Origin of the sequence: Mesorhizobium sp. NFR06, assembly GCF_900115245.1 — a bacterium.
Taxonomy (GTDB): Bacteria; Pseudomonadota; Alphaproteobacteria; order Rhizobiales; family Rhizobiaceae; genus Mesorhizobium.
Map to the genome: position 1 here is coordinate 110,349 of NZ_FOVT01000010.1, position 55,617 is coordinate 165,965.

Sequence of the window (55,617 nt, forward strand, 5' to 3'; positions counted from 1 at the left end):
CGCCGACACCGCGACGGCGGCAAGCAAGGTGTTTCGCAAAAAGGCGGTCATTCGAAGTCTCCATGGTTGGGTTTCTGTCCACGGCTGTGTGTCGCCGAGCGCACGGAAACGGTTCATGGAGTTGTGCGAAAAAATTCGGAGGTCCCGTCGCTTCGTCGCCAACGGCGGAGGCGGTGGAGCGCCTCGCGAAGAAAGTAGGGTGTCAGTTCCTACTGCACCGAGCCGACCAGTACCGCCTGGCCGTCGCGGATCGACACCCAGCGTCCGGTGTTGTCGATCGCCTGCCGCTTCAGGAAGCGGTAGCCCGTCGCATCCCAGGCTCTGACCTTGTCGGTGAGGTTGTCGAGCACATAGTCGCCCTTGTCGGTGCGGACGGTCAAAACCGAATGGCCCTCGCCGTCGGGCTTGCGCACGACGGTGATCAGCAGGTCGGCCAGCGACATGCCCATGCGGTAAAGCACGCGGCGCTTTTCCAGCACATAGTCCTCGCAGTCGCCATAGCCGTCGTCCGGATAGGCCCAGACTTCGTCCTTGCCGTAGTGATCGAGATCGCTCATCGGCTTGACGCCGGCGTTGATCCCGGCGCTCACGCTGGTCAGCCTGCGCCACAGCGCGTCCGTCATCTTTGCCGGATCGAGATTGACCGGACGGATGTTGCATTCGCCCGGATTCGACTTGCAGAAATCGTAGTGGCCGATCGGCTGCGAGGTCAGGCCGCCCGTGGTCATCGCGCCCGCCGCCCAGGCGGGTGCTGCCCAGTGAGCCGAAATCGCCAGTCCTGCGACTGAACACAAGCGCAGAATCCGCGCTATCGCTGAGGAAATCATTGCCCCCGCCGCCCTGTTCTTTATTAACGAAAGGTTAAAGGCGATTTACAGTCCGTGTCAATTAGAGACGACGGCTAGTTTGGCGGCATGGTTACCTGGACGGTCCCGTAGCGGCGTTTTCGCAACAGCGGCACGGCGCAAACACAGGCATCCCCGGCGGCGGCAGCTCGTTTCACAGTTTTCGTGGAATTGCCCCGACAATCAGCTTTTGGCGGAACGGACCAGTTTCGGCTTCGCCGCCACCCGGTGCTGGCGGCCGTAGCTGGAAATGAAGTCGACGATGCGCGGCACGATCTCCGAGCGGAAGCGCGAGCCGTTGAAGACGCCGTAATGGCCGACGGCCGGCTGCATGTAATGCGCTTGCTTGTCGGCCGGGATGTTGATGCAAAGGTCGTGCGCGGCCTGGGTCTGGCCGAGGCCGGAAATGTCGTCGTTCTCGCCCTCGATGGTCAGCAGCGCGACGTTGCGGATCGCCTTCGGATCGACCGGCTCGCCGCGATGCGTCATCTCGCCCTTCGGCAAAGCATGGCGCACGAACACGGTGTCGACCGTCTGCAGGTAGAATTCCGCCGTCAGGTCCATTACCGCCAGGTACTCGTCATAGAAGTCGCGATGCTTTTCGGCGTTGTCGCCGTCATTCTTCACAAGGTGCATGAAGAAGTCCTTGTGGGCGATGATGTGGCGGTCGAGGTTCATGCTCATGAAGCCCGAGAGCTGCAGGAAGCCGGGATAGACCTCGCGGCCGAAGCCCGGCACCGGCCAGGGCGCCTGCATGACGACGTTGTCGCGGAACCAGTTGATGCCCTTCTCCTTGGCCAGGAGATTGACCGCGGTCGGATTGCGGCGCGTGTCGACCGGGCCGCCCATCAGCGTCATGGTGGCGGGCACGAAGGGATCGCCGCGCTTTTCCATCAGCGCCACCGCCGCCAGCACCGGCACCGAAGGCTGGCACACCGCCATCACATGCGTGTCGGGGCCGAGCGCATGGAACATCTCGATGACATAGTCGATATAGTCGTCGAGATCGAAGCCGCCTTGCGCCGCCGGCACCATGCGGGCATCGACCCAGTCGGTGATATGCACGTCGGCGTGAGGCAGCATCGCCTCGACCGTGCCGCGCAGCAGCGTCGCGTAGTGACCCGACATCGGCGCCACGATCAGCAGCTTGGGATCGGGCTTGCGGCCGGCCGGCACGGCGCGTTCGAAGCGGATGAGATCGCAGAACGGCTTCGACCAGACCGTCTTTTCCGTGACGTCGACGCTTTTCCAGTCGACCACGGTCTTGTCCAGGCCGAATCGCGGCTTGCCGTAGCGGCGGGTCGTGCGCTCGAACAGCTCGGCGCCCGCCGCGACCGAGCGGCCGAAGGTGGTGTGCGAGATCGGATTGAGCGGATTTGAGTAGAACAGCCGGACGGCGTCGGCATAGAGGCGGGCCGGCTGCAGCGCCGCATGGTTCATTTCGTAGAGCTGGTAGAACATCGCGAACCCCGCTGCCGTCCGACGACCAAAGGGACGACGGACAGCGCCGAGCCTTGAATGTCTCGCGCGGAGGTTAACAAGATATTGTTGCGATGCAATACGTCATTTTGTCTGACGAATGCAACTTTCGTTCAACCTGTTGAAAACCGGCCTTGCGCGAGCGAGCCGGCTCAATGTGCGCTGCAGAAATGTGAAAGATATGTGTCCGGTCCGTCGAGCCGGAGACGGCCATGATCCCCGAACCGATGGGCGGCGGCGCAGGATGATGGTCCGGCAGACGGACGGCTCAGACGCGCGCCATGCAGACGGCGGTGTGGCCCGAACCGATGAAACCGAGCTGGCTCGCGGCCCCGCGGGAGAGATCGAGCACGCGTCCCTTCACGAACGGGCCGCGGTCGTTGATGCGCACGACGACGCTGCGACCATTGTCCTTGTTGGTGACCTTGAGCCTGGTGCCGAAAGGCAGGCTGCGGTGGGCGGCAGTCAGCGCCGAGGGGTTCATGCGTTCCCCCGAGGCGGTTCGGGAATGCAGGGCATACCAGGATGCGCGGCCGCACTGCGCGGCGGCGGAGGAGGCCGACGACGCGCCAGCCATCAGGCCAGCCGCGATCGTCACCGCGACAAGCGCGGTCTGGTTGGTTTTCTTCATCTTTTGGGGGGTGGCTCCGTTACTAGATAGCCCCGCCTAAGTGCCGAATGAGGCGGGAAATGCGGCAACCATCTGGCGGTTCCGTGGCGACGGCACACGTTTGGAGTCGCCGCGAAACAGTTTGTCATGATATTTCCGGCACCAAGAAGGCGTATTCTCGATGAATATCGGACCGACAACCGGGACGTTCCGGGCAAGATCGGTCCTCAGGAGTCAAGTAGAGGGGGACGGAACTGCTTCAGTTCCTCCGCGTCTTTTGTTGCGTCCCTGTCACCTTTCAGGATCGACTTTCACAGAGGGTTCAGCCGATGCGATTGATCAGGTTTGTGCTGGCGCTGGTCGTGCTTGGCATCGGCGCGCTGTGGTCGCTGCAGGGCCTCGGCCTGGTCAAGGGCAGCTTCATGACCGGCCAGACACAATGGCTCTATGTCGGGCTCATCACCATGCTGGTCGGCGTCGTCGGGTTGAGCTGGGCGAGCCGCTCGCGAATCTGACGACCGCGCACCGGGAGCTGGCGCCGCGCCGGTATTCCAGGGGCCTGTGAGGCGGCGTCATCGCCGCCGTCTTCCGGCCGGAGATTGCGTCGAGACACAGGAATAGAGCGATTCACCGTTCAGTGGGACGGTGAACCGCTCGAGGGCAACGAGTAGCGGCGCCCGGCGGGTCAGGCGGCCTTTGCCGCCGGCTTGGCTGACTTGACGTGGGTGACGCTGCGGCGTCCGTCGACGCTGACCGGCACGTCGCCGTCGACGGTGGCGCGGCGCACGATCCGGTGCTCGCCGCCATAGTCGTTCACCGCGTAATGCTGCGTGGCCCGGTTGTCCCAGATCGCGACGTCACCGGCCTGCCACCGCCATCGCACCGTATTCTCAGGCGTCGTCACATAGCTCTGGAACAGCTCGTAAAGTTTCGCGGAGTCGCTCTTCGACAGGCCGACGAAGCGCTGGACGAAATTGCCGAGCAGCAGCGACCGCTCGCCGGTCTCCGGATGCACGCGCACGACAGGATGTTCGGTCTCGTAGACGGTCGAGGTGAAGACCTCCTCGAAATGCTTCCGTTCCTCGGCCGAGGCGCGGGGGCGCACGGCGGCATAATCATAGGCATTGCTGTGGATGGCCCAGAGATTGTCCGCCAGGAGCCTGAGCGGCGCCGGCAGGCTGTCATACGCGGCCTGCGTGTTGGACCAGATGGTATCGCCTCCAGCCGCGGGGATGACGACGCCGCGCAGCACGGAGAATTTCGGATAGGCGTCCACGAAGGTGACGTCCGTGTGCCATTGGTCGGCGCGGCCGCCGCCGCGGCTCGAATCGAGATTGAGGATCGAGGCCGTCCCCGCCACCGGCCCTTGCGTGGGATGGGGCACGAGATCGCCGAGGCGCCGCGCGAACAACTCATGCTGCGAATCGTCGAGATGCTGCTGGCCGCGGAAGAACACGACCTTGTGCTTCAACAGCAGCTGGTTGATCGATGCGATGGTGGCGTCCGACAGGGCTCCGCCGAGGCGAATGCCTCTGATTTCGGCTCCGACGCGGGCCGTCAAGGGAACGATATCGGTCGCGGCGAGGATCTGGTCGACATGGTGGACAGCGACTGGATTGCTCATGGCACTCTCCTGGTTGCTCTTCGGGGAAAAAGACGGGATCGATCAGTGGGACCAGTACTGCCAGGCCCAGTATAAGCTTTCGTCGCGCGGCGGCGGCCGGTCGCGCTCGCCGGCAGGCAGCACCGCCGTCGGCGATTTCGGCTGGTCCTGCGGTCGCCTGTCGCCGGCGTGGAGACGCAACAACCATGTGCCGACATGGGCGAACAGCACGGCGGTGGAATGGGTCATCGTCTTCTCCTTCGCTCCGTTCATTCCCGCCCGGCCCAGGGCACCAGCGCCCGCTCGATCCGGCGGATGACGAATTCGAGCGCGAACGCGACCATCGCGATCACCAGAATGCCCATCACCACCACGTCGGTGACCAGGAACTGCGCCGCCGACTGGATCATGAAGCCGAGCCCGCGCGTCGCCGCGACCAGTTCGGCCGCGACCAGCGTCGACCAGCCGGCGCCGAGCGCGATGCGCAGGCCGGTGAGGATCGACGGCAGGGCGCTGGGCAGCACCACGTGGCGGATGAGCTGGCTTCGGGTTGCGCCCATCGAACGCGCCGCATCGATGCGCTCGCGCGAAACGCCGCGTACGCCGGCAGCGGTCGAGAGCGCCACCGGCGCCAACATGGCGATGGCGATCACCAGGATCTTCGACGGCTCGCCGATGCCGAACCAGATGACGATCAGCGGCAGATAGGCGAGCGGCGGGATCGGTCGCAGGAACTCGAGCAGCGGATCGAACACGCCGCGCCCGATCCTGCTGACGCCGATGGCAAGGCCGACCGGCACGCCGACGACGATCGCGGCGATCAGCGCCGCGAAGACCCGACCGAGCGACGCGACGAGGTGCTGGAGCAATGTCGCATCGACGAAACCGTCGCGGGCAACGACGACGAATTTGGCCCAGACGGCGGCCGGCGAGGGCAGGAAGACCGGCGACACCAGCTGCAGCGAGGCCGACACCGTCCAGGCGGCCAACAGCATGAGGATGGTGATCGCGCTGACCAGCCTTACGGAAATGACCACCCGTTTCGGCCGCGGCCGCGACCATGGCACGGAGAACCCGTCATTCTCGCCGGGCTTGGCGCCGGGGCGTTCGCTATAGGTGCCGACGCTCATGCCGCCTCTCCTTCGAAGATCGCGTCGGTCAGGTCCGCGCGGGCCGCGGCAAAGACTGGATCCGCCTTGATCGCGCGGATCGGCTCGCCGGCCGCATAGCGGCGGCCGAAATGCGTCTCGAATGTCCGCACCACGTGGCCGGGTCCCGGCGCCAGCACGACGACGCGGGTGGCAAGCACCAGCGCTTCCTCGATGCCGTGGGTGACCATCAGCACGCCGACGCGGCTTGCCCCCCACAGATCGAGCAGCGTCGTCTGCATGCGCTCGCGCGTCAGCGCATCGAGCGCTCCGAGCGGCTCGTCGAGCAGAAGGAATTCGGGCTCGGCGGCCAAGGCGCGGGCAAGGCCGACGCGCTGGCGCATGCCGCCGGAAAGCTCCCAGATGCGCTTGTCGCCGGCGTCGCCGAGCTTGACCAGCGACAGCAGCTCGTCGGCGCGCCGCGCCCTTGCGTCGGCGGATACGCCATGCAGGCGGAGCGCGAAGGCGACATTCTCTCGTGCCGTCAGCCAGGGAAACAGCGCGTCGTTCTGGAACACCACGGCGCGATCGGGTCCAGGCGCGGTGATCGGCCGCCCGTCGATCGTGGCCTTGCCCCACGCGGGCTCGACCAGACCGGCGGCCACGTTGAGCAGCGAGGTTTTGCCGCAGCCGGAACGGCCGACCAGCACGACGAAATCGTCCTTACCGATATCGAGCGAAACGCGCTCGACCGCCGGCGCCGGCTGGCCGTCATAATGGACACTGACCTTGTCGAGAACGAGATGCGGCAATGGGATCGAAGCTCCGCTGGATCAGGGCGTTGGTTAAACGGGCCCCGCCCCGGGACCGCGCCTCGTAAGCGGTCCCGGGACAGGCAAGCGCAAGGCCTGGGAAGGCCGCGCTTGCTCGGCAATTCCCGGAAGGGCGGTCGTCCTTCCCGAAATTGCGTGGAGAAGCTCAGTTCGAGGCGAGCGCCTCGCCGGCATATTTCGAGGTCACGTATTTCGAATAGTCGGGCAGCACGGAGTCGATCTTGCCCTGCTCCTTGAGGAAGGCGGACGTCGCCGCGATCGCCTTGACCGTGCCGCCGCCGAGGAACCTGTCCGAGGCCTGCTCGTCGAGCGACGGGAAGACATAGCCCTTGAGCAGCTCCGGCACCTCTTCCAGCCTGGCGCCGGTCAGCTTGGCGATCTTGCCGGCCTCGGGCGAGGACACCGACCAGGCCTCGGGCTTGGCGAGGAACCGGGCATAGGCCTCGCCGGTCACCTTGACGAAGTCGCGCACCGCCTCGGGGTGCTTCTCGGCAAAGTCGGCGCGTACGATCCAGGCGTCGAAAGTCGGCGCGCCCCAGGCGGCCACCTGTGAGGAGTCCAGCACCACCTTGCCGGACGTCTTCACCTGGCCGAGCGCCGGGTCCCAGACATAGGCCGCGTCGATGTCGCCGCGCGCGAAGGCGGCGGCGATCTCCGGCGGCCTCAGATTGAGGATCTGGACCGACTTCGGAATCGACGCCCTCATGCTTCAGCGCTGCGAGCAGGCTGTAATGCGTGGTCGACACGAACGGCACGGCCACTTTCTTGCCGGCGAGGTCGGCGACCTTCTCGATGCCGGCGCCGTTGCGCGCGACCAGCGCTTCCGACGGACCGATCAGGCCGACGACGAAGATGGTCTCGATCGGCAGCTCGCGGCTGGCGGCCGCGGCCAGCGGACTGGAGCCGACATAGCCGATATCGACAGAGCCTGAAGCGATGGCGGCGATGACATCGGCGCCGGAATCGAACTTGCGCCAGTCGATCGTGGCCTTGGTCGCCTTCTCATAGGCGCCGTCGGACTGCGGCACCTTTGAGGGCTCGACCACCGTCTGGTAGCCGATGGTGATCTTGAGATCCTCGGCGCTGGCCGGACCGAGCAGGACGGCAGCCGTAAGCGCCGCCGACGAGAAAAGCAGAATGCGTCGTGATACGATTGACATGAAAGGCTCCCTGAAAAAACCGGATTGCCTTTCCATCGTCTGCTAATTCTATCGGGTTTGTAGAGTTAAATCCTTCTAACGAAGGCGGCGTTGTTGGAAAGTGTCGCCGGGTACCGGCGGCGGAAGCGCAAAAGGAAGGTCGCGGGTGGCTGGTAAGGAGCGCGACCCGCGCTCTCCGTCGTCTTTGGCACTTGGCAGAGCCGTCCGCGCAGTCGTCATTCTAGGGCGGAGCAAGGAGCGTAGCGACGCGCGCAGACCCTAGAATCCATGCCGTTATGCTAAGGCGTTGCAACGGTTACAGAATTCTACGCCGTTGCGCCCTGCGGCAGCGGTCACGGCATGGATACTCAGGTCAAGCCCGAGTATGACGACGTGACGGAGGATTCGGCTAACCGCGCAGGTTGGCGCGGAAGCGGCCGCTCAACCCGCCACCACCTTCAGCACAGCGCCAACGTCCGCGATTTACCGAGGCGTGTCCGTCCGGTCGTCATTCTAGGGCGGAGCAAGGAGCGAAGCGACGTGCAGACCCTAGAATCCATGCCGTGAGATATGAGCGATGCTACGGTGCAGAACGATCCTACCTAGAAGGCGCCGCCATGGCTTCCCCTTCTGAACCGCAGCATTTGTCTCGAAAGTAACGGCATGGATCCTAGCGTCTGCGCTCCGCTCCGCGGACCTCCGCCGAATGAAAAATCCTCCTGTCAGCTCATCTCAGCAAATTCATGCTTCAAAATACAGGCGATTTAGAACTCACGTTTCGTGCCCAGCTCGGTTAGTATAGTAATCTTATCAACATTGGGAGTGAGAGAGAACGATGCGCGACCTTCTGAAGAACGCCCCGGCGATCGTTCGTGGCCTGCGGCCGAGGCCGCTCGCGGCGACGGCCGCGCGCTGATCGCCCCGTCACGTTTCGGCTCGCAACCATGGTTGGACGCGGCAACTCCATCATCATTGTCGGCGGCGGAGCCAGCGGCGCCGTGCTGGCGGCGCATCTGTTGAAATCGGCCAATCCTGAACTGCGCGTCACGCTGATCGAGAAGCGGCCGCATTTCGGCCAGGGGATGGCCTATTCGACGCTGCTTTCGGCGCATGTGCTCAACGTCAACGCCTCCGGCATGAGCGCCTATGCCGACGACCCGACGCATTTCGCGCGCTGGGTGCTGGAGCGTGGTCTGGCCAAAGCCGACCAGGGGCCGTTCTACGCGCCGCGCAGCCTCTATGCCCGTTATCTGCAGGAGCTGCTCGAAGGCCTCGAGCAGCGCGAGCGCGAGACAGGCCGGCTGCGGCTGATCCGCGAGGAGAGCCTGTCGATCGCGCCGACCTCGTCCGGCGTCGAGGTGGCCTTGGCCAATGGCACCAGCGTCGTCGGCCATCTTGCCGTTTTGGCCACCGGTCACGACGAGCAGCCCGGCGCCTTCCAGGGCCACGCCATTCGCATGGGATCGGAGGCCGACACCGCGCTCGATCCCGAGGCTTCCGTCCTGCTGCTCGGCACGGGTTTGAGCATGGTCGATGCCTTCCTGTCGCTGCAACAGCGCGGCCATCGCGGCGCCATCGTCGCGGTGTCGCGGCGCGGGCTGCTGCCGTCGCCGCACCGCAAGGGCAATCCGATCAAGCTCGATGTCGCCGACATCCCGCTCGGCACCCAGCTTTCCTATTTCGTCGGCTGGTTCCGCAATTTGATCCGCGAGAACCAGAAGGCCGGTGGCGACTGGCGCGACGTCGTCGACGGCCTGAGACCCTTCAACCAGACGATCTGGCAGAACTGGCCGTCGTCGGCGAAACGCCGCTTCGTCGAGCACACCAAGGCCTGGTGGGACATCCACCGCCACCGCATGGCGCCGGAGGTCTACCAACGCGTCACCGAAGCGGTTCGCTCAGGCCGCCTTCTCCTCATCGCCGGCAGGGTCGTCGATGTCGCGCCGGACAACGGCTTCAACGTGAAAATCCAGCCGCGCGGCACCCAGGAGAGCGAAACTCTCGACGTCGCGCGCATCTATGACTGCATGGGCATTGCCCGCGACATCTCGAGGACGTCGAACGGCGTCGTGCGCGCTCTGGTCGAGCGCGGGCTGGCGCGGCCGGATCCGCTGCGCCTCGGCCTCGACGTCACCGCCAAATGCGAGCTGATCGCGGCCGACGGCGCGGTGTCGTCGAAGCTGCTGGCCGTCGGGCCGCTGACGCGCGGCACGTTTTTCGAGATCGACGCCATCCCCGACATCCGCGTCCAATGCGCGAGACTCGGCAAGCTGTTGCTCGGCTAGAGCAATTCCAGGAAAAGTGTGTAACGGTTTCCGTCCGGAATTGCCGGCCGTCAACCGCCCAGCGCCTCACAGACCAGTCGCGCAGTCTCGGCGCCTGAAAAATTCTGCTGTCCGGTGATGAGGTTGCCGTCGCGCACGGCAAAGCCGCGCCACAAGCCGGCCTGGATGTAGTTGGCGCCGACCGCCCTCAGCTCGTCCTCGATCCGCCACGGCATCAGATGCCGGCCGCGTTCGAGCGCGCCCATGTCCCAGGTGGCGCTGTCGGCGAAATCCTCCTCGACATTCGCAAAGCCGGTGACTGTCTTGCCGGCGGCAAGCAACGTTCCGTCGGCGCGCCTGGCATAGCGCAGGATCGCCGTGCCGTGGCAGAGCGCGGCGGCGACCTTGCCGGCGTCGTGGAAGGCGACGAAAGTCCGCTGCAGGTCGGTCGCGCGCTCATAGGTGAACATCGGCGACTGGCCGCCGGCGACGACGATGGCGTCGAAGCGGTCGACATCGATCTCGCTCGCCGGCCGCGTGTTGTCGACCAGGGCTCCGAGCTTCGGCTTCGACAAGAAGCCGAGCGAGATCAGGTCGCTCTGCGAATAGCCGGACGGATCGCGCGGATCGCTCAGCGCGTCGGCCTCGCATTTGCCGCCGTCCGGCGAAAAGATCTCGACCTCGTAGCCGCGCTCGGTGAAGGCGAACCAGGGATGGGTGAGCTCGCTCCACCAGAAGCCGACCGGCCATCCCGTCGTGGTCGAGACGGCCGGGTTGGCGATGACGATCGCCACGCTCTTCGGCTTGCCCGCATTGACCGGGTTCGGGTCCCGCACACTCATGATGGCTCCTCCTTGATGAAGACTATGCCGGACAGCGCGCCCAGTCGCCTCGCCACATGTCCAGGTAATTTCCGCTTTCGCCGCGCCAGGTCCTTGCCTAGGATCGCGAGATGACACAACGCGGTAGACTGTATGGCTGCCCGGTCGAGTTCGCGCTCGACGCTTTGGGCGGCAAGTGGAAGACGGTGATCCTGGCGCGCCTAAAGGAGCAGCCGCTGCGCTATTCCGAACTGCGGCGGCTGATCCCCTCGCTCTCGGACAAGATGCTGACGCAGCGCCTGGCCGATCTGGTCGAGATCGGCTTCGTCACGCTCGAAAACGCGCCCGACGGCAAGGCGCGCTATGCCGTGACCGAGCGCGGCCGCGATCTTGCCGCCGCGCTCCAGGCGCTCTACGACTGGGGCTCCTTGCATGGCCGGGCCGAAGGCGTGCGCTTCCGCACCGACATCGAGGCGGCGGCCTGACATTCAAGCCGCATTGGCGAGCGCGCCGCAAAAGCCCGCAACATCGGTGACGACCGCTTCGCCGAGGAAGCGCAGCGTCGCCATCGAGCGGTCGCGTGCTTCCTTGTTGCCGAAGCCGCAGGCGTCCTCGATCACGACGGCGACGAAGCCGTTGTCGGTCGCCTGCCGCGCGGTCGGCTCGATGCCGATCTCCATGGCGATGCCGGCAAGTGCTACCGCCCGCACGCCGCAATCGCGCAGCGCAAAGCCGAGCGAGGTGGAATCGAAAGCCGACATGGTCAGCTTGTCGAACACCGCCTCGTCGCCGCGCGGCTCCAGCTCCGGCACGATCCGTGTCGCCTCGGCATCGCGCGGGAACCACGGCTCGACCGCATCGGGGGCGTCGCGGCGTTGCCAGGCCATGGCGGTGCGCAGCTGCGTTGCGCCCATCCATTTGCGCGGCAGGGAGAGGTGACGCGTGAACGCCACCCGCATGCCTGCCGAGCGCGCGGCTTCCAGCGCCGTGCCGGTGCGCTCGACGATCGCCGCCGCGCCTTCGACCTGGCGGCAGATGCCGACCTGCATGTCATAGACGACCAGCGCCATGCGGCGCGGGTCGCACCATTCGGCGAGGCCGGCCAGGATCTCGATGCCTTCGCGCGACCGGATCATGCCGCCGTCCGATCCCAGGGCTTGGCGATGTCGACGCTCGGGTCGAATAGGAATTCGAGCGGCAGCGGCGCGTCGAAGGCGATGAAGTGCCATTCCAGCAGCCCGGCCTTGGACAGCGGGAAATCGTCGGTGTAGCGCATCGCCTGCTCGACGCTGTCGAGCTCGAAGACGATGATGACGCCGCCGACATCGGCGCGCGCATAGTTCTCGCGCACGATGCCCGCCTTCCACAGCCGCCAGACATTCGAGACCTCGTCGCGCAGATAAGGCCGCAGGTCGTCGAGCGTGACGCCGGGCTTGAAATTGTCATAGGCAAGAATCTTCATCGGCCGCTCCTTGGCAGTTCGTCCCGCGCTGCATTCGGCTAGCATGGCAAAATCGGCGCCGGCAACGAACGAGATGGTGCGTTGAAGTGGATGGAATTCCATTCCCCTGCTGGCCGCCGGTTTGGCACGATCTATCTTCTTTCGTGCAGCGAAGGGCTGGAAAAGACGGTACGCTGATCCCTCTGTGGGCGGTCGGCCGGTTGTGGAGCATCTGAAGATGAGCGAGCACAAGAAAGCGTCCGATGCCGGCCTGTCCCGTTTGCGTCCGCCTTACGGCTCGGTGCTCGATCTGATCGGCCAGACGCCGATCGTCGAGCTGACCAAATTCGACACCGGCAAATGCCGGCTGTTCATCAAGCTCGAAAGCCAGAACCCCGGCGGCTCGATCAAGGACCGCATCGCGCTGTCGATGATCGCGGCGGCCGAGAAGGATGGCCGGCTGAAGCCCGGCGGCGCGATCGTCGAGGCCACGGCCGGCAACACCGGCCTCGGCCTCGCCCAGGTCGGCATTCCGAAAGGCTACCGCATCATCCTCGTCGTGCCCGACAAGATGTCGCGCGAAAAAATCCAGCATCTGCGGGCGCTGGGCGCCGAGGTGCGCATGACCCGCTCCGATGTCGGCAAGGGCCATCCCGAATATTATCAGGACATGGCCGAGAAGATCGCTTCCGAATTGCCCGGCGCCTTCTATGCCAACCAGTTCGCCAATCCGGCCAACCCGCTGGCGCACGAGACCACCACCGGTCCGGAAATCTTTTCGCAGCTGAATGGCGATGTCGACGCGGTGGTGGTCGGCGTCGGCTCCGGCGGCACGCTGACCGGCCTCGGCCGCTACTTCGCCAAACACTCGCCCAAGACCGAGATGGTGCTCGCCGATCCGGTCGGCTCGGTGCTGGCGCCGCTGATCAAGACCGGCAAGATGGAAGAGGCCGGCAGCTGGACCGTGGAAGGCATCGGCGAGGATTTCGTGCCGCCCAATGCCGACCTCTCGCTGGTCAGGAAAGCCTATTCCATCCCCGACAAGCAGAGCATGCTGGCGGTGCGCGATCTGCTCTCCCGCGAAGGCATCCTGGCAGGCTCGTCCTCGGGCACGCTTTTGTCGGCGGCACTGCGCTATTGCCGGGAGCAGACGGCGCCGAAGCGCGTCGTTACCCTCGTCTGCGACAGCGGCAACAAATATCTTTCGAAAGTATTCGACGATATCTGGCTGGCCGAGCAGGGCCTTGCCGACCACGAACAGCATGGCGATCTGCGCGACCTGGTCATGCGCTCGCCGCGCACCGGCGACATCGTGACCGTTGGTCCGGAGGAAACCCTGCTCAACGCCTATGGCCGCATGCGCCGTTCCGACGTCTCGCAGTTGCCGGTGCTGGACGACGGCAAGCTGGTCGGCATCGTCGACGAGAGCGATATCCTGGCTAAGGTCGACGGCCCCTATGACGGCCGCTGGGACCGCTTCAACGCTCCGGTACGCACCGCCATGACGTCGAACCTGCACACGCTGCAGGCCAGCCAGACGCTCGATGCGCTGCTGCCGGTCTTCGACCGCAACGAGGTCGCCATCGTCTTCGATGGCGACGAGTTCATCGGCCTGATAACCCGTATCGACCTGATCAACCATCTGAGGCGCCGCGCAAAATGACCACATCCGGCAAGAACCGCCTGGCCTTTTCCACCCGCACCATCCATGGCGGCCAGAGTCACGATCCGCTGACCGGCGCGGTGATGGTGCCGATCTACGCCACCTCCACCTACGGCCAGCAGTCGCCCGGCGTGCACAAGGGCTTTGAATATGCCCGCAGCCAGAACCCGACGCGCTTCGCCTTCGAGCGCGCGGTCGCCGATCTCGAAAGCGGCACGGCCGCCTTCGCCTTCGCCTCCGGCCTGGCGGCGATCGGCACGGTGCTCGAGCTGTTCGATGCCGGCGCCCATGTCGTGGCCACCGACGACATCTATGGCGGTTCCTTTCGCTTGATGGAGCGGGTGCGCAAGCGCTCGGCGGGCCTGCAGGTCAGTTTTGCCGACTGCACCGACCTTGCCGCGGTCGAAGCCGCGATCCGCCCCGAGACAAAGCTGCTTTGGGTCGAGTCGCCGACCAATCCGCTGCTGCGCATCGTCGATCTCGAAGCCCTCGCCGCGCTCGCCAGGCGCAAGGGCCTGATCACCGTCGCCGACAATACTTTTTGCAGCCCCTACATCCAGCGGCCGCTGGAGCTCGGCATCGACATCGTCGTGCATTCGACGACGAAATATCTCAACGGCCATTCCGACATGGTCGGCGGCGTGGCGGTGGTCGGCGACAACAAGGATTTGGCCGACCGGCTGAAATTCCTGCAGAACGCCATCGGCGCCATTTCCGGCCCGTTCGACAGCTTTCTCGCGCTGCGCGGCATCAAGACCCTGGCGCTCAGGATGGAGCGCCATTCCGCCAACGGCCTGAAGATCGCTGAGTGGCTGGAAGGCCGGAAGGACGTGCGCCGCGTCATCTATCCCGGGCTTGCCAGCCATCCGCAGCGCGAGATCGCCAAACGCCAGATGCACGCCTTCGGCGGCATGATCTCGGTCGATCTCGACCGGGATCTTGCGGGGACAAAACGCTTTCTCGAACGCACGCAGCTCTTCACGCTGGCCGAAAGCCTCGGCGGCGTCGAAAGCCTGATCGAAAGCCCGGCACTGATGACGCACGGCTCGATCCCGGCGGAAAACCGCGCGGCGATCGGCATTTCCGATTCGCTGGTGCGGCTGTCCTGTGGGATCGAGGACGGCGACGATCTGATCGCGGATCTGGAGCAGGCGTTGGCCGGCTAAACGGCTTCGCCGAGATCCTTCGCGCCCCCTCTGTCCTGCCGGACATCTCCCCCACGAGGGGGGAGATTGGCAGTTTCGGCGCCCGCTCATTCTGCGACGTTGGCGATTGGCGAAAGCCGGTGCGCTGTCTGATCTCCCCCCTTGTGGGGGAGATGGCCGGCAGGCCAGAGGGGGGCGCTGTCCCGCTGACATCCCGGTATGTGTGCCATTGCAGACTGCAGCTTACACTTTACAGTGTGCCGGCTTGCGATCCCCGGAGGCGCCATGCGCGTGATCGTCTTGGGTGGCGGCGTGGTCGGCGTCACCACGGCCTACCAGCTGCAGAAGGACGGGCACGAGGTGGTCATCCTCGAGCGGCAGCCTGAGGTCGCCGCCGAGACCAGCTGGGGCAATGCCGGCATGATCGCGCCCGGACATTCCTTCGTCTGGTCATCACCCAGGGCGCCGTTGATCCTGCTGAAATCGCTGGTGCTGAAGGACCAGGCGCTGCGCTTCAAGCTCTCGGCCGATCCTAGGCTCTACAGCTGGTCCTGGCTGTTCCTGATGGAATGCACGGCCGAAAAGGCCAGGCGCAACACGCTGCTCAAGCATAGGCTTGCCGTCTACTCGCAATCGGTGCTGCAGGAGGTCGTCGCCGACGAGGCGATCGAGTATGACCGCAACGATCGCGGCATCCTTTATTTCTATCGCAGCCAGCAGGCGCTCGACAAAGGCGTCGAGCATATGCGGCTGCTTGAATCCGACGGCCAGCTGATCAAGGTGCTCGACCGCGACGGCGTGGTCGCGCTCGATCCGTCGCTGGCCTCGGCGAAGGAAAAAATCGCCGGCGGCATCCATTGCCCGACCGACGAGACCGGCGACCCGGCGAAGTTCACCCGGGCGCTTGCCGCCAAGGTGGTCGAGCGCGGCGGCGAGATCCGCACCGGCACCACCATTACCGGCATGGAGACGTTCGGCGACGGCGTCGCCCAGGTGCTTACTGACAAGGGAAGCGTCAAGGGCGATGCCTATGTGCTGGCGCTCGGCTCCTACAGCCCGCTGATCGCGAGCACGGTCGGCATCAGCCTGGCGATCTATCCGATCAAGGGCTATTCGCTGACCATCCCGATCGGCAACCGCCCGGCGCCGCCGACCATCGCGGCAATCGACGAGCACAATCTGGTTGCCGTCTCGCGCTTCGGCGACCGGTTGCGCGTCACCGCTACGGCCGAGTTCGCCGGCTACGACACCAGCCACAAGCCGGCTGATTTCGCCTTCATGAAAGGCGTGACCGAGGAGCTCTATCCCGAAGGCGCCGACTATGACCGCGCCGAGATGTGGGCGGGCCTCAGGCCAATGACGCCGAACAATTTGCCCGAGTTCGGCAAGCGCCGCCTGCGCAACCTCTATCTCAACACCGGGCACGGCCATATCGGCTGGACCATGTCGCACGGCTCGGCCCGCATCACCGCCGACCTGATCGCCGGCCGCGAGCCGGCGATCTCGATGGACGGACTTTTGAACTGAGAGCAGGATCGGTCCCGCTCCGACAAGAAAGGGAAAGCTATGTCCGCCAACCTCGACGCTGCGCCGCTCCCCGCCTCCGGACCGGTCGATCTGGGCGTGCTGCCGTCGCAGATCGACGGTGGCCTCGCCTCGCGCGCGGCGATCGGCCTGGCGATCCTCGCCACCGACCAGACGCTGGAGCATGAGTTCCGCGCCCTGATCCGCATTCCGGGCGTCGCCTTCTACGAGGCGCGCCTGTTCAACGACAACGACATCACGCCCGACACTTTGCGCGCCATCGGCCCGCGCATCGCGCCGACCGTCGACCTCATCCTGCCCAGCATCCCGCTAGATGTCGTCGGCTTCGGCTGCACCTCGGCCACCATGACGCTCGGCGAGGAGGCCGTCTTCGCCGAGATCAGGAAGGCGCGGCCGGGCGTCGCCTGCACCACGCCGGTCACCGGCGCTTTGGCCGCCTTCAAGGCGCTCGGCGCCAGGGGCATCGGCCTGCTCACGCCCTACGCGCCCGAGATCAACCAGGGCCTGGTCCGCTACTTCACCGGTCGCGGCCTCGACATAGCCGCCGTCGCCACCTTCGACCGCCGCGACGACCGCGAGGCGGCTCGCATCTCTCTCGCCTCGATCGAGGCGGCGGCCGAACGCATGGCGCAAGTGCCCGGCGTCGACGCGATCTTCATCTCCTGCACCAGCCTGCGTGTGGCCGAGGCGGTGGCGGAGCTGGAACGACGCATCGGCATTCCCGTCACCTCCTCCAATCACGCCATGGCCTGGCACTGCCTGCGGCTCGCCGGCATCGACGACGTCGTGCCGGCCGGCGGCAGGCTGTTTGCGTTGAAGGCCGTGTGATTCCGAGAGGCCATGCCGGCCGCGCGGTTATCATTGCCTACGCTTTCAAAATCCTCGCGTTAACCGAATCGGAAGGAGATGTTTAACGCTTCGTGTCTATGTCCCGCTGGGGGGCACCACAGAGCGAGCATGATGAACGACGAAAAGCGAAATGAATGGCGCGCCATATTCTACGTGCAGGCGCGCGTCGCCATCCTGTTTGTGCCGGTTGTGCTTAGCCTTCTCGTCATCGGTATTCTCGCCGGCAACGAGCGCAAATCCGCGCCCGATGCCGTCGATCCGACGGTAACGAGCTCGGTACGATAAGCCGGACGCGGCGGGCTTGCGGTGCAGCCTCAAACAAACTTCGGGATCGGGCCGTTCTGCGGTGTCGTATCGCCCTCGAGGTCGATGAACACCTCGTCGACATAGCACCATGCCCAGCCTTCCGGCGGGTCGTAGCCCTCGATGACCGGATGCTGCGTGGCATGGAAATGTTTTGTCGCGTGGTGGTTGGGCGAGTCGTCGCAGCAGCCGACATGGCCGCAGGTGCGGCAGAGCCTGAGATGCACCCACCAGGAACCGCTCTTCAGGCATTCCTCGCAGCCGAGCGCGCTCGGCGTGACCCTTTTGATGTCCTTGGTATGCCTGCATTCGTCCAACATGGTCTCCTGGCGGGCTCGGCCTGATCTATTGGTTTTCAGCGGCGCGGCCGCCGGTCCGCTCCAGATAGGCGTGCAAGGCCGCGACCACCTGCGCGCCTTCGCCGACGGCGGCCGCGACGCGCTTGGTCGAGCCGCAGCGCACGTCGCCGATGGCGAACACGCCGCCGCGGCTCGTTTCCATCGCGCCATGGCCCGGCGCCACGTCCGGTCCGGTGCGCACGAAGCCTTTGTCGTCGAGCGCGACGTTGCAATTCGCCAGCCAGTCCGTGTTCGGGTCGGCGCCGATGAACAGGAAGAGATGGCGGATGGCGCGCGTCGTCTCTTCGCCGGTCGCCCGGTTGCGCCAGCGGACCGTTTCCAGATTGCCGTCCTGGCCTTCGAGCGCCTCGACCTCGGTTCCGGTCAGCACCTCGATGTTCGGCTGCGCCTCGATGCGCTCGACGAGGTAGCGCGACATGGTGGCGTCGAGACCGCGGCGCGCCAGCACCGTCACCTTGCGCACCTGGCTGGCCAGATAGACGGCCGCCTGCCCAGCCGAATTGCCGGCGCCGACCAGCGCCACCTCCTGGTCCTGGCAAAGCCTGGCCTCGATCGGCGAGGCCCAGTAATGCACCGAGGTGCCCTCGAACTGCGCCAAATTGGCGACATCGAGGCGGCGGTAGCGGGCGCCGCTGGCGATCACCACGGCGCGTGAGCGCACGCTCTCGCCGTCGCCGATCGCCAGCCTGTAGCGGGCGCCGTCGCTGCCTTCGTCGAGCAATTTCGCCTCGTCGGGGATGACCATCTCGACGCCGAACTTCTGCGCCTGGTTGTAGGCGCGCGCCATCAGCGCCATGCCCGAAATGCCGGTCGGGAAGCCGAGATAATTCTCGATGCGGGAGGACGCGCCGGCCTGGCCGCCGAAGGCGCGGCAGTCGAGCACGATGGTCGACAGCCCTTCGGAGGCGGCATAGACCGCGGCCGCCAGCCCGGCCGGCCCGGCGCCGACGATCGCCACGTCATAGACCTTGCCGGCATCGACCGGGCGCAGCAGCCCGACGCAGCGGGCAAGCTCGTTCTCGCCCGGATTGTGCATCAGCTTGCCGTTCGGACAAAGCACGATCGGCAAATGATGCGGATCGACATGGAAACGCTCGATCAGCGTCTGGGCGCAAGGGTCGGTGTCGGAATCGAGCGCGCGGTGCGGCAGGCCGCTGCGCCGCAGGAAACCCTGCAGGCGCAGCACGTCGCCATTGCCCGGCGGACCGATGACGATCGGTCCGCTCATGCCGCTTTCGAGCAGGCCGACGCGGCGCAGGATCAGCGCCCGCATGACGCGCTCGCCGAGATTGGCCTCCTGCACCATCAGGTCGCGCAGCCGCTGCGAGGGAATGACGATGGCCTCGACCGGCTCGACCGCCTCGGCATTGACCAGCGAAGGCCGGTTGGAAAGCTGCGCCAGCTCGCCGATGAAATTGCCCGCGCCGTAGGTGATGATCGCCTGGCGCGGGCCGAGCCCGCCGGCCTGGGTGATGTCGACCTTGCCTGAAAGGATGAGGATCAGCCCGGGCGAAACCGTGCCTGCCGTCACGATGTGATCGCCGGCGCCGTAGGCGCGCGCTTCGCCGAAGCGGCGCATACGCTCGATATCCGCATCCGTGAGGATCGGGAACATCTGGTCGCGGCGGGCGGCGATGGTCGGGCTGACGGCAGGGGCCATGGGCGAACCGTAGCGCCGAGGTGACCGGGTTTGAAGCGGTTTGTTGGGGACTGACCGGAAGGGGAGGTTGGTTAACAGCCTCCACGCTTTATCCGAGTGACGTCGCCAGCTTGCGCAGCGCCCCCTTTGGATCATCGGCGATGACGGAGCCATGCGAGACGAGGATGCGCTTGAGCGTCGGCTGTTCCGCCCATCGTGTCAATTGCGCTGCGAGTGCCGCCTTGTCGCCGACCAACGTCAGCTTGACCGGCCAGGGTATATGCGGCTCATCACCGGCAAATCCCATCATGCGCAATGCCCACCCGGCAAAGCCGGATGCATCGCGGATGTTGCCGACGACGTCATTGAGAACCAGCGTCGTGCCGTTTGGTCCGTCAACTTGCAGCGCCGCTTCGCCATCACGGGTTCCGGGGACGGTGATGAGCTTGACGTCGGGATCGCCAAAGTCGCCGCGTGTCGCATCGACATGTACCGCCTTCTCCACGCTGTTTAGCGCGCCCGGCGGAGCAATCACCTGAAGCGAAGGATAGCGGTTCTTCCACGGCTTTGCATCGAGCCGGTGATGACCATTAGGGACGACCAGGAAGGCAGGCTGGCCGAAGGCCTCGATCGGGCGCATCTGTTCGTCGTCAAGCGCGATGGCGCTGAAGATAACGAGCCGCTGGTCGCGCAATCGCACGACAGTCATGCGCCGTTTCATGTTGCCGACGGGCATCGGTATGTCGCCGGTCACCGTCAGAATATTGTCGTCGACAGGAGTGAGCCTGCCATGCGGCAGAACCTTCCATTCCTTGAACAGGTTCGGCATCACGGAACCTCGGGTTAACACGACAAGATAGGAACGGTTCAACCCGAGACGAGTTGCAGGCACAAAAAAGCCCGGAAAATCCGGGCTTTTTGCTCATCGCTTCAGATCGTCCGAAACGGGAATTTGGTGCCCAGAAGAGGCGTAGCAGGGGCAGTATCGAACTGCCCGCCAATCTGGCGCAAAGCCGTGCGTACCAAGGGATTGAAGCGTCTAAGCGTCTCCGGCGGGTCCTGCTTCGGTGGACCTCAAAGATGTCTTGTCGGTGTACCTCCGTCAAGCCACCATAGGGCGAGCTTCCAGATCTACTGATCTGCCCGGTCACTGGCCTCACGGGCGATGTCCGACAAAGTGCGCCTCGCCTTTATCAGTCGAGCCAGAGTGGCGACCGCAGCTTGGCGCCATAGCTTGATGAGCGAATAGAGCAAAGCCGCTAATCCCAGCAAAACTGCGAGACCGGATGCGTATTCCCAAACTGAAGGGCTCTCGACGGCTTGGGCATACGCTGGCGATGAACTTAGTAGAAAAACAATCGAAAGAAGCTGAGGGCGCACGGTTCGTCCTTCTAATGCAACCCGCAACCTTGGGCGGGAATACGTCGGCAAACCCATAGCGCACGGTCGACTTCCTTGACCAGCGCGCTTTGACATTCGTCCCCAGTAGCGCAATGCGAATTGCTGCCTGCGTAACACCTCAGCGGCATAAACAGACGTGCTTCGTTAGGGAAATTGTGCAACGATTGCTTCGGGGGAGTAATGAGCGGCACATCCAACTTCGCGTTTCTGGCAACTCACGACCAGCGCCTTGCAACGCTCGGCGCGTTCGCGGAACGCTACTTCCGAGACGACCCCTCGACCGCGATCTTCAAGTTACGGCAGTTCGCGGAGCTGATGTCCAAGTTGATTGCCGCAAGCCATGCGGCCTATCGCGACGAGCGCGAGACCTTCAACGATCTGCTTCGGCGGCTCTCCTACGAGCGCATCATCCCGAGGGAAGTCGCCGATCTCTTCCACGCGCTGAAGAACGTCGGGAACGATGCGGCCCACGAGATCAAGGGCTCGTACGGCCTTGCGCTGACCGCATTGAAGAATGCCCGGTCGCTTGGTGTCTGGTTCCACCGTACCTATGGCAGGCAGCCTGGCTTCAACCCCGGTCCCTTCGTCCCTCCGGCCGAGCCCGTCGACGCCACTGCACCACTGCGCGAAGAGATCGAGGCGCTGCGCCGCAAGATCGCCGAGAGTGAGGAGGCAACCACCATCGCCCGCCGCGACGCCGAGGAGCAAATCCGCGTCCGCGAGACGGTCGAGGAACAGTTCAAGCGCGAGGCAGAGGAACGGATCGTATGGGAGCAGCTTGCCCGCGAGAGCGAGGCTGAGAAGACGGCAATCGTAGCCCAGCTTGCCAGCCTCCAGGCGGGGCTGGCGGTCCCGTCTCACGGGTTCAGCGAGGCTTCCACTCCCTTTCTTGGGTTCGAGCCGGCGGAGACCGAAGCCGATAAAGCAGCACTCGCCGCCAAGCTCGCCAACATTCAAGCCGAGGCCGCCTCCGCGCCACGCTCCGAAGTTGCCGAACTGGTCGAACGCGGCGAGGAAGCCGCAGCGAAGATCGAACTTGACGAGAGCCAGACCCGCGCCCTCATTGACCAACAACTTCGTGATCGTGGCTGGGAAGCCGACACAAAGGCCTTGCGGCATAGTGCCGGTGTCCGCCCTGCCAAGGGCCGCAACATGGCGATTGCCGAGTGGCCGACCGCCAGTGGCCCGGCTGACTACGCTCTGTTCGTCGGCACGACCCTTGTCGGTGTGGTGGAGGCCAAGCGCCAACGAAAGAATGTGTCCGCATCCATCGACCAAGCTGAACGCTACTCGGTCGGGATCAGCAACAGCGGCGACTTCGTCATGGCGGGCGGGCCATGGGGCGAGCATCGCGTGCCCTTCGTCTTCGCCGCGAACGGGCGCTCGTATCTGAAGCAGATCGAAACCGCGAGCGGCATCTGGTTCCGCGACACGCGGCGTAGCGCCAATCACCGTCGCGCGCTTGTGGATTGGCTGACACCGGAGGGATTGGCTGGGCTTCTGGAGGTCGATCAGGACGCCGCCACCGCCGCCTTGAAGACCGAGCCGTTCGAGTTCGGCTTCCCACTCCGGCCCTATCAGGAAGGGGCCATTCGGGCCGTAGAGACTGCCTTGGCAGCCGAGCAACGCTCGATGCTGGTGGCGATGGCGACTGGCACCGGCAAAACCAAGCTCGCCATTGCCCTGCTCTACCGGCTACTGTCGGCCAAGCGGTTTCGTCGCATCTGCTTTGTCGTCGACCGCAGCGCGCTCGGGCACCAGACCCAGGGTGAGTTCTCCACCACCAAGGTCGTCTCCGGTAAGACATTCGCCGAAATCTTCGGCCTGAAGGGATTGGACGACGTTGTGCCGGAGGTCGAAACTAAGGTCCACATCTGCACCATTCAGGGGCTGGTCAAGCGGGTGCTGTTCGCCGAAACCTCGGAAGCCCCGCCCGTCGATCAGTACGACCTGATGGTCATCGACGAGTGCCATCGCGGTTATCTTCTCGACCGGGAGATGTCGGACGCGGAACTCAGCTTCCGTGGCCAGGACGACTACATCTCGAAGTACCGGCGCGTGCTGGAGTACTTCGATGCGGTTAAGATTGGGCTGACCGCCACGCCTGCGCTGCATACCACCGACATCTTCGGCGATCCAATCTTCCGATACTCCTACCGCGAGGCAGTCATCGACGGTCACCTGATCGACCATGAACCGCCTGTCCGCATCGAGACAGCCCTGGCGCGGGCCGGGATCAAGTTCGAGAAAGACGAGCAACTCGACCTCTTGAACACGCAGACCGGCGAGATCGACCTTGCCCACGCTCCCGACGAAATCCGCTTTGAGGTAGACCAGTTCAACAAGCAGGTCATCACGCCGGAGTTCAACCGCGTGGTTGCCGAGGAACTGGCGAGGCACATCGACCCGGCACTTCCCGGCAAGACGCTGATCTTCGCCGCCACCGACGCCCATGCCGACATAGTGGTGAGCGCGATCAAGAAGGCGTTCGCCGAAGCCTATGGCGAGATCGACGACGCGGCTGTGAAGAAGATCACCGGCAGCGTGGACAAGGTGCAGAACCTGATCCGCTCGTTCCGCAACGATGCCAATCCGCAGATCGTGGTGACCGTCGACCTCCTCACCACCGGTATCGACGTGCCGAAGATCACCAATCTCGTCTTCCTGCGCCGGGTCAACAGCCGCATCCTCTACGAGCAGATGATCGGGCGAGCGACACGCCAATGCCCCGAGATCGGCAAGGATGTGTTCCGCATCTTCGATGCCGTCGACCTCTATCCGCATCTTCAGGACCTCACCGACATGAAGCCGGTCGTGGTCAATCCCTCGATCACTTTCGAGCAGCTCGTGGGCGAACTGGTCGACGCGACCGAAGACGCCCATCGCAACACGATCCGCGAGCAGCTTGCCGTGAAGCTGCGCCGTCGCCTGAAGAACTTGCCTGAGGACGCCCGAGAGCGGTTTGAGGCGGTTGCGGGCGAGACGCCGGAGGCAATGCTGCGGCGCCTATTGGCCGACGATGCTGCGGCCTTAGCGGCATGGCTGAAGGATCGTTCCGCCGTTGGCCCGATCCTGGATTGGCAGAGTGATGGCGATACCCCGCGCTTCGTCCCGATCTCGCATCATGCCGATGAGGTTGTGGCCGTCACCCGTGGCTATGGTGGGGCGACGAAGCCGCAAGATTTCCTCGACGGGTTCTCCGCCTTTGTTCGTGGCAACGTCAACACCATCGCCGCGCTGAAGCTGGTCGTAACGCGCCCCCGCGATCTGACCCGCGCCGACTTGAAGGAGCTTCGTCTCGCACTCGACCGCAATGGCTATTCCGAAGCCAATCTGCGCCGGGCATGGGCGGACGCGACAAACGAGGAGATTGCCGCTTCTATCATCGGCTTCGTTCGTCAAGCCGCAATAGGCGACCCGCTGAAGCCCTATGCCGACCGGGTGCGAGCCGCCATGCGGACCATCATGGCGAACCACCAATGGGAGGAGCCGCAGAAGCGGTGGCTGAAGCGCATCGGCGAACAGATCGAGAAAGAGGTGATCGTCGACCGCGAAGCCATCGACAAAGAGCCCTTTATCGCCGATGGAGGGTTCAACCGGCTCAACAAGGTGTTCGGGGGCGGGCTCGAAACCCTGCTCGCCGAGATCAACGAAGAGATGTGGAAGAAGACCGCCTGATGACCAGCACCACCGACATCGTGGCCAAACTCTGGGGCCTCTGCAACGTCCTGCGTGACGACGGCGTCACCTACAACGAGTATGTGACCGAGCTGACCTACCTGTTGTTCCTGAAGATGCTGGAGGAGACTGGACGGGAGAACCGGCTGCCGGACAACTACCGCTGGGGACTGCTCGCCAAGCGCGAGGGCATGGAGCAGCTCGACTACTACAAGGCAATGCTCCTCGACCTCGGCAAGGCCAAGGATGGGCTTGTCCGCTCAATCTTCACCGACGCGCAGACACGCCTCCGCAAGCCGACCAATCTCAAGGCGCTGACCTCCAACATCGACCAGTTGGACTGGTTCTCAGCCCGAGAGGAGGGTCTGGGCAATCTCTATGAAGGGCTGCTGGAGAAGAACGCCTCCGACAAGAAATCCGGTGCCGGGCAGTACTTCACGCCACGTCCGCTGATCGACGCCATCGTGCGTCTCATGCAGCCTCGGCCAGGCGAGACAGTGCAGGACCCGGCGGCGGGCACGGCCGGCTTCCTCGTCGCTGCCGACCGTTACATCAAGGATCACACCGACGACCTCTACAAGCTGCCGGAGGGGCAAGCCTTCTTCCAGCGACACAACGCCTTTGTCGGGGCCGAGCTTGTGCCCGACACGCACCGGCTTTGCATGATGAACCTGCTGCTGCACGGCATCGAAGGAGGCGTGGAGAACATCGACACGCTGTCGCCGGACGGAGAGGCGCTGCCGAAGGCAGACCTCATCCTCACCAATCCGCCCTTCGGCACCAAGAAGGGTGGCGGTCGCCCGACGCGCTCTGACTTCTCGGTCACGGCGGACACATCGAACAAGCAGCTTGCCTTCGTCGAACACATCGTCCGCGCCCTCAAGTCCGGCGGTCGTGCTGCAGTGGTGGTGCCGGACAACGTGCTGTTCGAGGACAATACAGGCCGGCGGCTGCGCACGTGGCTGATGGACCTCTGCAACTTGCACACGATCCTGCGACTGCCGACCGGCATCTTCTATGCGCAGGGCGTGAAGACCAACGTGCTGTTCTTCCAGCGCGGCAAGACCGACAAGGGCAACACGAGCGCGGTATGGGTCTATGACATGCGGGCCAACATGCCCGCCTTCGGCAAGACCAGTCCATTGACTGTCGCCGACTTCGCCGACTTCGAGACCGCCTACGGCTCTGATCCAAATGGCAAGGCCGAGCGGAAGGATCAGGGGGAGGAAGGCCGGTGGCGCAGCTTCAAACGCGAGGCAATTACAGCCCGCAACGACAATCTCGACATTGCGTGGCTGCGCGACACCGAGACCGAGGCCGAGGAGGCGCTAACCGAGCCTGAAGACATCGCCGCCGCCATCATTGGCCACCTCCAGGCCGCGCTGCGAGAGATCGAGGCGCTCTCGGAGGAGATCGAGCCCGATAGCGTCGAGGAAGCTGCTGCTGTGGCGGAGGCAGCAGAATGAGTGAGATGCGATGGGAAGTACCATCGACTTGGGCATGGGCCTCTATCGGTGAATTAGCCGAGGTTGTAGGTGGCGGTACGCCCTCGACCGGCGACGACAGCAACTTCGCTCAGCATGGCATTCCGTGGCTCACGCCCGCTGATCTCACAGGCTATCAAGATGTTTACATCTCCCGTGGCCGTCGTGATCTTAGCGAGAGGGGTTATCGGGTCAGTGCAGCCCGCATCATGCCGGCAGGGACGGTGTTGTTCTCATCGCGAGCGCCCATCGGGTATTGCGCCATTGCGGATGGAGAAATCAGCACAAACCAAGGGTTCAAGAGCTTCGTTCTAAAGAGCGGGCTAAGTCCAGAGTACCTGCGGCACTACCTACTGGGTTCGGTGGACTACGCTGAGAGCAAGGCGAGCGGGACAACCTTCAAAGAGTTGTCGGGGAGCCGTGCCGCCGAACTTGCGGTCCCGGTTGCACCGATCCCCGAGCAAAGGCGGATCGTGGCGAAGATCGACAACCTGACCGGCAAATCCAGACGCGCCCGCGATCACCTCGACCACATCCCCCGCCTCGTCGAGAAGTACAAGCAGGCCGTGCTGGCGTCGGCGTTCCGAGGGGAATTGACGCGGGGATGGAGTGAGGAAGGCCGAATTGCATACGACGATCGCGGCATAGATGGGCGCCTTACGAACCTGAGCGTCCTCCCAATAGGATGGTCGTGGACCTCAATGGGTGCCGTCGCTGCGATTAGTGGCGGTCTGACCAAGAACGCTTCCCGCAACTCTCTACCGCTTCGCGTCCCGTATCTCCGCGTAGCCAACGTCTACGCCAATGAACTGCGGCTGGCTGAAGTGACTGAGATAGGTTGTACTAAGGCCGAATATCAGCGAACGCTGCTACAGCCAGGAGACCTCTTGATCGTAGAGGGCAATGGCAGCCTCGACCAAATCGGTCGTGTCGCCCTTTGGACGGGCGAGCGGCCGGGATGCGCGCACCAGAACCATCTGATCCGAGCTCGCATGGGAGCCGACGTCATGCCCCCATACGCGCTCTTCTGGCTGCTTTCGCCGCAGGGGCGCAACTCTATCGAGACAGTGGCGTCGTCGAGTTCGGGCTTGCATACCTTGAGCATCTCCAAGGTCGGCGGCCTGCCAATTCCGATTTGCTCCAAGGAGCAACAGGAAGAAATCGTCCGCCGCATCGACGTCGCTTTCAAATGGATAGACCGCCTTGCAACTCAAGTGACCAGCGCGCGCGGGCTGATCGACCACCTCGACCGATCCGTCCTCGCCAAGGCCTTCCGGGGAGAACTCGTGCCACAAGATCCCGCCGACGAACCCGCCGACGTGCTGCTGGATCGGATCAGGGCAGGACGCCACTTGCGGCTCTCCCTTAAAAAGTCCAGCGGCAGGATTTTGACTTCATGATTTAGCCCGGGCTCGATTGAACAGGCCCGAGCCCCGATGCTCGACCAGAAGCTCGCAGGCCGTCTCCAGCGCCTCGCCCATGTGCCTCAGGACCCTTCCACGCGGCCTTGGGTAGACGTGCATCTCGGTGGCGGTCGGACCCTCGCTCCACCGCTTGTGCGTTCCTGACGCCATCCGATGCACGAGCTTGGCGGCCTGCACCTGCTTGAACTCGGCCTTCCGCTCAGCCTGTGGATCGTCGCTGATGATCATCTCAACGGCCAGCCAAGCGGCGACCACACGGCGAGGGTCGACGCCGGCCTTCCGTAGCCTCGCCCAAGCGGCCTTTGCGCGTTCCTGTGGTGACAGCCCACGCAGCCGGAAAGCCTCCACGTGAGGCCCTGCGGTTCGCAGAAGCGTGGCCACTCGGTCGACCGCATTAGCCACGTGCTTGTCAGTCTGGTTCGCCTCAAGCCATGCCAACGCGGCAGCCCGGTAGGGGTTGATCTCTCGTGCGCCGTAGGAGCGTTTGTAAGGGCTGCCGTGGCGGGCGTAGTGGTCAGCATGGGGACGGCAGAACCGTGTGTCCAAGCCGTCTCCTGTGCCAGCACGAGCGGGTCTGCTGCAGCCGACCACTCGGCAGCGTGTGAACATCGAACTGGGTTCTGCCGCCCGGCTTTTGACCTCAGCTTTGCGTTCTCGTCTGCGGATCAGCTTCTCGGTCAATCTCGGGTCCCCCTAAGGGGAGCGCGGGGTGAACACCTATGGGCCACTGAAGGTCCAACTGATGCAGAAGTGAGGAGGAACATGGACAGGATAGACATCTCAATAGTGACAGAAGAGAGGGGAACGACGTACCGAATAGCCCAAGGATGAAGGTCATCGGTCATGTGGTCTCGACCTCTGACTGGGTGACAGTTCCTTCGACACCCGCCACCCGTCGGAAGACTGAGAGCATCACTTCCTTCGCCGTCGCAGCAGCGGACGCGGGAACCATCAGAGCGTCGTGGATCGGCAATGCCGTAATCCCTCTCGCCTTCATGATGAGCAATACGCCCACCATGATCTGACTTTCGATGAACTGGACATCGTGCCCAAGGCCGCGATGGAAGCGATCCCTGATCAGCTCGTGCTTCTGCTCGATGGCTGCGACCACCTCGGCGATCTTGTCACTCCGGCGAAACAGCTTGCGCGTGTCCTGGGGGAACCGTTCAAGAGGCTTCTCGGCGAAGATCATCGCGCTCATGACCCGCTTGATCCCCTCGCGCTGCTGCACATAGCCCCACAGGTGGTAGAGGTCGTCTGAGGGTGGCTGCTGCCCCGCCATCCCGTACAGGATGCGAGCGCCAGCCTGACCGTAATCGAGCTCGACCGCCTCCTCGCCGCTGATGCGCAAGCCGACCCGCCTCTCGTCCTTGCGAAGCTGCTGCCAGAAGCCACCGAACAGCCTCCCGCCGCTGTCGAACCGACCTTGGGTGAACACCCGCCGCAGTCTTCGGTCCCGCAGGGCAATCGGTGTGTGTGGCCAAGCGATGCCTCTCCAGTCGAATTGGAGGTCCGCCTCTTGGAGCCATTGGTTGATGTCGGACATCTCCGCCCGGAAACGGTCGGTCATACCATCATCCTGATAGTCGAGACGCCCGCCATCATCCCAGAAGTCGTCGCGGTCCTTTGACCTCTTCAGAACGATGGTCTCGCCGGTCTGGTGTGTATCCAGATCGTCGAGGGCAACCCCATGCTCGGCGATGCGATCAAGCAGTCGCTGTCCCGGACGGATGACAGTGGATCGCGATGCGCCCTGAATGTCGGGGGCGATGTCTTGCTCGACGTATGCCATCTCAGGCTTCGACAAGAGGTCGAGGGTGGCCGGAAACACTTTGCTGTACACTGTAGGCCGATAGCGGCTCTTCGCCCCCAGAACACGGTTGGAGCGGGTGACGAAGATGCCTGACCCACCGACGAGTTGACCGTGGATGAGGTCCGACAGTATGGCTTCGACGGTTTGCTCGAAGGTCTCTTGATCTCTGGGGCGCCTCTTGTTGCGCCTGAGACCGAAGCGGTCCTCATAGCTCGCGAGAAGTCCGACGGCCTCCCTGACGATGCCCTTGGTGGTCTCCGAGGCGGCGAAGCGGTATGGATTGAACGGACGATCACGTTCGCCTTCTTCGTCTTCCGATACGCCGACTGAAATAAGCTGATCCATTCACGTCCTGACACGACAAACTGGCCACCCCGCACTGACGGGGAGGCAGGCGTGTATCAGGAGCAACGCCCACGCTCAAACAACAAATGATGTCCACCCAGTCATTCTGCTTGGCGTGTCGAAACGCGGCTTCGGATGATAGCGGCAAGGTCGTCAGCCTCCTTCAACAGCTTGAACACCTCGGAGCGGATTTCGAGAAATCGACTTAGCTCGGCGTGCGTGCGGTGCCTCATGTCGTCAGAGGTAAGTGGCGCGGCGTCTGCCATGCTGAGGAACCTCTCGAAGTTCGCCACCCGTTCATTCTCATCAGGCGGCGCCAGCAATCGGAGCCAGTCGCGCCAAGGCTTCTGCCCCTTCCTCTCGTTGCAGGTGCGGCAAGATGGGACGAGGTTCCTTATCCGGTGCCCGTGCCCCGAGAACTCACCAGCGATCACACGGTTGAACACATGATCCCATGTTTGGGCCGTGTGACCGCAGTAGGCGCAGACCAAGTCGCCATCAGGGTCCTGACCGAGGTCGCGAAGGGCGGCTGCAACCGCTTCTCGCGAGAACTCATCATACGGCGCCAAGGCGGAAGCGAAGGCATTGGAGAACGTACTCTTCCGCCGCATGATGCTCTGGTGTCGGAGGTACTTCTTGACGCTGTCGAGCTTCATGACGCACGGCTCCCGGGCGCGTCGAAGGGCGCGAGGCGCTTCGCCAACTTCGCCAAGGTCGACCGTGAACAGTTGGTAGCTCGAACGATGGTGTTCCAGCTCTGGCCCTTCCGCAGCATCTCCAAGATGGCCTCGTTGCGCTCCGCGTCCTCGGGGCGACCCTTCATGCGCCCCTCAGCCTTGGCCTTAGCGATCCCCTGAGCCTGCCTGCGGCGTCGGTCGTCGTAGTCCTTGCGGGCAATGGCGGCGAGCATGTCAAGCAGCATCCCGTTGATCGCGTCGAACATCCGGCCGGTGAAGGCGTCCTCGGTCTTCAGCATCATGTGCGATGTCGGCAAGTCCAGCGCCACGACCTTGACCTCTCGATCTTTGATCTCACGCTTGAGCTGCTCCCAGTCCTTGTCCGAAAGGCGGCTTAGGCGGTCGACCTGTTCGGTAAGCAGGATGTCGCCCGGCTTGCTGTCCCTGAGCAGCCGAAACAGCTCCGGCCTGTGCAGCGACGCGCCGCTCTCGTTCTCCTCGTAGGTGGCCGCGATGGTCAGCCCCCGCTCCCGACAGAACGCCTCAAGGTCGCCTCGCGCGCGGCCAGCGTCTTGCTCCTTGGTCGAGGCCCTGAGGTAGGCTCGGATGAATGTCATGGTGCCCTCCAGTTCGATTTGACTGGTTCGCTAATAGGTGGTTCGCTTTGAGTGGTCAAGGGGCATTTCACGAACCAATTCAGACCCGGTTCGGAAAGGGCACACCCAAGCAGACCGGGGTGAAACACGGCCTTACCGTGGCGCGTCAAAAAAGGGGCGGAGGGGGGATAGGGGCAAGGGGGGAAATCCCGCGCGGGCTCATGATCAGAGGGGCGCTCGAAAGTTTTTCCTGAAAAAAGTCCCCTGGTTGCCGTGAGCAACTGCTTGAGGCTGTCCAATCCGCTTGATGTTCTGACAGAATTGACGATACGTCGTACTACTGACGCGCAACATCGCTGATCCATAGGGGGGTGAGGTGATCAAAATAACCGGGTTCGACAAGCTCACGAAGACCCTTGAGCAAGCTCAAAGGGCTCTCAAGGAAGTCGACGGAGAACTGGGAACTGTGAGCTTCGATCCGCAAGACCCTGCCAGCATTGAGGCCGCGATACTGAGCGTCGAAACAATGATTGACGAGCGCCTTGGTCCCTATAAAACGAACCCCGTGATTGCACCTCTGATCGAAGGCATGAAGGAGCAATACAGGCAGGGGATCTTGGAGCGCGCCGCAGAGGCACGGCTTAGGGATGGCGACGAAGTCGATGGCGACTGACTTGTTCCGAGAGATCAACAATGCGGTTCTTGACCTTCAGGCATCGCAGTACCAGAGCTATCAGCGGCCTCTCAAGGCCCTGGCCCGGTTGCTGCAGTCTCCTGAACTTACCGAGGTCAATGCCGAGCTAATCGAGGGCCTCGATCTGGATAAGTTCCTCGGTGGTCAAACTCCGAGCGAGGGGCTCGTTGGGTCCGATACCCTGGATTGGCCGGAAGACCCACGCGAGACTCTGGGCCTGACGCTGCAACTGATCTTCAGGTTCGCTCAGAAACCCGAATTTCTGCTCACCTTCGGCCACCACTACTATCACTCGGGCAGCAAGCTCACCGACGCCATCCACTCTGTCGTTCGGCAACTGCTGATCCCCTTTGTACGCGACTACAAATCCTACGTCGGAAGCAGGAGCGACAGCGGCACCCACCTGATGCTTGCCGCAGCACACAACGACACGGAGGCGCGATTGGCTGGCGCGGGCTCAAACAAGGTCTTCATCGTTCACGGTCACGATGACGATGCTCTCCATGGCCTCGCGAGGTTTCTTGAGAAGCTGAAACTGGAGCCGATTGTCCTGCGAGAGCAGCCCAACCAAGGTCGAACGATCATCGAGAAGTACGAAGACATCGCCGGTGAAGTAGGCTTTGCGGTGGTGCTGCTGACGCCCGATGACGTCGGTGCCGCGAAGACCGCGACTGAACAGAACCAGCGCGCCCGCCAGAACGTGATCTTCGAGCTTGGCTACTTTGCCGGACACCTCGGACGCGGAAGGGTGTGCCTGCTCCGCAAAGGGAACGTTGAAATTCCGTCTGATCTCTACGGGGTCCTGTACATCGACTTGGACCCAGCAGAGGGGTGGAAATCAAAGCTCGTGCAGGAAATGAAGGCCACCAAGCTGGACTTTGACGCCAACCGCATGTTCGCCTGAGCATCTGCGGCGTTGCGCTGCACTTCGCCTGCGCTTTTACATGCCTCACCGAGCGTCCGACAAGCCCACCAAGCGCCGGAGGGTGATCCTGACGGCTGGATATGGCTCGCTCTCCTTGTCCGGGCCGCTCGGGTGATACCCCAAGGCGATACAGGCGTCGGTGATCATAGAGCAGCTGAAAGCCACGCCGGTGAGGTACTCCTCCAAGCATGCCTTGGTCAGGTGCAACTCTTCCGTCCGAACAACGAGGAGATACCGCGAGTATGGCCCGCCTTTCAGCTTCGAGGGGCTGTCCTTGACTGAAATCAGCCTTCCGACTTCGCCCACGAACTCCTCTCGCGTCCAGATGCGGTGTGGTCGCTGGCCGGTCGTCTCGCGCGTCTCCAACGTCTGCTGATCAGCAAGCTCAACAATCTCGACACCCCAGCGGATACCGTCGACAACTGCCTCGCAGTCCGGTGGGTCGTCCCTTCCCCGGTGTGTTAGGCTGTTGTACTCAAGCCCCAAGGCCGTGAGCGCGCTTGCAGCGTCGTCATACTCTTCCCTGTCGCGAAACCCCCTCTTGGAGTGGCGGTACCCGCCGCCCTTGCGGAGGCTGGCAACAGCGCGCTTGAACTCTTCGAGGTCTATATCGTCATCATCAGGCATTCGTCAGGCTGCCGTTCCCAGCGCCTTCTGTAGCGCCCGCGTCGCCGCCTCAAGCCGCGCCTCGGGTCCGCCGTAAGCCTCGCTCACGGCACCCGACGAGTGGCCCAAAATCATGTTCTGCAGAGCCTCCGCCACGTCGGCCTTGACCAACTTGTCCTTGAGCGTATGCCGCAGCGAATGCACCGTCACCTTGCGGTCGGTCACCACCTTACGGACGTGCTTCATGAGCACCTGTGATGCTGCCGAAGCGCCGCCTTCACGAGCGTAGGTCGGGAACAGCAAGGCGCGATCCCCAGCCGCCTCGTGGGCCTCCTGAGCAGCCTTGAGCGCGTCCCCGACCAGCGGCACCCGGCGAACGCTGCCGGCGTTCTTCAGGCGCCTGTGAGGCAAGAACCTGAGGTCGAGATAGGGGCACTCACCTTCGGCGTGAACGTCTTCGACCATCAGCCCGATGACTTCCGCCAGCCGGCACCCCGTTCCCTCCAGCATCCGCCAGACACGCTGAAGATCGTCTGATGCATGACCAAGCACCCGCGCTCGGGTGGCCTTGAGCTGACCGTCGGTGAATGACTTGCGGTCCTCCTTGGCGAACGTCTCCTTCTTGACCTCCAACCCGTTGAATGGGCTGAGCCAGCCCCTCAGCTCGTCCATCTCCTTGGTGGCGTGATTGAGGACTGCCCGGAGGTCGTTCAGGTAACGGTGGACCGTGGAAGGTGCGGGGATCGGCTTCTCGGTCAGCATGTGGTCCCTGACTTCCCGAGCGTCGGCCCTCGTGAATGACCTGATTTGAGGATCACCACGGTTCAGGGCCTTCACGACGTGACCCTGCACACGGTCAATCCGCTGCTGTTTCTTGGTCTCGTCAGCGGTCCCTTCAACCTTGTCCTTGAGGTAGAGCTTGATGGCATCCGCAAGCGTGGGCGCGGGTGCCTTCCGGTCGGGGACCACCAAGGCGCGGTAAAGCTCAGGCTGTCCGGTCTCTTCAAGATGGTCGGCCAAGGCGTCAGCTGTAGCCTCATCCATCGGCCCCCACTCGGCCACCTGCCGGGTTGCCCATTGGTACTTCTCAAGCGCGGTCTTCTCGGGGGTCTTCTTCGGCTTCCCGCGCATCGCGGCCTTGATCTCGGCCTCGGCCTCCTTGTGGACCCGGTCGTAATGTCGCAGCACCTCGGCATGTGTACTGCCCAGCGGCTTGACGATCTCGGTCTTTCCAAGGGCTTGCTTCAGGAAGCCCGGAACCTTCCGCCGGTAGCGGTAGTGCTTCTTGCCTGAGGGCTGCTGGACGTAGGGCAGGTCGATCTGCACGCGGGGTGTTCCTCCTGAGGGCCTCTTGGGTGGACCTCCGGGGATACTCAACGCCTTGATTTCCTTGGAATTACTGGCTTCTCCGAAGAGAAATGGTGCCCAGAAGAGGACTCGAACCTCCACTCCTTGCGGAACACGGACCTGAACCGTGCGCGTCTACCAATTCCGCCATCTGGGCTGGTGCGGGCTCATGTAAGCGGGCAAACGATATGTGTCAACGCGCTTTTTTCGTCGGCGCCGGCTCTCTTCTTCCTAGCGTCGCGCTGCCCCTCATCGCCCTGCCGGGCACTTCTCCCCGTATAGTGACGGGGAGAAGGGGCCGGCCGCAGCGTCGGCGCTCTTCTTGCAACGCTGGCGATTGGCGAAATCATTGGAGCGCGCGCCCCTCGCCCCGTATAGTGACGGGGAGAAGGAAGCTCCGCCTCACCCCTCCAGCACGTCCTTCTTTGCCACGGTGGAATCGGCGTTGAGCTTGTAGATCACCGGCACGCCGGTGCCGAGCTCGAGCTTGACGATCTCCTCGCCCGACTTGCCGTCCAGCGCCATGATCAGCGCGCGCAGCGAGTTGCCGTGGGCTGCGACCAGGACGGTTTGCCCGCGCAGCACATGCGGCTGGATGTCATGCAGGTAGTAAGGCCACACACGCGCGCCGGTGTCCTTCAGGCTTTCGCCGCCGGGCGGCGCGATGTCGTAGGAGCGGCGCCAGATATGCACCTGCTCCTCACCCCATTTCTTGCGCGCGTCGTCCTTGTTGAGGCCGGAGAGGTCGCCATAGTCGCGCTCGTTGAGCGCCTGGTCGCGGATCGTCTCAAGATCGCTCTGCCCGACCACGTCGAGGATGTGCTGGCAGGTCTCCTGCGCCCGCTTCAGCGCCGACGTATAGGCGATGTCGAATTTCAGGCCGCGCGCCTTGAGCTTCTCGCCGGCGGCAAGCGCCTCCGCATTGCCCTGCTCGGTCAGGTCGACGTCGCGCCAGCCGGTGAACAGGTTCTTCAGGTTCCATTCGCTCTGGCCGTGGCGCACAAGCACGAGAGTTCCCGACATGTTTGCTCCTGATAGGTGGTTGGATTTGAGCAATTCCGCGAAAATGTAGCGGTTTTCCGCGCGGAATTGCGTTGGAAGAACAGGCCGCCTCAGCTCAGGCCGAGCACGTCCCGCATGGAATAAAGCCCCGGCTTCTTCGCGCGCGCCCAAAGCGCGGCTTTTACCGCGCCGCGGGCGAAGATTGCGCGGTCCTCGGCGTGGTGGGAAAGCGTGATGCGCTCGCCAGTGCCGGCGAGGATCACGCTGTGGTCGCCGACGACGGAGCCGCCGCGCAGTGCCGCGAAGCCGATCGAGCCCGCCTTGCGCACGCCGGTATGGCCGTCGCGCACCCGCACGCTGTTGTCGGCGAGATCGATGCCGCGCCCTTTCGCCGCCGCCCCGCCGAGCAGCAGCGCCGTCCCGGACGGCGCGTCGACCTTGTGCTTGTGGTGCATTTCCAGGATCTCGATATCGAAATCTTCCGGCTCGAGCGCCTTCGCGGCCTGCTCGACCAGCACCGCCAGCAGATTGACGCCGAGGCTCATATTGCCGGATTTGACGATCGTCGCATGGCGCGCCGCGGCCGCGATCCTGGCATCGTCGTCGGCCGAGCAGCCGGTGGTGCCGATGACATGGACGATGCGCGCCTGTGCCGCGTAGCCGGCGAACTCGACGCTTGCGGCTGGCGCGGTGAAATCGAGCACGCCGCTCGCCTTGGCGAAGGCCGGCAGCGGATCGTCGACGATCGGCACGTTGATGATGCCGATGCCGGCGAGCTCGCCGGCATCCTTGCCGAGATAGGGTGAGCCAGGCCGCTCGACCGCGGCGGCGACGCGCGCGCCGGGCATGGTGTGGATGGCGCGAATCAGCGTCTGTCCCATGCGGCCGGCGGCGCCCACCACTACCAGGCCCATATCGCCTGCTTCGCTCATGCCTTCCTCCCGACCGCCTTCTTGGCGCGCTGTGAAGTTTGGATTGGCTTGACGTCGTCGACAAGCCCCAGCCCCTTCTTGCCCTGAATGCGATGGAAGCGGGCATAGATGCTGTGCGGGTCGGCCATCAGCGAGGCATGCGTGCCTTCCTCGACCAGCCGCCCTTCTTCCAGCACGATGATGCGGTCGGCATTGACCACGGTCGACAGCCGGTGCGCGATCACGATGGTGGTGCGGCCTTCCATGACGTGGGTGAGCGCTTCCTGGACGCGCGCCTCCGCCTCGTTGTCGAGCGCCGAGGTCGCCTCGTCGAGCAAAAGGATAGGCGCCTGGCGCACGATCGCCCGCGCGATCGAGACGCGCTGGCGCTGGCCGCCGGAAAGGGTCGCGCCGTTCTCGCCGACCGGCGTGTCGTAGCCTTGCGGCTGCTGGCGGATGAACTCGTCGGCGGCGGCCTGTTTCGCCGCCTGCTCGATCTCGGCATCGGCGGCCGAGAGCCGGCCGTAGCGGATGTTGTCGCGGATCGTGCCTTCGAACAGGTAGGGCGCCTGCGAGACATAGGCGATCGATTGGCGCAGCGAGCGCTTCGTCACCTTCGAGATGTCCTGGCCGTCGATTTCGATGCTGCCCATGTCGACGTCGTAGAAGCGCTGCAGCAGCGCCACCATCGTCGACTTGCCGGCACCCGAGGCGCCGACGACCGCCGTCACCTTACCGGCGGCGGCGGTAAAGCTCAGGTCTCTCAGAACCGGCATGTCGGCGCTGTAGCCGAACGTCACATTGCTGAAGCGCACCTCGCCGGTGGTGATCCTGGCCTCGACCGCGTCGGTCGCGTCGCTCTGCTTCGGCTCGAGGTCGAGCAGCTCGTAGATCATGCGCGCATTGACCAGCGCGCGTTCCATCGTCACCTGCATGCGCGCCAAGCGCCGCGCCGGATCATAGGCAAGGATCAGCGCGGTGATGAAGGAAAACACCGCGCCCGGCGGCTGGCCCAGCACCAGTGCCCGATAGCCGGAATAAGCGATGACGGCGGTGACGGCGAGGCCGGCCAGCATGTCCGAAATCGGCGACAGCCGCTCCGAGACGCGGGCGATCTTGTTGCTGCGCTGCTCGGCCGTGTCGGCCATGATGCCGATGCGGCGCGCCAGCTCGTCCTCCATGGTGAAGGCCTTGACGATGGCGATGCCTTGCGTGGCCTCCTGGATGGACCCGGTCAGCCGCGAGTTGATCAGCACGGACTCCCGGTTGATCTTGCGCACCCGGCGGGTGATGTAGACGACGGCCCAGATCAGCGGCGGCCCGATCAGCAGGGAGCTGAGCGACAGGACCGGATCCTGGTAGACCATCAGGGCGACGAGGCCGACCAGTGTCACCGCGTCGCGGGTGATCGAAATCAATGTCAAGGACAGCAGGTCGCGGATGCCGCCGACATTCTCGTCCACCTGCGCAGCCAGGCGGCCGGAACGTGTGTCGCTGAAGAAATCGACGCCGAGCCGCATCAGATGGTCGAAGATGCGCTTCTGGTAGCGGGCAACGAGATTGTTGCCGATCGTGGCCAAGGCAATCGCCTGGCCGTAGCCGGCGAAGCCGCGCACGATGAAGGCGCCCATGAAGCCGGCGCAGATCCAGACGATCGCGTCGCCGCGCCGTTCGTAGAAGATCTCGTTGACCATCGGCGCCATGACCCAGGCCGAGAAGGCGGTCGCGCCCGAAACCAGCAGCGAACAGACGATGACGACCGCATACGACCAGCGATGGTCGCGACCGTTTTCCGCGATGATACGGCGCAGCACCGCCGTGACTTCGCCTGGCCGGGCTTTTGGCTTGCTTGGGTTTGTCAAATCGGAAGCGCTTCGTGGTTCTCTTCGGGCCGCAATTCGGCACCCTCTTAGCGTCCCGGCTACGGCTTGCCTATGGCGAAACTTCGTCGCGGTTCCGGATCCAGGCCTGGCGGGCGGTTGCCGGAAGCCCGAAACCCCTATGCCCGCCAGTGCCGGCCCGCCGTCTGCACGCCGAACAGCGACGGCGTCCTGGCATAGGCGGCAAGCCCGAGCAGCGCCGCCAGCGGATGGGTGATGACATAGACCGGTATTTCGCGCATCAGCGCGCTGTGCGGCGCCTTGTCCTCGAAGGCGGCGCGGAAATTGCCGGCTTTCAGCGCCGGCACGATTTTTTGCGCGATGCCGCCGGTGAGGAAGACGCCGCCGCGGCTCATGAACACCAGCGCCAGATCGCCCGCGGTTCGGCCGAGGCAGGTGACGAACAGCGCCAGCGCCTCCTCCGCCACCGGATCGGATTTGGACAGCGCCGCCGCGGTGACCTCGGCAGGCGTGGTGAACGGCGCCGGCCTGGCGTCGGCCTTGGCCACGGCGCGATAGACATTGACCAGTCCACGCCCGCACAGGATCTGCTCGCCGGAGATGCGGCCTTCCAGCTTGTCGATATGCGGGAACACTTCGAAGTCGCGCGCCGTGCGCGGACCGATATCCATGTGCCCGCCCTCGCCCGGCACCGGGATCCAGTGGTGGAGCGCGTAGATCAGGCCGGCGACGCCGAGCCCGGTTCCCGGGCCGAGCACGACGCGCCCGGCATTGAGCTCCGGCGTGCCGCCGCCGATCTTTTCCATATGCTCTTCGCCGAGCGCCACAACGGCCAGTGCCTGCGCCTCGAAATCGTTGAGAACCACCACTTCGCTCAGGCCCAGATTGGCGAACATCTGGTGCGGCTTGACCACCCAGGGGCAATTGGTGAGACGGATCTCGTCGCCGTCAACCGGGCCTGCCACCGCCAGCACCGCCGAATTCGGCTGGATCGACGAACGGTCGAGCACCGCCGCCTGGATCGCTTCGTCGATGGTCTTGAAATTGGCGGTCTGGACGATTTGCGGCTCGGTCGCTTCGGAATTGGCGTCGAGCACGATGGAGAAGCGCGCATTGGTGCCGCCAATGTCGCCGATCAGGACCGGAAATCGCAGCCCCTTCTCGTCTTCGCCTGCCATGCTCTTGATCGTCCTCGTTGCGGCGCCACTGCGCCGTTTCAATCGATTGACTAGCGCATGACCCCGCAAAGGGGAAGCCCGCTTGCGCCTTAGGGCAATTCCAGGAAGTGTGAGCGGTTAGGCTCGGCGCCTTCGCCGTAACCTTCCGTCCGGAATTGCGTCAAAGCGAAGAGATAGGGCGTTTCGCCGTTTCGTGAAACGGTGGAACGCGCTAGTTCCCCGACACAGGGATTTTGAAAGGTTGCCGTTTGTCTTGGTGCACGATTTTCCGTTCATTTCCGTGAAATCAGCGCAAACGCCGGGGATTGGTTGAAGCCGCTCAACGTCGTCATTCTAGGGTCTTCGCGACGGAGCTTCGCTCCTGCTCCGCCCTAGAATGACGATCGCGATGGGCGTTTCGGGCAATCTCCAACACATGCCACCTGCCACCGCAAACAGAGCCGACCGGTCAAAATCCCTGTGCAGTGCCACTAGTTCCCCGGTCTGGGTCTTGGCAGCGGGATGCCGATCGCGGGCGTTGGCGCAAAAGCGCTTGCCGCCGCCGGAAGCGCCGCGTTCTCGCTCGAGATCGTTTGCACCGGCTCGGTCGGCTGCGGTTCGGCCACGGCGACCGCCGCCGCGCCGCCGTCATGATAGGTCACCGCCTCCAGCGAAGGCGCATCGGGCGCGTTCAGCACATCCTGGCATTGCTTCGGCAAATTGGCCATCGTCATCAGGTCGCGCGCCTTGGGCGCGTCAGGGTTCTTGTTCGGCCGCCACGGCTCCTCGGTGAACCACCAGGCAAGCGGCTTGCCGCAGCCGTCGTCCTCCGGCGTCGCCTCCTGCGCCTTGCACAAGGGCGACCCCGGCTGGCAGCCGATGCGCATGTGGAAGTGATAGTCGTGGCCCCAGAACGGCCGGATCTTGCGCAGCCAGGAGCGGTCGCCGGTGACGGTGTCGCAGAGCTTCTTCTTGATGCCGGGGTTGACCAGGATGCGCTCGACCTCCGCGTAGCTGGCCGCGCGCTTCAGGAGACGTGTGTGCTGCGGCGTCCACAGCGCGTCCTTCACCAGATGCGTCTTTTCGTCGACCATCAGTGTCGCGCTGATGGTCTCGCGCTGCGCCGTGGTCAGCGGCCGCTTCGGCATCGGTGTCAACCAGATGTCGGCGTCCAGCCCGATCTGGTGCGAGGCATGGCCCGTCATCATCGGCCCGCCGCGCGGCTGCGAAACGTCGCCGATCAAAAGACCCGGCCAGCCGTCCGCGACCGCATCGCGCGACAGTTTTTCGATCAGCGCGATCATCGCCGGATGGCCCCAGCGGCGGTTGCGCGACGGACGCATCACTTCCCAGGTCGGGCCGTCCATCGGCAGCGCCACGCCGCCGGTGAAGCAGCCCTTGGAGTAGAAGCCGAAGGATTGCGCCGGCGCGACGGCCGGCAGCTTCCTGGCGCCGAACAGGTCCTTCGCGCGGGGTTCGGCCGAAATCGCGGCCGCCGCCAGCGCGGCTAAAGTCACCAGCGCCAGCGCGGCGGTCAGGAACGGCTTCCTGTCGGGCAGCGATCGCAACGTCATCGGGCCGGGTCCCCATCCAGTCAAATTCGTTGGCGCGACGCACTCTCTGAGTGCGAATCATACCACGCCGCGCGCGGCGCTTCGATCACGAGCGGTTCATCGGGCTGCGCGGCTCTCCGTCCCGCCAGTTGCCGTCGGCCCACATCCGCTCCAGCGCCACGCGATAGTTCGGAAACCGGAAGCGGTAGCCGGCCGCCTTGATCGCCCTGTTGGCGACGCGTTTGTTCTCGCCATAGAAAGAACGCGCCATAGGCGAAAGTTGGGCGGTTTCGAAGGCAATTTCGGGCGGCGGCTCGATACCCATCAGCCCGGCGGCATAGGCGACGACATCCTGCGGCGGCGCCGGCTCGTCGTCGGTGACGTTGAAAATCCCGCCGAGATCGTTTGCGGCCAGATGCCAAAGCGCGCCGGCGATGTCGGCGCAATGGATGCGGTTGAACACCTGGTCGGGCTTGACCAGCCGCCGCGCCGTGCCGTCCTCGAGATTGGCCAGCACGTTGCGGCCGGGGCCAAAGATGCCGGACAGCCGCAGCACCGCCACCGGCTTTGCCATCTCGCGGCCCAGCCCCAGCCATTCCTGTTCGGCCGCCACCCGCATCACCGAGCGCTTCGACACCGGCTTGCACACGCTGGTCTCGTCCACCCAGGCGCCGCCATGGTCGCCATAGACGCCGACGGTGGAAAGATAGCCGATCCATTCCAGCGCCGGCATATTTGCCCGGATCGTTTCGCCGGCGGCGTTGAGCACCGGGTCGCCGGCTTCGTCGGGAGCGATCGAGACGATGAGATGCGTCGTCCTTGCAAGGGCGTCGCCGAGGTCGGGCGACAGCGAGCCATCGAATTGCAGCGGCTCGATGCCGGCCGATCTCAGCGCTTCGAACTTCTCCGGCGCCCGGGTCGTGCCGAAGACCGGTGCGTGCTGCTCGTTGGCCCGCGCGAAAGCCTTGCCGGAATAGCCGGCGCCGAAGATCAAGAAGCGTCTTTCGCCCATCAGTGTACCCCTATCAATCGGCCCTTGCGGAATGTGCCGGCGCCGCCAGCCATTCCTCTCGGACGGCCGCATCGGTTTCGGCCTTCGAAGCCGTAGCGGCAAGGTCGCCAAATTCGCGGTCGGAGAGCAGCCGCGACAGGGCCCAGATTGCCGCACCCCGCACCAGCGGCGCGGCATCGCCGAGCAGACCACGGACGATCGGTACGAGCGACGCGTCGCTCGAATTGCCGGCGGCGATCAGCACGTTGCGGATAAAGCGGTCGCGGCCGATGCGCTTGATCGGCGAGCCCGAGAAGAAGGACCGGAACGCCGCGTCGTCGAGCGCAAGCAGCTGCGAAAGCGGCGGCTCGCGCAAATCGTCGCGGGCGGCAAGCTTCGCTTCCGCGGCAGCACTTGCAAACTTGTTCCACGGACAGGCGGCTAGGCAATCGTCGCAGCCATAGATGCGGTTGCCGATCTTTTCGCGGAACTCGCGCGGGATCGGCCCTTTGTTCTCGATGGTGAGGTAGGAGATGCAGCGCCGCGCGTCGAGCCGGTAGGGCGCCGGGAACGCATCGGTCGGGCAGATGTCGAGGCAGGCGCGGCAGGAGCCGCAATGGTCGATCTCGGCTTTGTCCGGTTCCAGCTCGGCGGTGGTGAAGATCGTGCCGAGGAACAGCCATGAACCATGCGCGCGGCTCACCAGATTGGTGTGCTTGCCCTGCCAGCCTATCCCCGCCGCTTCCGCCAGCGGCTTTTCCATGACAGGCGCCGTATCGACGAACACCTTCACGTCGCCGCCGGCGCGGGCGACGATCTTGCCGGCGATCTCCTTCAGCCGGCCCTTCATCACGTCGTGATAGTCGCGGTTTTGCGCATAGACGGAGATCGCGCCGCGGTCGCGCTTTGCAAGGATATCGCGCGGATCGCGGTCCGGGCCGTAATTCATGGCCAGGACGATGATCGAGCGCACCTCGGGCCACAGTTCCGAGGGTTCGGCCCGCCGCTGAATCGTTTCGGCGATCCACTCCATCGAGCCGTGAAAACCGTCGGATACGAATTCGGCGAGCCTTGCCGGCGCCAGCGGGATCGCGTCCGGCCGGGTGACGGCGACCGCGTCGAAGCCGGCGCGGCGTGCCTCCGCGTCGATCAGCGCGCGCAGCTTATCAGAAGTCGAGGTCCGCATAATGCGACACCGGAGACAGGCCACGCACCCGGTCGGAGAGCAGCGGCCTGAACGACGGCCGCGATTTCACCCGCGTGTACCATTCGCGCGCGGCGGTATGCTCGCGCCAGTCGATCTCGCCGAGATAATCGAGCACCGAAAGCGTCGCCGCCGCCGCGAGATCGGCATAGGTCACCTTGCTGCCGGCCAGCCAATGGCGGGTGCCGGCGAGCCAATTGGTGTATTTCATGTGCTGGCGGATGTTGGAGCGCGCGGCGCGGATCGCCGCCGAATCCGGCGAGCCGCCTCCGGCGGTCTCGGGCATCACCGGCTTCAGCACGCGCTCGCGCACCAGGTGGCGGGTGACCTCGCTTTCGGCCTTGCTGAGATACCAGTCGGTCAGCCGGCGGATTTCGGCGCGCTGCATCGGGTCTTCGGCGAACAGGCGCTTGTCGCGCTTCAAGACGCCGCGCGTCTCGTCGAGGTACTCGGCGATCACCATGGCGCCGACGATCGGCACGTCGCCTTCGGCAAGCAGGATCGGCAGCGTGCCGGCCGGGTTCAGCGCCAGGAACTCCTTGCGTCGCGTCCAAGGCTTTTCCTCGATCAGCGCCAGCTCCTCGCCATACTCGCCGAAGGCGAGGCGGACGAACCGGCAGGTGGCGAACATCGGATGATGGAAAAGCGTCAGCATGGTTCCGCGATGATAGGGCGCACTGGCGAATCGCTAACGGCGCCGGTAAGTCTTGGCCGCCCGATTCCAGGGCGGTCATGGTGCTGCGACCTATAGGGGGACTTCCGCGCCATGACAAGCAAGCCCGTCCCTTGGAGCATGATGTCGTCCGAAAACCGCTTCACACTTTTCGGCATCATGCTCAAGCCGTCATTCGAAAGCAGAGGTTGCCATGGAAAGCCAGACCATCGTCGAAGCGCTGCTGCTTGGGCTTTTGGAGGGCCTGACCGAGTTCATCCCGGTGTCCTCGACCGGCCACATCCTGCTTGCCGGCCATTTCCTCGGCTTCCATTCCACCGGCAAGGCCTTCGAGATCCTGATCCAGCTCGGCGCGATCCTGGCCATCCTCAGCGTCTATTTCAGCCGGCTCTGGCTGATGCTTGTCAAGCTGCCCGGCGACCCGCAGACCCGGCATTTCGTCATCGGCATCCTCATCGCCTTCCTGCCGGCCGCGGTCATCGGCGCGCTGGCGCATGATTTCATCAAGACCATCCTGTTCGAATCGCCGCGGCTGATCTGCATCATGCTGATCATCGGCGGCGTGGTGCTGCTCGTCGTCGACCGCATCAACTTCAAGCCGGTCCATCACGATGTCGAGCGCTTCCCGACCAGCCTTTACCTGAAGATCGGCCTGTTCCAGTGCCTGTCGCTGATCCCCGGCACCTCGCGCTCGGGCTCGACCATCGTCGGCGCGTTGCTGATGGGCGTCGACAAGCGCGCGGCGGCCGAATTCTCGTTCTTCCTCGCCATGCCCACCATGGTCGGCGCCTTCGCCTTCGACCTCTACAAGAACCGCAACGTGCTGACTTCGGCCGACCTGCCGATCATCACCATCGGCTTCGTCGCCGCCTTCGTCACCGCGTTGCTCGTGGTCCGCTTCCTGCTTGGTTACGTCTCACGCAACGGCTACGCGCTGTTCGGTTGGTGGCGGCTTGTGGTGGGTATCGTCGGGCTGGCGGCGCTGATGGTCTGGGGGTGAGCGGCAGGGCCGCTCATTGGGTAACGCCGAGTTCCTTCGCGCCCCCCTCTGCCCTGCCGGGCATCTCCCCCACGAGGGGGGAGATTGGCAGCTTCGGCGCCCCGCCGACTCTACAACGCGGATGATTGGCGAAAGCGACAGCGAAATCTGATCTCCCCCCTCGTGGGGGAGATGGCCGGCAGGCCAGAGGGGGCGCTGTCCCGCCGACATCTCGTAGGATAGGCCCTCAATTCCTTCCATAAAACGCGTTCTCGACATGCACCGGCCAGCGCCAGGGTAGCACGGCCACCATGTCGAAACGCATCGAAAGCCGCCCGTAATCCGGCTGGCGCGACAGCCATAAATCCGCCGCGCCCTCGATGCGGCGCTCCGATTCTTGGCCGATCGCTTCCATCGCCTCGATCAGCGTCCGTCGCGCCTTGACCTCGACGAACAGCACGAGGTCGCCGCGCCGGGCGATCAGGTCGATCTCGCCGAGCTTGGTGCGATGTCGGCGGGCGAGGATGCGATAGCCTTTCAGCATCAGCGCCAGCGCCGCCAGCCACTCGCCGCGATGGCCGCGCCGATAGGCTTTTCGGCGATGGCCGACGGTGCGTTCAGCCACCGCCGGCATCCTTCAGTTCCAAGAGCCGCCGATACAGCGCCTGCTTCTGGCCGCCGGTCATCTTCGCGGCCTCGGCCGCTGCCTTCGACGCCGGCATTTCGGCGGCGAGCGAGAGCAGGAGGCGGTCGATGTCCGCCGGCTGCTCCTCCATCGCTTCCGGCGGGCCGACGCAAATGACGATCTCGCCCTTTGGCGTGTCGGCCGCCGCGTAGTGGTCGGCAAGCTCCCCCAGCGTTCCGGTGCGCATCTCCTCGAACGTCTTCGTGAGCTCGCGCCCGATCGCGCCTCGGCGACTGCCGCCAAGCGCCTCGACCATTGCGCCAAGCGTCTCGGCCAGCCGGCGCGGCGACTCGAAGAAGATCAGCGTCGCCGGCACCTGCTTGAGGCTTTCGAGCTTCGTCAGCCGCTGTCCCGTCTTGGTGGGCAGAAAACCGGCGAACAGGAAAGCATCGGAGGGCAGGCCGGAGGCGGTCAGCGCGGCGAGCGCGGCTGAGGGCCCAGGAATCGGCACCACGCGGATGCCTTGCTCCAGCGCCTCGCCGACCAGCCGGTAGCCCGGATCCGAGACCAGCGGCGTGCCGGCGTCCGAGATCAGCGCCACGCTCTGCCCCGCCGCCAGCGCCTCGATCAGTTTTGGCCCTGCCTCGGCGGCATTGTGCTCATGATAGGCGGTGGTGCGGCGGCGGATGCCGTAGCGTTCGAGCAGCACCCGCGAGACGCGCGTGTCCTCGCAGGCGACGATGTCGGCGGCGGCCAGCGTCTCCAGCGCCCGCAGCGTGATGTCTGCGAGGTTGCCGATCGGCGTCGCCACCAGGTAAAGCGCCGGCGCAAGCGGCCGCGCCGCGACCTCGCTCTGCCCGATCAGATAGCTGCGTTTGTCGCCGGTCACCGAATGCCCCTCATTTCAAGCAATTCCAGGAAAAGTGTGTCGCGGTTTTCCGTCCGGAATTGCGAAAGAACCAGATCTGTTTGGCATGACTGACGCCTCGTTGCAAAACGTGAGGTCTATCGAAGAAACTCGCCATGCCTTCGCCACAGTGAGGAACGAAACCGGCAACGGCGAATTTAAACCCTGATTCCCCGGGAGGAGGCAGGACCGGACGATGCCCAATCGCTTCGACATTTTTATCAGCCGACTTGAAGGCAAAACCGCCCGCGAGGGCATTCACCCAAATCCGATAACCGCCCAGCAAGGTGGCCGCGGCGACAAGGCCGAGGCGAAGCCGGTCCGTGCCGGCGAGGCGCAAGGCGAGAAGCACCGCGGCAAGCACCGCCAGAAGCATGACGCTTAGAGCATTGTAAATGAGCGCAGGCCGCTCACGCTTCGTCATTCCAGGGCGGAGCAAGGAGCGAAGCGACGCGCGCAGACCCTGGAATCCATGCCGTTACATCGAAGCGCCACCAACGGTGCAGAATCCTGGACCGCCGCGCCCTTCGCATAGGTCACGGCATGGATTCTCGGGTCAAGCCCGAGAATGACGAAGGTGCTGGATTATCGCGCCAAATCCGCCACCACCGCATCCAGCACGATCATGCCGGCGGTCGTGGCGCGCAGCCGGGCATTGCCGACCGGCGCGACCAGCCCCTCCTCCTGCAGCACCGAGAGCCGCGAACTGGACAGGCCACGCCCTGACAGCGCCTCGTAGCGTTGCAGGTCGATGCCCTCGGCGAGCCGCAGCCCCATAAGCAGGAATTCGTCGGCTTCTTCGGCGCGGGTCAGAATCTCGCCGCCGGTGACGCCGTGTCCCCTGGCCTCGACCAGATTGGCCCAGGTCTCCGGCATTCTCTCCGCTATTGTCACCGTGCGGCGGCCGTTCTCGACGAAGCGGCCATGCGCGCCAGGGCCGACGCCGACATATTCGCCGTAGCGCCAGTAGGTCAGATTGTGCCGGCTCTCGGCGCCTGGTTGCGCGTGGTTGGAAATCTCATAGGCCGGCAGGCCATGCGCTGCCGTCACCTCCTGCGTCATCGCGTAGAGGTCGGCGGCGTGGTCGTTATCGGGCAGCGTGAACTTGCGCGCCGCGTAAAGCGCATGGAAGGGCGTGCCCTCCTCGATGGTGAGCTGGTAGAGCGAAAGGTGGTCGGCGGCGTGGTCGATCGCCTGCTTCAGCTCCGCCCCCCAGGCTTCCGGCGTCTGGCCAGGCCGCGCGTAGATCAGGTCGAAGGAGAGGCGGGGGAATATCTCCCGCGCCAGGCCTATTGCCGACAACGCCTCCTCGACATTGTGCAATCGCCCGAGGAAGCGCAGGTCCTTGTCGTTCAGCGCCTGCACGCCCAGCGACACGCGGTTGACGCCGGCGGCGCGGTAGCCGCGGAAACGTTCGGCCTCGACCGAGGACGGGTTGGCTTCCAGCGTCACCTCGATGCCGGCCGGCACCGTCCAGTTCTTTGCCACCGCCTCGAGCACAGCGCCGACCGTTTCCGGCTTCATCAGCGACGGGGTGCCGCCGCCGAGGAAGACGCTGGTCACCTCGCGCGGCCCGGTGCGGGCGCGCATGGTCGCCAATTCGGTCTCGAACGCACGGGCAAAACGCTCCTGGTCGACCGGCTGGTGGCGGACGTGGCTGTTGAAGTCGCAGTAAGGGCACTTGGCCGCGCAGAACGGCCAGTGGATGTAGACGCCGAAGCCAGGGCCTCGGTCAAGCGGTATGGTCACTGTGCTCATGCCGATCCCGATCGCGCCGATGGGGTCGACTCCATTCGGGCCGGATCCAATCGGGCCAAATCCAGTCGCGCTTGTGCGAATTTCTGGAACGCGCGGGCGCGGTGCGAAAGCGCTGTCGCCTGGCCGGGCTTCCAGCCGTGCTTGTCCTCCGCGCTCATCTCGCCGAAGGTCTTGTCGAAACCATTGGGCAAAAACACCGGATCGTAGCCGAAGCCGAGCGTGCCGCGCGGCGGCCACACCAGCGTGCCTTCCGCTTCGCCCCTGTAATACTCCGCCTCGCCGTCCGGAAAAGCCAGGCAGATGACGGCCACGAAGCGGCCGGTGCGCTGCGCCGGCTCGGTCGCGCCGGCTTCCCGCAGCGCCGCTTCGGTCTTCTCCATGGCCATGCCGAAATCCCTGCTGCCGTCCGGCTTCTCGGCCCAGTTGGCGGTGTAGACCCCCGGCGCGCCGTCGAGCGCGTCGACGCAGAGCCCGGAATCGTCCGACAGCGCCGGCAGGCCGGTGGCCTTGGCCGCGGCATATGCCTTGATGTAGGCGTTTTCCTCGAAAGTGGTGCCGCTTTCCTCCGGTTCCGGCAGGCCGTACTCCTTGGCCGGCTTCGCCTCGAAGCCGAACGACGCCATCAGGTCGGCGAACTCGCGCAGCTTGCCTTGATTGTGGCTGGCGACGACGATCTTCTTTCCGTTGAGGGAATGCATCAGAAACCCCAGATCCTTGGCTCGGCGAACTCGATCGAATTGCCCGACGGGTCGCGGATATAGATCGAGTGGCCGCCCTGCGGCCATTCGAAATCGCTTTCGATGGCGACGTTGTTTGCCGCCAGATGCTTGCGCCACGCCGCGATTTCCTCGGCGCTGGCCGTGAAGCAGAGATGGCCTTCGCCGGCCGTGCCGTGCGGCGGCACCTTCAGCTTGGCGTCCGGCGCCGGCGGGATTTTGGTCGCCTCCGCGTTGAACAGAAGCAGCACCCCGTTGCCGCAGCGGAAGAACACGTGGCGACCCTCGACCTTGCCCAGCGGCTCGAGGCCGATGATGTCGCGGTAGAAGCCTTCGGCGGCATGCAAGTCCGTGACGTAGAGGGCCGATTCCAGAATCCCCGAGGGAGTCACGAGGCGCCCCCCTCTGCCCTCGGGCGTTCGTCGTTCGCAAAGCCAAGCAATTGGCTTTGCGTCCGCTTCGCGGACCACTCCTCACCCCCCACAATGGGGGAGATCAGCCGCCATTGCGGCTTTCGCCAATCACCTTCGTTGCAGGGCTGAGCGGAGCGCGGAAGCTGCCAATCTTCCCCCTTGGGGGGGAGATGTCCGGCAGGACAGAGGGGGGCGCCCAAGCTCGACATTTCAGATTTACGCAACCGCCATCTGCTGCAGGCTCACCAGCCGCGAAATCCCTTTCTTGGCCAGTCCCATCAGCGCCGCGAATTGCTCCTCGGAAAACGGCTCGCCCTCGGCCGTGCCCTGGATCTCGACGATGCCGCCCTTTCCGGTCATGACGAAATTGGCGTCGGTGCCGGCGGAGGAATCCTCCAGATAGTCGAGATCGATGACCGGCTGGCCGTCATGGATGCCGCAGGAGATCGCCGCGACATGATCCTTCAGCACCTTGGCGACACTGACCATCTGGCGCGCTTCCATCCAGCGCAGGCAATCGTAGAGCGCCACCCAGCCGCCGGTGATCGAGGCCGTGCGGGTGCCGCCATCGGCCTGGATGACGTCGCAGTCGACGGTGATCTGCTGTTCGCCCAGCGCCTGCAGGTCGACCACAGCGCGCAAGCTCCGGCCGATCAGCCGCTGGATCTCCAGCGTGCGGCCGCCCTGCTTGCCGGCGGAGGCCTCGCGCCGCATGCGCTCGCCGGTCGATCGCGGCAGCATGCCGTATTCGGCCGTCACCCAGCCCTTGCCGGAATTGCGCATCCAGGCCGGCACCTTTTCCTCCAGGCTCGCCGTGCACAGCACATGCGTGTCGCCGAATTTCACCAGGCACGAGCCTTCGGCGTGCTTGGAGACGCCGCGCTCGAAGGAGATGGCGCGCATTTCGTCGGCTTGGCGTTTGGAGGGGCGCATTCGGCCTGCTTTCTTCTCGGTTCCGCAATCGTGGCCGGCTTGTAGACGCATGCAGCCCAAGTCGCAAAGGAAAAGGACGGCGCAGGATAAAACGGCCGGGTTGCGCCAGGACGGCTTAAGTCTATATCTTTCTATAGGAGGTTTCTCGCCGGAATGAACAAACCAGTCGATCCGACGTCGCAGTCGCCGGTAGTCCAGTCACTCGACACGCGCTCGCGCGATATTTTCCGGCGGATTGTCGAATCCTATTTGCGCGACGGCGAGCCGGTCGGCTCGCGCAGCCTGTCGCGCATCCTGCCCTCATCGCTGTCGCCCGCCACCATCCGCAACGTGATGAGCGACCTCGAGCATCTGGGCCTGATCTACGCGCCGCACATTTCGGCCGGGCGCTTGCCGACGCAGACCGGCCTGCGTTTCTTCGTCGATGCTTTCATGGAGCTCGGCGACCTTTCCGACGACGAGCGCCGCACCATCGAGGCGCAGGTGCGCGCCTCCGGTTCCGGCGCGACGCTGGAGCATATGCTGACCGAGGCCAGCCAGATGCTGTCCGGCATGTCGCGCGGCGCCGGGCTGGTGCTCGCCTCCAAGAACGAGGTGGCGCTGAAGCACATCGAATTCATCCAGCTCGAACCGACCAAGGCGCTTGCCGTGCTCGTGTCGCAGAACGGCGATGTCGAGAATCGCGTCGTCGACCTGCCGGCCGGCATCACCGTCTCGCAATTGCACGAGGCGTCGAACTTCCTCAACGCGCATATCAGAGGCCGCACGCTGGCCGAGGCCCGTATCGAGATCGCCCGCATCAAGGACGAGACCAGGGCGGCGCTCGACACGCTGTCGCAGGACCTGGTCGAGAAAGGCCTGGCGGTCTGGGCCGGCGCCGAAAGCGGCCTGCCGGCGCGCCTCATCGTGCGCGGCCGCGCCAACCTTCTGGAGAACGTCACCGCCCAGGCCGATCTCGAATTGCTGCGCCATCTGTTCGAGGACCTGGAGACCCAGGATGGGCTCTTGCAGCTGCTCGACCTTGCCGAGGAAGGGCCCGGCGTGCGCATCTTCATCGGCTCGGAGAACAAGCTGTTTTCGCTCTCCGGCTCGTCGCTGGTCGTCGCGCCCTATCGCGACAAGGATGCCCGCGTCATCGGCGCGCTCGGCGTCATCGGCCCGACGCGCCTGAATTACGCCCGCATCGTACCGATGGTCGACTATACCGCGCAGCTGATTTCACGCATGCTCAGATAGCAGCGGCGTGCAAGGAAGCGCAAATCCAGGAAAGTGTTACGGGGCTCCGTCCGGAATTGCGTATATACTAAGAGATAGAGGCGGTTCGCCGTTTCCGTCAAACGGCGAACCGCTTTATCGCGAGGGAGGCAAACATGGCGCTGGAATCACTCAAGGCCCAGATCGACCTTCTGCTCCAGGAAATGGTCAATCAGCCCGAGGACGAGCACGAGATCCAGGAGCAGCTGCGCGAGAAGTTCAGGCAGCTGCGCGCCATGGGCCTGCCGTTGCCGGCCGATCTGGTCGCGCTGGAAAAGCAGCTCGACGACGATCTGGACGTGGAAGAGAGCTGAGCAGCTCCTCAAATCCACGCGCGCACGCTTCTCTTTCACGGTGCCTGCCCGATATCCTGTCGTTCGTTGATGCTCCATTGAAGCTCGACGGGTGCATTGGAGAACGAAGGAGACGAGCATGATGCGGATTGCCGGGCTTGCGGGCTTTATCCTGCTTGTCGCCAGCAGCGCCTTCGCCCAGCAGACCGATCCACCCTTGCTCAGCGGCGAAAAGGCCTTCGGCGACTGGAAGGCCGACCGGCCTGGGGTACGCAGGCTGCTCAAGCCGCAAGATTTGCGGAAACCCTATGCAACCGAGTCAGCCTCCAACGGCGGCGGCGTCACCGATCGCCCCGAGGACGCCAAGCCGAAGCTTCCGCCCGGCTTTTCGGCCGAGCTCGTCGCATCGGGCGTCGACGGCCCTCGCGTCGTGCGCGTGGCGCCGAATGGCGACCTCTTCGTGGCCGACAGCCGGGCAAACCAGGTGCGCGTCTACCGCCTGGCCGCCGGCAGCGCGGAGCCCGCCGAGAAATCGATCTTCGCCAAGGGCCTGACCCGACCCTACGGCATCGCCTTCTATCCGCCCGGCGACAAGCCGCAATGGGTCTATGTCGCCAACAGCGACAGCGTCGTCCGCTTCCCCTATCGCGACGGTGATCTGGAGGCGTCCGGCGGGCCGGAGACCATCGTCGCCAAAATCCCGGCCAGCCATCACTGGACGCGCGACATCGCCTTCTCGCCCGACGGCAAGACGCTCTACCTGTCGGTCGGCTCCGGCTCCAACATCGCCGAGGATATGGGCGCCAGGCCGAAGGGCGGCCTCGAAGCCTGGGTGAAATCGCAGCCGCTGGGCGCGACCTGGGGCGCGGAACAGGGCCGCGCCGACGTCCTGGCCTTCGATCCCGACGGCAGCAACCGCCGGATTGTCGCCACCGGCCTGCGCAACTGTTCCGGCATGACCGTGCAACCCGCGACGGGCGCGCTCTGGTGCGTCGTCAACGAGCGCGACGAGCTCGGCGACGACGTCCCCTTCGAATACGCCACCGCCGTCAAGGAGGGCGCCTTCTACGGCTGGCCCTGGTATTATATCGGCGACCATGAGGATCCGCGCTTCAAGGGCGCGCGGCCGGACCTCGCCGGCAAGGTCGCGATGCCCGACGTGCTGATGCAGGCGCATTCGGCCCCGCTCAACATCGCCTTCTACGACGGCGGCAATTTCCCGGCCGAATACAAGGGCGACGCTTTCGTCACCTTGCACGGTTCGTGGAACCGCGACATGCGCACCGGCTACAAGGTGGTGCGGCTGAAATTCAAGGACGGCAAGCCGACCGGCGAATACGAGGACTTCGCCACCGGCTTCGTCATTGCCGACGACGCGGTCTGGGGCCGGCCGGTCGGTGTGGCCGTGGCGAAGGACGGCGCGCTGATCCTCACCGAGGACGGCAACGGCACCATCTGGCGTATTACATATGGCGGCTAGCTCCTCAGCAGGAATCTGAAATCCGCCGCTTGTTGCAGGTAAATTTCACCGTCCATTTCCGCGAAATCAGCGCAAACGCCCCGGGACTGGCGGAAGCCCCTCAGCCTCGTCATTCCAGGGCGGAGCAGCCGCGAAGCGGCGTCGCGAAGACCCTGGAATCCATGCCGTGACCTGAGTCGTGGAATGCAGCGGAGCAGAATTCTGCACCGCGGCAGCGCTCGGATATCACGGAATGGATTCTAGGGTCTGCGCGCGTCGCTTCGCTCCTTGCTCCGCCCTAGAATGACGACGGGACTGGTCGTTTCGGCCAATTCCCAAGGTATGCGGTCTGCCAACGAGGGGACCAGCTCCCGGCCGAGTTGGCGCAACAAATCCCGCCGCGAGGGAATTACCGTCGACCCCTCATCATGATAAAAGCCCGGCTCCACACCGGTCCCTTGCGGAACCATACACTAGGCCTGAACCATGACACTCACCGGATTCCTCGCTTACAGTGCCGCGCTCGGCATCGCCGCCGCCATTCCAGGCCCGGGCGTCACCGCGCTCGTTGCCCGCGCGCTCGGCTCCGGCTTCCGTTCGTCGCTCGCCATGTCGTTCGGCCTGATGCTCGGCGACCTCACCTATCTCACCGCCGTGGTGCTCGGGCTCGCCTTCGTCGCCCAGACCTTCGGCATGGTCTTCCTCGCCATCAAATGGGCCGGCGTCGCCTATCTGGCTTTCCTCGCCTGGCGCTTCTGGACCAGCGGCATCACGCCCGAGACCGTCGAGGCGCGCAAGGCCAAGGGCGGACTGGCGTCGAGCTTCATCGCCGGGCTGACGGTCACGCTCGGCAACCCGAAGACGATGATCTTCTACCTCGCCATCACGCCGACCATCGTCGACCTGAAGACGATCACTCTTGCCGACTACGCCATCCTCGCGGCGCTGACCGTCGTCGTGCTGTTCGTGGTGCTGGTGCCCTATCTGGCGTTGGCCGCCAAGGCGCGCTGGTTCCTCAAATCGCCGCGCGCGCTGAAGATTCTCAACCGGACCGCCGCCGGCTTCATGATGGGCGCCGCAGCGGCCATCGCCGCGCGCCAGTAGCCTCCGATCTCAACCCGTCCGCTTTCAGCGAAAGCATTCCGGAAATGGGCCAATCCGGAAAATGCATTTCCGGTCCCGAGTGGTTTTGAGCAACCGCCCCACTCGGATATTTTCCAACCGCAGCCTATCTTGCGCGGCTGAAAGCCCTATTCTGTCCACCTGTGCTGTTGCCTTGGGAGCGAAACAATGAACAAGCCCGTCACTTCTGCGCGCGTGCCCGGCCGCGGCCGCGTCTTCAATTCGATCACCGAGACGATCGGAGACACGCCGCTGGTCAGGCTGGACAAGTTTGCGAAGGAAAAGGGCATCGTCGCCAATCTCATGGCCAAGCTCGAATTCTTCAACCCGATCGCCTCGGTCAAGGACCGCATCGGCGTCGCCATGATCGAGGCGCTGGAGGAGGCCGGCAAGATTGCGCCCGGCAAGACTACGCTGATTGAGCCGACCTCCGGCAACACCGGCATCGCGCTCGCCTTCGCGGCCGCCGCCAAGGGCTACAAGCTGATCCTGACCATGCCGGAGACGATGTCGGTCGAGCGCCGCAAGATGCTGGCGCTGCTCGGCGCCGAGCTGGTGCTGACCGAAGGCCCGAAAGGCATGAAGGGCGCCATCGCCAAGGCCGACGAGCTCGCCGCGACGCTGCCCAACGCCATCATCCCGCAGCAGTTCGAGAATCCGGCCAATCCCGAGATCCACCGCCGCACCACGGCCGAGGAAATCTGGAACGACACCAATGGCGAGGTCGATATCTTCGTCGCCGGTATTGGCACCGGCGGCACCATCACCGGCGTCGGCCAGGTCTTGAAGAAGCGCAAGCCGTCGCTGCATGTCGTGGCTGTCGAGCCGGAAGCCTCGCCGGTGCTGTCGGGCGGCCAGCCCGGTCCGCACAAGATCCAGGGTATTGGCGCGGGCTTCGCCCCGAAAATCCTCGATACTTCGATTTATGACGAGGTCGTCAGGGTTTCGAACGAGGATTCGGTCGCCAATGCCCGCCTCGTCGCCCGCCTCGAAGGCGTGCCGGTCGGCATCTCGTCGGGCGCGGCGCTCCAGGCCGCCATCGTCGTCGGCTCGCGGCCCGAGAACAAGGGCAAGAACCTCGTCGTCGTCATCCCCTCCTTCGCCGAGCGTTATCTCTCGACCATCCTGTTCGACGGGCTGGGCGCCTAGGCGCGTCCAACTTGAGCGACGAGATCCTTCGCGCCCCCTCTGCCCTGCCGGGCATCTCCCC

54 protein-coding genes, 1 tRNA gene and 1 pseudogene (1 of these 56 cut by a window edge) are annotated in these 55,617 nt (G+C 64.5%); 19 read left to right on the forward strand and 37 right to left on the reverse strand.

Features of this window, described 5'->3' with window-relative positions; translation table 11 throughout:
* From F3H96_RS18610 to F3H96_RS18625, 4 genes are all read right to left on the reverse strand, one after another.
* Positions 1-51, reverse strand: partial view of a hypothetical protein gene (locus F3H96_RS18610; protein WP_149803187.1) — the start only. 201 nt of this gene lie to the left of the window's left edge; the window shows 51 of its 252 coding nt (coding positions 1-51); it begins with the start codon at positions 49-51; its stop codon lies beyond the left edge, outside the window.
* A 158-nt stretch (positions 52-209) separates the two neighbouring features.
* Positions 210-827, reverse strand: a complete 618-nt coding sequence (locus F3H96_RS18615; protein WP_149803188.1) for a transglutaminase-like cysteine peptidase — start codon at positions 825-827, stop codon at positions 210-212.
* Positions 828-1,028: 201 nt separating this feature from the next.
* Complete coding sequence (locus tag F3H96_RS18620) at positions 1,029-2,306, reverse strand: polyhydroxyalkanoate depolymerase (RefSeq protein ID WP_149803189.1); 1,278 nt, start codon at positions 2,304-2,306, stop codon at positions 1,029-1,031.
* A gap of 286 nt (positions 2,307-2,592) precedes the next feature.
* Complete coding sequence (locus F3H96_RS18625) at positions 2,593-2,955, reverse strand: septal ring lytic transglycosylase RlpA family protein (RefSeq protein ID WP_149803190.1); 363 nt, start codon at positions 2,953-2,955, stop codon at positions 2,593-2,595.
* Positions 2,956-3,263: 308 nt separating this feature from the next.
* On the opposite strand from F3H96_RS18625, the gene F3H96_RS18630 reads away from it, so the two are divergent.
* Complete coding sequence (locus F3H96_RS18630; protein ID WP_149803191.1) at positions 3,264-3,449, forward strand: hypothetical protein; 186 nt, start codon at positions 3,264-3,266, stop codon at positions 3,447-3,449.
* Positions 3,450-3,619: 170 nt separating this feature from the next.
* On the opposite strand, the gene F3H96_RS18635 is transcribed toward F3H96_RS18630, so the two are convergent.
* From F3H96_RS18635 to tauA, 5 genes and pseudogenes are all read right to left on the reverse strand, one after another.
* Positions 3,620-4,558, reverse strand: coding sequence for a TauD/TfdA family dioxygenase (locus tag F3H96_RS18635; protein WP_149803192.1), 939 nt, complete (start codon positions 4,556-4,558; stop codon positions 3,620-3,622).
* Positions 4,559-4,600: 42 nt separating this feature from the next.
* Complete coding sequence (locus F3H96_RS18640; RefSeq protein ID WP_149803193.1) at positions 4,601-4,786, reverse strand: hypothetical protein; 186 nt, start codon at positions 4,784-4,786, stop codon at positions 4,601-4,603.
* Positions 4,787-4,806: 20 nt separating this feature from the next.
* On the reverse strand, positions 4,807-5,667 hold the full coding sequence (locus tag F3H96_RS18645) for an ABC transporter permease subunit (RefSeq protein WP_149803194.1): 861 nt from the start codon (positions 5,665-5,667) through the stop codon (positions 4,807-4,809).
* A complete protein-coding gene (locus tag F3H96_RS18650) occupies positions 5,664-6,437 on the reverse strand; it encodes a taurine ABC transporter ATP-binding protein (RefSeq protein WP_149803195.1) in 774 nt (257 codons plus the stop codon). Before F3H96_RS18650 ends, F3H96_RS18645 begins: the two co-directional genes overlap by 4 nt.
* A 166-nt stretch (positions 6,438-6,603) precedes the next feature.
* A pseudogene (gene tauA / locus F3H96_RS18655) lies at positions 6,604-7,618 on the reverse strand (taurine ABC transporter substrate-binding protein).
* A gap of 923 nt (positions 7,619-8,541) precedes the next feature.
* On the opposite strand from tauA, the gene F3H96_RS18660 reads away from it, so the two are divergent.
* Positions 8,542-9,882: an FAD/NAD(P)-binding protein gene (locus F3H96_RS18660; protein ID WP_149803196.1), complete on the forward strand. Its 1,341-nt coding sequence runs from the start codon at positions 8,542-8,544 to the stop codon at positions 9,880-9,882.
* Between the two features lie 50 nt (positions 9,883-9,932).
* Here the strand turns inward: F3H96_RS18660 and F3H96_RS18665 are convergent, their stop codons facing one another.
* Positions 9,933-10,703 (reverse strand): type 1 glutamine amidotransferase domain-containing protein, encoded by a 771-nt coding sequence (locus F3H96_RS18665; RefSeq protein WP_149803197.1) that lies wholly within the window; start codon positions 10,701-10,703, stop codon positions 9,933-9,935.
* Positions 10,704-10,813: 110 nt separating this feature from the next.
* Between F3H96_RS18665 and F3H96_RS18670 the strand changes: the two genes are divergently transcribed.
* On the forward strand, positions 10,814-11,167 hold the full coding sequence (locus F3H96_RS18670) for a helix-turn-helix domain-containing protein (protein WP_149803198.1): 354 nt from the start codon (positions 10,814-10,816) through the stop codon (positions 11,165-11,167).
* 3 nt (positions 11,168-11,170) lie between these two features.
* On the opposite strand, the gene F3H96_RS18675 is transcribed toward F3H96_RS18670, so the two are convergent.
* Both F3H96_RS18675 and F3H96_RS18680 read right to left on the reverse strand, forming a co-directional pair.
* Positions 11,171-11,818, reverse strand: a complete 648-nt coding sequence (locus F3H96_RS18675) for a cysteine hydrolase (RefSeq protein WP_149803199.1) — start codon at positions 11,816-11,818, stop codon at positions 11,171-11,173.
* Positions 11,815-12,144, reverse strand: a complete 330-nt coding sequence (locus tag F3H96_RS18680) for a hypothetical protein (RefSeq protein WP_149803200.1) — start codon at positions 12,142-12,144, stop codon at positions 11,815-11,817. The genes F3H96_RS18675 and F3H96_RS18680 overlap by 4 nt, the downstream gene beginning before the upstream one ends.
* A gap of 217 nt (positions 12,145-12,361) precedes the next feature.
* Here F3H96_RS18680 and F3H96_RS18685 point away from each other — a divergent pair, with 217 nt between their 5' ends.
* The 5 genes from F3H96_RS18685 (at position 12,362) to F3H96_RS18710 (ending at position 17,610) form a co-directional block, all read left to right on the forward strand.
* Entirely contained in the window at positions 12,362-13,786 is a 1,425-nt protein-coding gene (locus F3H96_RS18685) for a pyridoxal-phosphate dependent enzyme (protein WP_149803201.1), read from the forward strand.
* The gene (locus F3H96_RS18690; protein ID WP_149803202.1) at positions 13,783-14,952 is read left to right on the forward strand and encodes a PLP-dependent aspartate aminotransferase family protein; all 1,170 of its coding nucleotides are present in this window, start codon (positions 13,783-13,785) and stop codon (positions 14,950-14,952) included. The genes F3H96_RS18685 and F3H96_RS18690 overlap by 4 nt, the downstream gene beginning before the upstream one ends.
* Before the next feature lie 264 nt (positions 14,953-15,216).
* Positions 15,217-16,458 carry a D-amino acid dehydrogenase gene (locus F3H96_RS18700; RefSeq protein WP_149803203.1) on the forward strand — a complete coding sequence of 414 codons (1,242 nt, stop codon included), beginning with the start codon at positions 15,217-15,219 and terminating at the stop codon, positions 16,456-16,458.
* A 39-nt stretch (positions 16,459-16,497) separates the two neighbouring features.
* Entirely contained in the window at positions 16,498-17,304 is an 807-nt protein-coding gene (locus F3H96_RS18705) for an aspartate/glutamate racemase family protein (RefSeq protein WP_149803204.1), read from the forward strand.
* Positions 17,305-17,433: 129 nt separating this feature from the next.
* Positions 17,434-17,610, forward strand: coding sequence for a hypothetical protein (locus tag F3H96_RS18710; RefSeq protein ID WP_149803205.1), 177 nt, complete (start codon positions 17,434-17,436; stop codon positions 17,608-17,610).
* Between the two features lie 29 nt (positions 17,611-17,639).
* Here the strand turns inward: F3H96_RS18710 and F3H96_RS18715 are convergent, their stop codons facing one another.
* From F3H96_RS18715 to F3H96_RS18725, 3 genes are all read right to left on the reverse strand, one after another.
* Entirely contained in the window at positions 17,640-17,948 is a 309-nt protein-coding gene (locus F3H96_RS18715) for a UBP-type zinc finger domain-containing protein (protein ID WP_188131452.1), read from the reverse strand.
* A gap of 25 nt (positions 17,949-17,973) precedes the next feature.
* Positions 17,974-19,647 (reverse strand): cyclic nucleotide-binding domain-containing thioredoxin-disulfide reductase, encoded by a 1,674-nt coding sequence (locus tag F3H96_RS18720; RefSeq protein WP_149803207.1) that lies wholly within the window; start codon positions 19,645-19,647, stop codon positions 17,974-17,976.
* An 88-nt stretch (positions 19,648-19,735) separates the two neighbouring features.
* On the reverse strand, positions 19,736-20,455 hold the full coding sequence (locus F3H96_RS18725) for a hypothetical protein (RefSeq protein WP_149803208.1): 720 nt from the start codon (positions 20,453-20,455) through the stop codon (positions 19,736-19,738).
* 752 nt (positions 20,456-21,207) lie between these two features.
* On the opposite strand from F3H96_RS18725, the gene hsdR reads away from it, so the two are divergent.
* Genes hsdR through F3H96_RS18740 form a run of 3 tightly spaced genes read left to right on the forward strand, consistent with a single transcriptional unit; the run spans position 21,208 to position 27,589 of the window.
* Positions 21,208-24,705: a type I restriction-modification system endonuclease gene (gene hsdR, locus F3H96_RS18730; protein ID WP_149803209.1), complete on the forward strand. Its 3,498-nt coding sequence runs from the start codon at positions 21,208-21,210 to the stop codon at positions 24,703-24,705.
* Positions 24,705-26,171 carry an N-6 DNA methylase gene (locus F3H96_RS18735; RefSeq protein ID WP_149803210.1) on the forward strand — a complete coding sequence of 489 codons (1,467 nt, stop codon included), beginning with the start codon at positions 24,705-24,707 and terminating at the stop codon, positions 26,169-26,171. Before hsdR ends, F3H96_RS18735 begins: the two co-directional genes overlap by 1 nt.
* Positions 26,168-27,589, forward strand: coding sequence for a restriction endonuclease subunit S (locus F3H96_RS18740; protein WP_149803211.1), 1,422 nt, complete (start codon positions 26,168-26,170; stop codon positions 27,587-27,589). Before F3H96_RS18735 ends, F3H96_RS18740 begins: the two co-directional genes overlap by 4 nt.
* On the opposite strand, the gene F3H96_RS18745 is transcribed toward F3H96_RS18740, so the two are convergent.
* The 4 genes from F3H96_RS18745 to F3H96_RS18760 all read right to left on the reverse strand — a co-directional run bounded on the left by F3H96_RS18745 (position 27,584) and on the right by F3H96_RS18760 (position 31,065).
* Positions 27,584-28,159, reverse strand: coding sequence for a hypothetical protein (locus F3H96_RS18745; RefSeq protein ID WP_244620061.1), 576 nt, complete (start codon positions 28,157-28,159; stop codon positions 27,584-27,586). The genes F3H96_RS18740 and F3H96_RS18745 overlap by 6 nt on opposite strands.
* 295 nt (positions 28,160-28,454) lie before the next feature.
* The gene (locus F3H96_RS18750) at positions 28,455-29,771 is read right to left on the reverse strand and encodes a hypothetical protein (RefSeq protein WP_149803212.1); all 1,317 of its coding nucleotides are present in this window, start codon (positions 29,769-29,771) and stop codon (positions 28,455-28,457) included.
* Positions 29,772-29,872: 101 nt separating this feature from the next.
* Positions 29,873-30,427, reverse strand: a complete 555-nt coding sequence (locus tag F3H96_RS18755) for an HNH endonuclease (protein WP_149803213.1) — start codon at positions 30,425-30,427, stop codon at positions 29,873-29,875.
* Positions 30,424-31,065 (reverse strand): recombinase family protein, encoded by a 642-nt coding sequence (locus F3H96_RS18760; protein WP_149803214.1) that lies wholly within the window; start codon positions 31,063-31,065, stop codon positions 30,424-30,426. Before F3H96_RS18760 ends, F3H96_RS18755 begins: the two co-directional genes overlap by 4 nt.
* Before the next feature lie 355 nt (positions 31,066-31,420).
* Between F3H96_RS18760 and F3H96_RS18765 the strand changes: the two genes are divergently transcribed.
* Complete coding sequence (locus tag F3H96_RS18765; RefSeq protein ID WP_149803215.1) at positions 31,421-31,717, forward strand: hypothetical protein; 297 nt, start codon at positions 31,421-31,423, stop codon at positions 31,715-31,717.
* The gene (locus tag F3H96_RS18770) at positions 31,707-32,642 is read left to right on the forward strand and encodes a nucleotide-binding protein (RefSeq protein ID WP_149803216.1); all 936 of its coding nucleotides are present in this window, start codon (positions 31,707-31,709) and stop codon (positions 32,640-32,642) included. The genes F3H96_RS18765 and F3H96_RS18770 overlap by 11 nt, the downstream gene beginning before the upstream one ends.
* Before the next feature lie 45 nt (positions 32,643-32,687).
* Here the strand turns inward: F3H96_RS18770 and F3H96_RS18775 are convergent, their stop codons facing one another.
* The 11 genes from F3H96_RS18775 to F3H96_RS18825 all read right to left on the reverse strand — a co-directional run bounded on the left by F3H96_RS18775 (position 32,688) and on the right by F3H96_RS18825 (position 43,930).
* Positions 32,688-33,290, reverse strand: a complete 603-nt coding sequence (locus tag F3H96_RS18775) for a hypothetical protein (protein WP_149803217.1) — start codon at positions 33,288-33,290, stop codon at positions 32,688-32,690.
* 3 nt (positions 33,291-33,293) lie between these two features.
* Positions 33,294-34,595 (reverse strand): tyrosine-type recombinase/integrase, encoded by a 1,302-nt coding sequence (locus F3H96_RS18780; protein WP_149803218.1) that lies wholly within the window; start codon positions 34,593-34,595, stop codon positions 33,294-33,296.
* Positions 34,596-34,688: 93 nt separating this feature from the next.
* Positions 34,689-34,773: transfer RNA gene (locus F3H96_RS18785), tRNA-Leu, on the reverse strand.
* A 245-nt stretch (positions 34,774-35,018) separates the two neighbouring features.
* Positions 35,019-35,639, reverse strand: a complete 621-nt coding sequence (locus F3H96_RS18790) for a 2,3-bisphosphoglycerate-dependent phosphoglycerate mutase (RefSeq protein WP_149803219.1) — start codon at positions 35,637-35,639, stop codon at positions 35,019-35,021.
* Between the two features lie 89 nt (positions 35,640-35,728).
* Entirely contained in the window at positions 35,729-36,550 is an 822-nt protein-coding gene (gene dapB, locus F3H96_RS18795; protein WP_149803220.1) for a 4-hydroxy-tetrahydrodipicolinate reductase, read from the reverse strand.
* On the reverse strand, positions 36,547-38,391 hold the full coding sequence (locus F3H96_RS18800) for an ABC transporter ATP-binding protein (RefSeq protein ID WP_149803221.1): 1,845 nt from the start codon (positions 38,389-38,391) through the stop codon (positions 36,547-36,549). Before F3H96_RS18800 ends, dapB begins: the two co-directional genes overlap by 4 nt.
* Before the next feature lie 137 nt (positions 38,392-38,528).
* Positions 38,529-39,548 carry a glucokinase gene (locus F3H96_RS18805; RefSeq protein WP_149803222.1) on the reverse strand — a complete coding sequence of 340 codons (1,020 nt, stop codon included), beginning with the start codon at positions 39,546-39,548 and terminating at the stop codon, positions 38,529-38,531.
* 470 nt (positions 39,549-40,018) lie between these two features.
* A complete protein-coding gene (gene mepA / locus F3H96_RS18810; RefSeq protein WP_149803223.1) occupies positions 40,019-41,101 on the reverse strand; it encodes a penicillin-insensitive murein endopeptidase in 1,083 nt (360 codons plus the stop codon).
* 85 nt (positions 41,102-41,186) lie between these two features.
* Positions 41,187-42,092 (reverse strand): SDR family oxidoreductase, encoded by a 906-nt coding sequence (locus F3H96_RS18815; RefSeq protein WP_149803224.1) that lies wholly within the window; start codon positions 42,090-42,092, stop codon positions 41,187-41,189.
* A 13-nt stretch (positions 42,093-42,105) separates the two neighbouring features.
* On the reverse strand, positions 42,106-43,257 hold the full coding sequence (gene queG / locus F3H96_RS18820) for a tRNA epoxyqueuosine(34) reductase QueG (RefSeq protein WP_149803225.1): 1,152 nt from the start codon (positions 43,255-43,257) through the stop codon (positions 42,106-42,108).
* Entirely contained in the window at positions 43,238-43,930 is a 693-nt protein-coding gene (locus tag F3H96_RS18825) for a glutathione S-transferase family protein (RefSeq protein ID WP_149803226.1), read from the reverse strand. Before F3H96_RS18825 ends, queG begins: the two co-directional genes overlap by 20 nt.
* Positions 43,931-44,141: 211 nt before the next feature.
* Here F3H96_RS18825 and F3H96_RS18830 point away from each other — a divergent pair, with 211 nt between their 5' ends.
* Positions 44,142-44,948, forward strand: coding sequence for an undecaprenyl-diphosphate phosphatase (locus F3H96_RS18830; RefSeq protein WP_149803227.1), 807 nt, complete (start codon positions 44,142-44,144; stop codon positions 44,946-44,948).
* A 226-nt stretch (positions 44,949-45,174) separates the two neighbouring features.
* Here the strand turns inward: F3H96_RS18830 and F3H96_RS18840 are convergent, their stop codons facing one another.
* From F3H96_RS18840 to rph, 7 genes are all read right to left on the reverse strand, one after another.
* Complete coding sequence (locus tag F3H96_RS18840) at positions 45,175-45,552, reverse strand: YraN family protein (RefSeq protein WP_188131453.1); 378 nt, start codon at positions 45,550-45,552, stop codon at positions 45,175-45,177.
* The gene (gene rsmI, locus F3H96_RS18845; RefSeq protein ID WP_149803229.1) at positions 45,545-46,441 is read right to left on the reverse strand and encodes a 16S rRNA (cytidine(1402)-2'-O)-methyltransferase; all 897 of its coding nucleotides are present in this window, start codon (positions 46,439-46,441) and stop codon (positions 45,545-45,547) included. The genes F3H96_RS18840 and rsmI overlap by 8 nt, the downstream gene beginning before the upstream one ends.
* 10 nt (positions 46,442-46,451) lie before the next feature.
* A complete protein-coding gene (locus F3H96_RS30600; RefSeq protein WP_188131454.1) occupies positions 46,452-46,883 on the reverse strand; it encodes a hypothetical protein in 432 nt (143 codons plus the stop codon).
* A 161-nt stretch (positions 46,884-47,044) separates the two neighbouring features.
* A complete protein-coding gene (gene hemW / locus F3H96_RS18855; protein ID WP_188131455.1) occupies positions 47,045-48,217 on the reverse strand; it encodes a radical SAM family heme chaperone HemW in 1,173 nt (390 codons plus the stop codon).
* On the reverse strand, positions 48,214-48,915 hold the full coding sequence (gene rdgB / locus F3H96_RS18860) for an RdgB/HAM1 family non-canonical purine NTP pyrophosphatase (protein WP_149803231.1): 702 nt from the start codon (positions 48,913-48,915) through the stop codon (positions 48,214-48,216). The genes hemW and rdgB overlap by 4 nt, the downstream gene beginning before the upstream one ends.
* Positions 48,915-49,325, reverse strand: a complete 411-nt coding sequence (locus tag F3H96_RS18865; protein ID WP_149803232.1) for a VOC family protein — start codon at positions 49,323-49,325, stop codon at positions 48,915-48,917. The genes rdgB and F3H96_RS18865 overlap by 1 nt, the downstream gene beginning before the upstream one ends.
* A gap of 237 nt (positions 49,326-49,562) precedes the next feature.
* Positions 49,563-50,279: a ribonuclease PH gene (rph, locus tag F3H96_RS18875; protein WP_027169620.1), complete on the reverse strand. Its 717-nt coding sequence runs from the start codon at positions 50,277-50,279 to the stop codon at positions 49,563-49,565.
* A gap of 153 nt (positions 50,280-50,432) precedes the next feature.
* Between rph and hrcA the strand changes: the two genes are divergently transcribed.
* From hrcA to cysK, 5 genes are all read left to right on the forward strand, one after another.
* Positions 50,433-51,515, forward strand: a complete 1,083-nt coding sequence (hrcA, locus tag F3H96_RS18880; RefSeq protein ID WP_149803233.1) for a heat-inducible transcriptional repressor HrcA — start codon at positions 50,433-50,435, stop codon at positions 51,513-51,515.
* 134 nt (positions 51,516-51,649) lie between these two features.
* On the forward strand, positions 51,650-51,847 hold the full coding sequence (locus tag F3H96_RS18885) for a hypothetical protein (RefSeq protein ID WP_149803234.1): 198 nt from the start codon (positions 51,650-51,652) through the stop codon (positions 51,845-51,847).
* A 118-nt stretch (positions 51,848-51,965) separates the two neighbouring features.
* Positions 51,966-53,306, forward strand: coding sequence for a sorbosone dehydrogenase family protein (locus tag F3H96_RS18890; protein WP_149803235.1), 1,341 nt, complete (start codon positions 51,966-51,968; stop codon positions 53,304-53,306).
* Positions 53,307-53,771: 465 nt separating this feature from the next.
* Positions 53,772-54,389, forward strand: a complete 618-nt coding sequence (locus F3H96_RS18895; protein ID WP_149803236.1) for a LysE family translocator — start codon at positions 53,772-53,774, stop codon at positions 54,387-54,389.
* A 186-nt stretch (positions 54,390-54,575) separates the two neighbouring features.
* Complete coding sequence (gene cysK / locus F3H96_RS18900; RefSeq protein ID WP_112098170.1) at positions 54,576-55,556, forward strand: cysteine synthase A; 981 nt, start codon at positions 54,576-54,578, stop codon at positions 55,554-55,556.
* Positions 55,557-55,617: the final 61 nt, after the last annotated feature.

What these genes read in the sequence shown, in the direction of transcription:
- F3H96_RS18680 (WP_149803200.1), bottom strand. Translation starts at nt 12,144, where the DNA reads ATGAAGATTCTTGCCTATGACAATTTCAAGCCCGGCGTCACGCTCGAC.
- F3H96_RS18705 (WP_149803204.1), top strand. Translation starts at nt 16,498, where the DNA reads ATGTCCGCCAACCTCGACGCTGCGCCGCTCCCCGCCTCCGGACCGGTC.
- F3H96_RS18715 (WP_188131452.1), bottom strand. Translation starts at nt 17,948, where the DNA reads ATGTTGGACGAATGCAGGCATACCAAGGACATCAAAAGGGTCACGCCG.
- rph (WP_027169620.1), bottom strand. Translation starts at nt 50,279, where the DNA reads ATGCGCCCCTCCAAACGCCAAGCCGACGAAATGCGCGCCATCTCCTTC.
- F3H96_RS18640 (WP_149803193.1), bottom strand. Translation starts at nt 4,786, where the DNA reads ATGACCCATTCCACCGCCGTGCTGTTCGCCCATGTCGGCACATGGTTG.
- F3H96_RS18740 (WP_149803211.1), top strand. Translation starts at nt 26,168, where the DNA reads ATGAGTGAGATGCGATGGGAAGTACCATCGACTTGGGCATGGGCCTCT.
- F3H96_RS18635 (WP_149803192.1), bottom strand. Translation starts at nt 4,558, where the DNA reads ATGAGCAATCCAGTCGCTGTCCACCATGTCGACCAGATCCTCGCCGCG.
- F3H96_RS18830 (WP_149803227.1), top strand. Translation starts at nt 44,142, where the DNA reads ATGGAAAGCCAGACCATCGTCGAAGCGCTGCTGCTTGGGCTTTTGGAG.
- F3H96_RS18735 (WP_149803210.1), top strand. Translation starts at nt 24,705, where the DNA reads ATGACCAGCACCACCGACATCGTGGCCAAACTCTGGGGCCTCTGCAAC.
- F3H96_RS18615 (WP_149803188.1), bottom strand. Translation starts at nt 827, where the DNA reads ATGATTTCCTCAGCGATAGCGCGGATTCTGCGCTTGTGTTCAGTCGCA.
- hrcA (WP_149803233.1), top strand. Translation starts at nt 50,433, where the DNA reads ATGAACAAACCAGTCGATCCGACGTCGCAGTCGCCGGTAGTCCAGTCA.
- cysK (WP_112098170.1), top strand. Translation starts at nt 54,576, where the DNA reads ATGAACAAGCCCGTCACTTCTGCGCGCGTGCCCGGCCGCGGCCGCGTC.
- F3H96_RS30600 (WP_188131454.1), bottom strand. Translation starts at nt 46,883, where the DNA reads ATGACGAAGCGTGAGCGGCCTGCGCTCATTTACAATGCTCTAAGCGTC.
- queG (WP_149803225.1), bottom strand. Translation starts at nt 43,257, where the DNA reads ATGCGGACCTCGACTTCTGATAAGCTGCGCGCGCTGATCGACGCGGAG.
- hemW (WP_188131455.1), bottom strand. Translation starts at nt 48,217, where the DNA reads ATGAGCACAGTGACCATACCGCTTGACCGAGGCCCTGGCTTCGGCGTC.
- F3H96_RS18755 (WP_149803213.1), bottom strand. Translation starts at nt 30,427, where the DNA reads ATGAAGCTCGACAGCGTCAAGAAGTACCTCCGACACCAGAGCATCATG.
- mepA (WP_149803223.1), bottom strand. Translation starts at nt 41,101, where the DNA reads ATGACGTTGCGATCGCTGCCCGACAGGAAGCCGTTCCTGACCGCCGCG.
- F3H96_RS18775 (WP_149803217.1), bottom strand. Translation starts at nt 33,290, where the DNA reads ATGCCTGATGATGACGATATAGACCTCGAAGAGTTCAAGCGCGCTGTT.
- F3H96_RS18790 (WP_149803219.1), bottom strand. Translation starts at nt 35,639, where the DNA reads ATGTCGGGAACTCTCGTGCTTGTGCGCCACGGCCAGAGCGAATGGAAC.
- F3H96_RS18645 (WP_149803194.1), bottom strand. Translation starts at nt 5,667, where the DNA reads ATGAGCGTCGGCACCTATAGCGAACGCCCCGGCGCCAAGCCCGGCGAG.
- F3H96_RS18890 (WP_149803235.1), top strand. Translation starts at nt 51,966, where the DNA reads ATGATGCGGATTGCCGGGCTTGCGGGCTTTATCCTGCTTGTCGCCAGC.
- F3H96_RS18825 (WP_149803226.1), bottom strand. Translation starts at nt 43,930, where the DNA reads ATGCTGACGCTTTTCCATCATCCGATGTTCGCCACCTGCCGGTTCGTC.
- F3H96_RS18700 (WP_149803203.1), top strand. Translation starts at nt 15,217, where the DNA reads ATGCGCGTGATCGTCTTGGGTGGCGGCGTGGTCGGCGTCACCACGGCC.
- F3H96_RS18675 (WP_149803199.1), bottom strand. Translation starts at nt 11,818, where the DNA reads ATGATCCGGTCGCGCGAAGGCATCGAGATCCTGGCCGGCCTCGCCGAA.
- F3H96_RS18725 (WP_149803208.1), bottom strand. Translation starts at nt 20,455, where the DNA reads ATGCCGAACCTGTTCAAGGAATGGAAGGTTCTGCCGCATGGCAGGCTC.
- rdgB (WP_149803231.1), bottom strand. Translation starts at nt 48,915, where the DNA reads ATGCATTCCCTCAACGGAAAGAAGATCGTCGTCGCCAGCCACAATCAA.
- F3H96_RS18750 (WP_149803212.1), bottom strand. Translation starts at nt 29,771, where the DNA reads ATGGATCAGCTTATTTCAGTCGGCGTATCGGAAGACGAAGAAGGCGAA.
- F3H96_RS18625 (WP_149803190.1), bottom strand. Translation starts at nt 2,955, where the DNA reads ATGAAGAAAACCAACCAGACCGCGCTTGTCGCGGTGACGATCGCGGCT.
- F3H96_RS18760 (WP_149803214.1), bottom strand. Translation starts at nt 31,065, where the DNA reads ATGACATTCATCCGAGCCTACCTCAGGGCCTCGACCAAGGAGCAAGAC.
- F3H96_RS18690 (WP_149803202.1), top strand. Translation starts at nt 13,783, where the DNA reads ATGACCACATCCGGCAAGAACCGCCTGGCCTTTTCCACCCGCACCATC.
- F3H96_RS18885 (WP_149803234.1), top strand. Translation starts at nt 51,650, where the DNA reads ATGGCGCTGGAATCACTCAAGGCCCAGATCGACCTTCTGCTCCAGGAA.
- F3H96_RS18670 (WP_149803198.1), top strand. Translation starts at nt 10,814, where the DNA reads ATGACACAACGCGGTAGACTGTATGGCTGCCCGGTCGAGTTCGCGCTC.
- F3H96_RS18620 (WP_149803189.1), bottom strand. Translation starts at nt 2,306, where the DNA reads ATGTTCTACCAGCTCTACGAAATGAACCATGCGGCGCTGCAGCCGGCC.
- F3H96_RS18805 (WP_149803222.1), bottom strand. Translation starts at nt 39,548, where the DNA reads ATGGCAGGCGAAGACGAGAAGGGGCTGCGATTTCCGGTCCTGATCGGC.
- F3H96_RS18720 (WP_149803207.1), bottom strand. Translation starts at nt 19,647, where the DNA reads ATGGCCCCTGCCGTCAGCCCGACCATCGCCGCCCGCCGCGACCAGATG.
- F3H96_RS18630 (WP_149803191.1), top strand. Translation starts at nt 3,264, where the DNA reads ATGCGATTGATCAGGTTTGTGCTGGCGCTGGTCGTGCTTGGCATCGGC.
- F3H96_RS18710 (WP_149803205.1), top strand. Translation starts at nt 17,434, where the DNA reads ATGATGAACGACGAAAAGCGAAATGAATGGCGCGCCATATTCTACGTG.
- F3H96_RS18665 (WP_149803197.1), bottom strand. Translation starts at nt 10,703, where the DNA reads ATGAGTGTGCGGGACCCGAACCCGGTCAATGCGGGCAAGCCGAAGAGC.
- hsdR (WP_149803209.1), top strand. Translation starts at nt 21,208, where the DNA reads ATGAGCGGCACATCCAACTTCGCGTTTCTGGCAACTCACGACCAGCGC.
- F3H96_RS18685 (WP_149803201.1), top strand. Translation starts at nt 12,362, where the DNA reads ATGAGCGAGCACAAGAAAGCGTCCGATGCCGGCCTGTCCCGTTTGCGT.
- F3H96_RS18815 (WP_149803224.1), bottom strand. Translation starts at nt 42,092, where the DNA reads ATGGGCGAAAGACGCTTCTTGATCTTCGGCGCCGGCTATTCCGGCAAG.
- F3H96_RS18770 (WP_149803216.1), top strand. Translation starts at nt 31,707, where the DNA reads ATGGCGACTGACTTGTTCCGAGAGATCAACAATGCGGTTCTTGACCTT.
- F3H96_RS18660 (WP_149803196.1), top strand. Translation starts at nt 8,542, where the DNA reads ATGGTTGGACGCGGCAACTCCATCATCATTGTCGGCGGCGGAGCCAGC.
- F3H96_RS18895 (WP_149803236.1), top strand. Translation starts at nt 53,772, where the DNA reads ATGACACTCACCGGATTCCTCGCTTACAGTGCCGCGCTCGGCATCGCC.
- dapB (WP_149803220.1), bottom strand. Translation starts at nt 36,550, where the DNA reads ATGAGCGAAGCAGGCGATATGGGCCTGGTAGTGGTGGGCGCCGCCGGC.